A 57,408-nucleotide genomic window follows, 5' to 3' on the forward strand; every position below is an offset into this window, starting at 1 on the left:
AAGGCATGGCCGAACTCAACCAACCCATGATCGAGGAGGAAAATCAGCCCCTACACATCACCGCCAAAGCCGCCTGACGATGGCCCACGGCCACAGCCGAAATTACACCACCTTGACGGACGCGACCCGGACCCGGTTTCCCAGACGCTTGCGGCTTCGACGATTGGCGCAGTCAACGACCCCAAACCCACGCCGTCAAGTTGTATTTTGAAGACATGCGGCCAAGCGTGCCATTTTCTGCCGCACATGCGAAATCGTCGCATCGGCCGGCGCCAGCCGATCCGAGTTGACCAGATGCCTGACCGCCGATAGGACCGACAAACCGTTAATGCAAACCGAGGCTGGCAACCTCCAAGGCTGTTCGTGCTTTCACAACGCGCCCGATACGCGCTCAAGGCGCTGGTTCATCTTTCACGGGTGCCGGAAGGGCAAACGGTGCAGATCGCCGCGCTCGCCGAACGCGAACAGATTCCCCGCAAGTTTCTGGAAGTGATCCTGGTCGAGCTCAAACGGCATGGCCTGGTAGAGAGCGTGCGCGGCAAGCATGGCGGTTACCGGCTCGCCCGCCCGCCGGCGATGATCACCTATGGCGATGTGGTACGGGTGACGGACGGGCCGCTGGCCCTGGTGCCATGCGTCTCCCGGACCGCCTACCGCCGCTGCGACGATTGCCAGGACGAGGAAAGCTGCGCCATCCGCCGGGTCATGGCGGAGGTCCGCGACGAAACCTCCCGCGTGCTCGACGCCACCACCCTGGCCGACGTCAACTGACCTCCGGCCACGGACGCGATCGCCGGCACGCCTTCGCCACAACGCTTGATCTTGCTCATGTGCCGGGCGCCACAGGCTGCTAGACTGCGGGCATCATCCAGACGGCGGGCATCATCACGCCACGCCAGCACAGGAGGCAGCACCATGACACCAGCCGAACCGTGGATTGTCATCGCCGACGGGCAACGGGCACGCATCGTGCGGCTGATTCGAGGCGCCCGGCCCGCCATCGAGGATGTGCTGCCGTTCGATTGGGTGAACGCCGACCTTCTGGCCCAGCACCTCGACTCCGGCGCCCTGGGCAGCGGCCAGGCATCCGCCGGCAGTTCGATCCGCCATGGCGTCGAACCGCGCAACGATCCCCGGCGCCAGTCGAAACAGGCGTTCGCCACCCGGTTGGCGGATTATCTCAGTGCCAGGGTCGCCGATCACGCCGCCGCCCCGATGGTGCTGATCGCCGCCCCGGCGACACTGGGCGATATCCGCGCCGCGCTGTCCGATACCGCCCGCGCCCAGGTGGTCCGGGAAATCGACAAGGATCTGACCAAGGAACCTGAAGAGCAACTAGCTGCCCACCTGATCGACCTGCTCGACTGACCATTTTTTCACCGATCCGGATTTTCCCGCGTTCGTCGCAGGACATGCGACGTTGACGGGCAGGAACGTGAGCGGCGCTTGACATGTCGCAATGCCGCACTGCAACATAAGTGCTAAGAGTCCGTGATAGCGTGGCCTTGCCACCCCAGGAGACACGTCATGCCCGCTGTGTCATCGCGCACACTGCCCACCAGCACCGAAACCGCCAGCGCGCCGGCGGCGATCCCGGCGATTTTCCGCGAGGGACTCGCGCCACCACCAGCGGCCGCCGGAGAGTTCGGTCAGGACGGCGCCCATGCCTCGGCGGCGGTCGGCGATGTGCTGGACAAGTCACTCCACGCGCTCACCGCGCGGATGACCGGCGGTCTGTCGCCGGCAGCGCTGGCCGGCGCCTATTTCGACTGGGCCGCCCACATCGCCCTGTCCCCCGGCAAGCAACTGCAACTTTGGGACAAGGCGGTGCGCAAGACACTGCGACTCGGGCGCTACGTCAGTCAAACCGCGCTGCGTGGCGGCGAGCCGTGCGCGGCCTGCATCGAGGCGCTGCCGCAGGACAACCGCTTCCGCGATCCGGCCTGGATGCGCCCGCCGTTCGACATCATCCACCAGTCATTCCTGCTCACCCAGCAGTGGTGGCACAACGCCGTCACCGACGTCGCGGGCGTCACCGCCCAGCACGAAAGGGCGCTCGACTTCACCGTGCGCCAGTTGCTTGATGTGATATCGCCGGCCAATTACCTCGCCACCAATCCCGAAGTGCTGGACAAGACGGTGAGCGAGGGCGGCGCCAATCTGATGCGCGGCGTGCAGAATTTCTGGGAGGACTGGGAGCGCCGGATGAGCGGCAAGCCGCCGGTGGGCGCCGAGGCCTATGAGCCCGGCGTCAATCTGGCCACCACGCCGGGCAAGGTGGTGTTCCGCAACCGGCTGATCGAGCTGATCCAGTACACGCCGACCACCGCGACCGTGCGCCCCGAACCGCTGCTGATCGTGCCGGCGTGGATCATGAAGTATTACATCCTCGACCTGTCGGCCCACAATTCGATGGTGCGCTATCTCGTCGACCAGGGTTTCACGGTGTTCATGATCTCGTGGAAGAACCCGGACGCCGAGGACCGCGACCTGACGCTGAACGACTACCGCACCCTGGGTGTGATGGCGGCGCTGGACGCCATTGCCGCCATCGTGCCGGGTCCGCGTGTGCACGCCATGGGCTATTGCCTCGGCGGCACGCTGCTGTCGATCGCCGCCGCCGCCATGGCCCGCGACGAGGACGACCGGCTGGCCTCGGTCACCCTGCTCGCCGCCCAGACCGACTTCACCGAGGCCGGCGAACTGACGCTGTTCATCAACGAAAGCCAGCTCGCCTTCCTTGAAGACATGATGTGGGAGCAGGGCTACCTCGACTCCACCCAGATGGCCGGCGCCTTCCAGCTGCTGCGCTCCAACGACCTGGTGTGGTCGCGGCTGGTACATGACTATCTGATGGGCGAGCGGGCCACGATCAACGACATGATGGCCTGGAACGCCGACACCACGCGGATGCCCTACCGCATGCACTCGGAATATCTGCGCCGGCTGTTCCTCGACAACGACCTCGCCGAGGGGCGCTACACGGTCGATGGCCGGCCGATCGCCATTCAGGACATCCGCGCGCCGATCTTCGCCGTCGGCACCGAGACCGACCACGTCGCGCCGTGGAAGTCGGTCTACAAGATCAACCTGCTGGCCGACGTCGACGTCACCTTCGTGCTGACCAAGGGCGGCCACAATGCCGGCATCGTCTCCGAGCCCGGCCACGATCACCGCCACTATCGCATCGCCACCCGACCGGCCAGCGGCCGCCACATCCCCGCCGATGACTGGCTGACGATGACGCCTCGACGCGACGGCTCGTGGTGGCCGGCGCTGGCGGACTGGCTGGCCGGCCATTCCGGCGCGCCCGTGGCCCCGCCATCGCTGGGGCTGCCGGCAATGCAGGGGATGCTGGCTGACGCGCCGGGCAGTTATATTCATATGAAATGACGGCGCGTCCGGACTAGAAAACCACCGGAAGCACACAAAACAACAGGGATCATCGCGTGCCAAGGTCAATTCTCCGGGTTCTCCTCGTCGTGCTGGTGGCAGCGGCCGCCGCCGGCGGCTGGTTCTACGTCAGCCGCGACAAGGCCGACACCGGGCTGGTGGCGGTCAATGGCCGCATCGAGGCCATCGACGTCTATGTCGCCAGCAAGATCGCCGGCAAGGTGACCGAGGTCGCCGTGCGCGAGGGCGACGCCGTGAAGACCGGCGACCTCGTCGCCCGGCTCGACACCACGACGCTGGATGCCCAGCGCCAGCAGGCGCTGGCCCAGGTGGAGCAGGCCCGCAGCGCCCGCGCCACCGCCGCCGCCAGCATTGCCCAGGCCCGCAGCGCGGTGACGCTGGCGACCCAGGAAATCGCCCGCACCGCCAGACTGGTGCAGGACGGCTACGCCACCCGGCAGTTGCTCGACCAGCGCCAGGCGACGCTGAAATCCAGCACCGCCGCGCTGGCAGCCGCCGAAGCGCAGGTCCACGAGGCGGACGCCGCCATCAAGACCGCCGAGGCGGCGGTCGCCACCATCGACACCCAGATCGCCGACAGCCGCATCGTCGCCCCCGTCGCCGGCCCGGTGCTCTACCGGCTGGCCGAGCCCGGCGAGGTGCTGGCCGCCGGCGGCCGGGTGGTCGCCATCGTCGATGCCAGCGACATCTACCTCACCGTGTTCCTGCCCGAGTCCACCGCCGGCAAGGTGGCGGTGGGCGACGAGGCGCGCATCCGGCTGGATGCCCGTCCCGACGTGGTGCTGCCGGCGCGCGTCACCTTCGTGTCGCCGTCGGCGCAGTTCACGCCGCGTCAGGTGGAAACCGCCGAGGAACGCCAGAAGCTGACCTTCCGCGCCAAGCTGACCATTCCCGCCGAAAGTTTGGAGGCCTGGGTGAAGCCCGGCATGCCCGGCATGGGCTATGTGCGCACCGACCGGCGCCAGCCGTGGCCGGCGACACTGCCGAAGTGACCACGGCCACCACGCCCGGTCCGGTGATCCGTCTCGTCGACGTCCATCACCGCTATGGCGCCACCGCCGCGCTGGACGGGGTGAGCCTCGACATTCCGGCCGGCCGGATGATCGGCCTGATCGGCCCCGACGGGGTCGGCAAGTCGACCCTGCTCGGGCTGATCGCCGGCACCCGGCGTCTCCAGCGCGGCACGGTGACGGTGCTGGGCGGCCCGATGGCGAGCAGCCGCCACCGCCGCGCCGCCGCGCCGCGCATCGCCTACATGCCCCAGGGGCTCGGCCGCAATCTCTACCCCACCCTGTCGGTGGCGGAGAATCTGTCCTTCTTCGGCCGGCTGTTCGGGCTCAACCACGCCGAGCGGCGCGAGCGCATCGGCCGGCTGACACGCGCCACCGGCCTCTACCCCTTCGTCAACCGCCCCGCCGGCAAGCTGTCGGGTGGCATGAAGCAGAAGCTCGGGTTGTGCTGCGCACTGATCCACGACCCCGACCTGCTGATCCTCGACGAGCCGACCACCGGCGTCGACCCGCTGTCGCGCCGGCAGTTCTGGGAGCTGATCCGCACCCTGCGCGCCGAGCGGCCGGGCATGAGCGTGCTGGTCTCCACCGCCTATATGGACGAGGCGGCGCAGTTCGACTGGCTGGTCACCATGAACGCCGGCCAGGTGCTCGCCAGCGGTACGCCGGCGGAGATTCTCGCTACCGCCGGCGCCGCCAGCCTGGAGGACGCCTTCATTGCCCTGCTGCCGGAAGCACAGCGGCGCGACCACAAGGCGCTGGTGATTCCACCGCGCACCGACGGCGATGGTCCGCCGGCGATCGAGGCCGAGGGCCTGACGCGGCGCTTCGGCGACTTCACGGCGGTCGACCGGGTGTCGTTCCGCATTCCGCGCGGCGAGATCTTCGGCTTCCTCGGTTCCAACGGCTGCGGCAAGACGACAACGATGAAAATGCTCACCGGCCTGCTGCCGGCCACCGACGGCAAGGCCTGGCTGTTTGGCAAGGCCGTAGACCCGCACGACATCGCGACCCGACGCCGGGTCGGTTACATGGCGCAGGCCTTCTCGCTCTACGAGGAGCTGACGGTCCGCCATAATCTCGAACTGCACGCCCAGCTCTACAATCTGCCCGCCAGCGACGTGCCGACGCGGGTGGCGGAGATGCTGGAGCGCTTCGGCCTCACCCATGTCGCCGAGCAGCGCCCCGAAAGCCTGCCGCTGGGCCTCAAGCAGCGGCTGTCGCTGGCGGTGGCGGTGATCCACGGCCCGGAGCTGCTGATCCTCGACGAACCGACGTCCGGCGTCGACCCGGTGGCGCGCGACCAGTTCTGGCAGCTGCTGGTCGACCTGTCGCGCCACGACGGCGTGACTATTTTTATATCCACCCACTTCATGAACGAGGCGGAGCGCTGCGACCGCATCTCGCTGATGCATGCCGGACGCGTGCTGGCTGCCGGCCCGCCGGCCGAACTGATGGCGCAAAGCAACACCGGCTCGCTGGAGGAAGCGTTCATTCACCATCTGCAGGCTGCCATGCCGCCGGATTCCCCTGCCCCGGAGACCGACGTGCCGGAGGCTGGCGCCAGCACCGGCATGAAGACGACACCCGACCATGGTGCCGCTCGCACCCCGCTGTTCAGTTTCCGGCGTCTTTGGGCCTATGCCGCGCGCGAGACCAAGGAAATCCTGCGCGATCCGGTACGTATCGCCTTCACGCTGATCGGGCCGCTGATCCTGATGTTCGCCTTCGGCTACGGCATTTCCTTCGATGTCGAGAACCTGACCTACGCCGCGCTGGATCGCGACCAGTCGCCCCAGTCGCGGGCGCTGCTGGAGAATTTCAGCGGCTCGCGCTATTTCAGGGAACGCGCGCCGCTCGCCGACTACCAGGAACTGGACCGCCGGCTGCGCCGTGGCGCGGTCAGCTTCGCCATCGAAATCCCCCCCGACTTCGGCCGCGACCTCGATCGCGGCGCGACGCCGGAGGTCGGCGTGTGGATCGACGGCGCCAATGCGTTTCGCGCCGAGACGCTGCGCGGCTATGTCGAGGGGGTGGCCCAGAGCTACGCCACCCGGCTGGCCACCGCCGCCGGCCAACCGGAAGCCGCCAGCCTGCCCGCCGATCTGGCCATCCGCTTCCGCTACAATCAGGCCTTCCGCTCGATCTACGCCATCGTGCCCGGCGTCATCATGCTGCTGCTGGCGCTGATTCCGGCGATGATGACAGCGGTGGGCGTGGTGCGCGAGAAGGAGAACGGCTCGATCGCCAACCTCTACGCCTCGCCCACCAGCCGGTTCGAATTCCTCGGCGGCAAGCAGCTGCCCTATGTCGGGCTGGCCTATATCAGCTTCCTGATGATGGTCGGCATCGCCGTGTTCGGCTTCGGCGTGCCGATCAAGGGCAGCGTCATCGGCCTGTTCACCGGCGCGCTGCTCTATGTCACCGCCACCACCGCCTACGGGCTGATGATCTCGTCGTTCGTACGCACCCAGCTGGCCGCCCTGTTCGCCACCTCGATCACCATCGTCATCCCGGCGATCAACTTCTCCGGCTTCATGTTCCCGCTCTCCAGCATGAACCTCGGCGGCCAGATCATGGGGCACATGTTCCCCACCGGTTACTTCCAGAAGATCTCGGTGGGCGCCTTCACCAAGGGGCTGGGCCTGATGGAACTGGCGCCGCGCATTGTCATGGTGGGGCTGTTCGCGCTGGCGTTCATCCACATCGCCCGCCTGCTGCTGAAAAAGCAGGAGGCCTGAGGCGATGCTGCAGCGTCTGGGCCATATCTGGCGGCTGGGGATCAAGGAGCTGTTCAGCCTGCGCACCGATGTCGTGCTGCTGGCGCTGATCGTCTACGCCTTCTCGTTCGCGGTGGTGATGGTGTCGAAGGGCGCCACCACCGAGGTCAAGAACGCCGCCGTCGCGGTGGTGGACGAGGACCAGTCGACGCTGAGCCGCCGACTGAGCGATTCCATCCGGCCGCCGCAGTTCAGGCCGCCGGTGGAAATCCGCCTCGACGAACTGGACGCGGCGATGGACGCCGGCAGCTACACCTTCGTGCTCGTCATCCCGCCGAACTTCGAGCGCGACGTGCTGCGCGGCGACCAGCCACCGATTCAGCTCAACGTCGACGCCACGGCGATGACCTACGCCGGCAACGGCAGCGCCTATCTGCAATCGATCCTGACCCGCGAGCTGCTGGCCTTCCGGGCGCGCCAGCCGGCCAGCGCCAGCCTGCCGATCAACCTGGTCACCCATGCCCGCTTCAACCCGAACCTGGAGCCGGTATGGTTCATGTCGGTGATGCAGGTGATCAACAGCATCACCATTCTCGCCATCATCCTCTCCGGCGCCGCCATCATCCGCGAGCGCGAGCACGGCACGCTGGAGCATCTGCTGGTGATGCCGCTGACGCCGCTGGAGATCATGCTGGCCAAGGTCTGGGCGATGGGCGCCGTTGTCGTCGCCGCCACCGGTCTGTCGCTGACGCTGGTGGTCAAGGGCGTGCTGGGGGTGCCGCTGACGGGCTCGCTGACGCTGTTTCTCGCCGGCGCCGTGCTCTACCTGTTCGCCGCGACGTCGCTGGGCATCCTGCTCGCCACGCTGGCCCGCTCGATGCCGCAGTTCGCCATGCTGATCATCCCGGTGTTCATCATCATGTACATGCTTTCCGGCACCATCACGCCGCTGGAGTCGATGCCCGGCTGGCTGCAGACGATCATGCAGGGCTCGCCCTCCACCCACTTCGTCCGCTTCGCCCAGGCCGTGCTGTATCGCGGCGCCGACCTGCCGATCGTCTGGCCGGACATGCTGCGGGTCGGCGGCATCGGCGCGCTGTACTTCACGCTGGCGCTCGGCCGTTTCCGCCGCATGCTGCAGACCGCCAACGGCTGAACGCCCCCGCCGAACACGCTCGCCGCGCCCGCCGGTTGCACGCCCCCCGACCTCCGTGCATCCTGCGCGCAGGATAAACGATGGCGGGCCACCAGGGGCCGGGAGTGGCGGATCATGCACAAGGGCTCGGGACACAGGGGATCATGCCTGTGCGGCGCGGTGACGTTCGAGGTCGATCACACGCTGAAGCCGCCCGATGGCTGCCACTGCGTGCAGTGCCGCAAGACATCCGGCCACTATTTCGCCTCCACCGACGTGCCGAAGACGGCGTTGACCGTCCACGGCGCGGACGCGCTGACCTGGTATCAGTCGTCGACCAAGATCCGGCGCGGTTTCTGCGCCACCTGTGGTGCCTCGTTGTTCTGGGAGCCGCTGCACCGCGACTGGATCGGCATCGCCATGGGCGCGTTCGATACCCCCACCGAGACCCGGCTGGAGATGCATATCTTCGTCGCCGAGAAAGGTGACTATTACAGTCTCGACGACGGTCTGCCGCAGCATCAGCATTAGGGTGGAGGCGCATCCGGTCCCTGGCGACGATGGCAACCCGGCGCCAATGCCGTCAGGCCCGGCGCCAGTCAGCCAGCGATCGCGGAAAGGCCAGATGCCAGCCCGGGAGACTGCCGCCAACCTTGGCGGCGACATAACTCAGTCCACAGGTGGCCACAAAAAGTACCGTACCGGCAACGACAGGCTGGTCCGGCACCAGACGAGAGGCGACGGCGGCCTGATACAGGCGCAGCAGCACCTGGTAGATCAGCGAATGAAAAAGATAGATTTCAAGTGAGTGCCGGCCCAGCGCATGCCACATCCGCCTGAGCGGCAACAGGCGGCTGAGCCCGACCAGCGCCACGAAGGCCGACACGGCATTGGCGTCATGCAGCAGCAAGGGCGGCAACTGTGCATAGGTGAACAGGTTGAGCGCGGCGAGATTGACCGACGTTTCCATGATGATCATTGCCGCCGACGTACCGACAAACACCGTCAGCATCGCCCACGACAGCCACCCGCCGCCGGGCGCGCCTCTGGCCAGCCGTCCGGCGATCATCCCCAGCGGCATCACATAGATGATGATCAGCAAACCAAGCGGGACATAGGTCTTGATGTCCTTCGGCGCCTCGCCAATCAGTCCGTGCAGTGCGAGGAGCGCGCACAGGATGATCGCCGCCAGGCGGCTGGATGCCTCGGCCAGAAAGCCGCGCAGGATCGTGAGCGCCAGCAAGGTCGGCAGGAACCAGTAGAGCTGGAACCCGGACGCCCTGTCGACAAGCGGCGCACTGGCGATCGTCAGGCCGAGCACATAATCCTTCAGCCAGCCGAACATGCCCTGCCCGTGCTGTTCGACCACCAGGAACAGGATTGCCGACAGCGTGTAGAAGACAGAAAATGGCACCAGGTAACGCATGCAACGGTCAATGATCGCGCGTCTGTTCAGGCTGATGGCCGGCACAAGGAACGGCAGGAAAAGAAAGCCAAAAACATGGAATGAGTAAAGAACGCGCTGCACATTGTCGACCGAGAACGACAGCAAGGTATTGTGGCCTGCGACAATGCACGCGATCAGAACGCCTTTTACGACGTCAAGGTCAGGGGTGTCAGTTTCCTGTCGCGACGTCATGTGAGCATCGCGCCCTTCTGACCGCGGCGCTGCCAGCCGCCGTCCGGGATGGCATGAGCGGGCGCCGTTCCGGCCTTTCCCGCCCGGGCGGCCCAGATCGCGGCGGCCAGCACCAGCGAGAACATCGGACTGGAAATATAGTAGGCGGAAACGAAAACCATGAAAGCGGCGCACGGCAGGACACCCAGCAACAGTGCTCGCCTGGGCAGGCAGATGCGCGCAAAGAAATAGAGCACGACGGGGAGCATGAAAAAGCCGCCCTGGACCAGCAGCATCCCCAGTCCCGACGATACACCGTTCAGGCTGAGGCCAAGGATGTCCGCGTTGTTGTCGAGCAGGCGTTCGCGGGTCTCCAGCCAGGTGGCGTGCCCCATGCCCAGCGGCATGAGGCCCCGTTCGAATGCATCCTTCAGCGGCTCCCAGAAACCATAAATGCGGGCATTGACGCTGTAATCAAGCAGAATGACCTTTGGCCCCAGCTCGACAAGATCCTTCAGCAGACCGATGATCCGGCTTTTCTCGGAAAAATAGGAAATGGCGAGCGCCAGCCCGGAGGCACCCGCCAGCACGCCCAGCACCAGGACGGGCAATCGTCGCAGGCGCAGCAAGCACCACAGCACGCCCCCCAGCCCCAGCGCAAGCAGCGCCGACGAGGACATCGCCACCAGTACCGCATCCAGCACCGCAAGGGCGGCGACCCAGGGGCGGCCTCCCACGAGCACGACAGCGGCCGCCAGCAGCAGCATCTGGAAGCCGTGGTGCGTCGGCTCCGGCGCCAGGGAGAGGGCACCGCGCCCGGATGCCAGCACGGCCTCGCCCAGGCTGCTGGCGTCCGGCGACGCGATCAGGAAAATGAGAAAATTCGGCGCGATCAAGAACTGTATGAGGCCAACGGCAATCCAGGTCAGCACGGCCGCCGTCAGCATCGTGCGGAACTGTTCCACATTCCTTGTGATGATGTGCAGCATGACCGGCACCAGCACCAGCGGCGACACGTAACTGAGCCAGAACTGCACCTCGCGGATTTCAAGGCCGGACGGCGCCGCCAGAAAAAGCAGAAACGTCCCGAAGGTCGCCAGGCAGTAAAGGAAAATACGGTCAAGCCGGGGCAGGACGGAGGGAATGGTCGGCACCAGAAGCAGCAGCAATGCCGACATGAGCAAGGCATTGGGCTGGTTGTATGACTGGAGCGGCAGGATTTTTATATATGGGAACAGGAACGAAAATGTCGTCAGGGCATAAACAGCACCGATCCGCTGCGTGTTCACCGTGAAATGGACAACCCCTGGAGAATTGGACATGCGAAGGCCGCCTGATTGACTAGTTCACCCGGATGAATCGCGCATCATCGTCGGGCACCGACGTCCAGTATCGGGCGGACTCAGTGCCGGACCACCTGACGATAGCGGCGGATCTGACGATCAAGCAACACGAACAGGCTACCGGTGAAGACGCCGAAAACCACGCTGAGCGGCAGGATGATGATCGGCCTGGGACTGGTGGGACGCGGTGATGCCGCAGGTTCGCCCAGGGGTTCCGCGGCGAACGGCAGGGTGGAACTTGCCATCATCCTGGTGCGTTCCTGCTCGCTCAGTGCCTGCGCCAGGGCCGCGCGGTGTTCCACCAGCGTGGCTTTCTCCAGCTGCTGTGACAGATAAGCGATGTACGCCGTCGCACGGGTGTGCGCCTTCTGCCTCAGCCCTTCGTCAACCACCTGATGAAGAGCCATGAGGAAACCGGCCGCGAAAGCGGGGTCTTGCGCCTCCATGACAAGCCTTGTCACGGGCGATCTCTCGGCCTCCACCACCCTGACGTGTCGTTGAATATATTCCTGCAGTCGCGCCGCGTCAGGCGGCGTCCAGTCATAAACGGGGATACCGACCAGACGCTTTGCAAAGCGCGCCAGGCTCCGGACAATGCCGGAGGCCGGTTCGCGGTACCCCTGTTTCTCGCCGTCCCACTCCGCCCTGAAGACAGTTTGCATCAGGTCGGTGCGTTTGAGGAGCATCGCCGCCACATCGCGGGACGTGACATTCTCGGTGTACAGCGCAAAATAGTTCGATGCCGAGTCCTGGTTCATCCGCACCCCCGCCACGGACGCCAGTCCGGCGAGGCCACCCAGTTTGGACAGCTCGGAAGACGACTGCTGCGTCGGCGTGACGCGCAGTTCAACGGTATAGAGATAGGTTGCGTATTTTGCGTACACGATCGCCGCGCACAGCGCGACGGCGGCAAATGCGGCGATCAGCCAGCGTCGGTTCCACAGATAGGACGCGATTTCCAGTAGATTGATCTCGTCCTTGTCGACATGCCGATCAACGTCGATATCCATTTCCGCACTGCCTGATTCGATCGCCCGGCGCCTGCCCAGACCCCCTTGCCGCCATATGTCATCCTGATGAACGAATGGCCATGTGCCGACGTGTTTGATGCGATAGCGCAAGTGGGGACGGTCTTCCAGACCTATTCGCCGCGTTCCCGCTGGCCAGCAAGGCACCCGCCGTTCACGGACATGAAGCCGCGGCCAAGGCATCGCCCGCGTCATCCCGACTGTTCCGCCGGCGCTCATCAGGGCAGGCCCGAAACTCCGCCCCTCGACGGTGTCCGCTTCTGGCGGATTATTGACCGGCCACCACCAGGGTGGTGCGGTCAAGCCCGGTGTTGCCGGTGGCGGGGTCGTAGGCATAGACCGTCAGCTCGTAGCTGCCCGGCACCGGCGGCGTGAAGCTGCCGGCGAACTGGCTGGTGGCGCCGGCGAAGGCCAGCGACACCTCGCCGGCCGGCTGGCCGTCGCGACGGACCAGCGCCCGCACCTCGTAGCGGCTGGCGTCCCACAGGCCGCCGGGCTCGATCGGGCAGCCGCACATCATGGTGACGTTGGCCTTCAGCGCCACCGGCTGGCCGGCGGTCCAGCGGCCGTGCGCCGGAGGGTCGAGCACGTCGACGACGAAGCCCGGCAGCTCCAGTACCCAGCCGTCACCGCCGTTGAGCGACTTGCCCGGCACCAGCCACTGGCGCGCGGTCACCCGCGTCGTCGCCTGCGGCTGGCCCTGCGGCCCCAGCGCCTCCACCTCGACCAGCGTCGGCCGGTCGAGCTCCAGCGTGGTGGCGAAGCGCGCGGCACTGGCATCGGCCATCAGGGCCCGGCGGCCGCCGTCCTTGTGCATGGTCTTGGCGGTATTGCCGGTGCCGCCGGCGGTAAGCCCGGTGGCCAGCAGCGCGCCGGTCTCGACGTCGCGCAGGGTGATGCGCACGCCACCCATGCTGGTGCCGATGAACTTGGCGTCCTTGCTCAGCACCCGCACCACCACCTCGGTGGGCGCGGCCGCCGCCGGCAGGGTGACGCCCGGCAGGCCCAGCAGGGCGAGCAGCGCGGAAAACAGAACGGCGCGGACAGCAGGACGGGTCATCGGTCGGTCTCCGGGTTGCAGGTGTAGCAGTGACAGCGGGACATCGCTTCAATCTAGTCCCCACCCCGCCGCCGGCCAGCCTCGGCAGGCCGGCCTCGGCGCATCGGGGGTCAGCGGTCGAGCGTCACCGTGAAGGCGCCGCGCAGGTCGCCGGGCGCGAAACCGCGCGCGGCGTCGGCGGGATAGAAGTCACGCAGCGCCGCCTCGACCTCGGGCGCCAGCGTGGCACCGTGGCAGGTGGTGCACAGCGGCTGGGTGACGATGGCCTTCATGTAGCGGGTGACGGGCCGGCCCTCGATTGCCGTGTGCACCACCGCCTCCAGCGTCGCCGGATCGGCGCCGGCCTGGCGGTCCTGCTCGAAGCGGGACATCGCCGCCCGTTCCCAGGCATCCGGCGTGTTGGCGGGATTGCGGTTCTTCAGGCTCGTGCGGCCGATGGCAAGCCCGTGGGCTGTCCCGACCTCATGCGCGATGGCCGGCGCGCGCTCGGCGCACACCTTGATGCCGTTGACCGGGCCGCCCGCCGCGATGGCGTTTTTCAGCTCGCCCTGCAGGGTGGCGGCGAAGGCGGCCACCGCCGCGCGGGCGCGGACAACCTCTGGCGCCGCGCGGGCGCGGACAACCTCTGGCGCCGCCGATGGCGCCGCACCGGCAGCAGCGGCGGCAGGCGCCCCGGCATCCGGGGGGACATCGGCCGGCGCCGGGCCGGCGGCCACCACCGCCGCCCCCAGCAACAACATGCCGAACAGCGGAATCGCTTGGGCAGGACGCATGGCGGCTCTCCTCGGACGGTCGCCGCGCCGGGCGACTGAGGTCCGGACCGCGACGACAGGGACTTCTATATATTAGACGTTACGCAAATACGGCCGCTGTCCGGCGCGGTCAAGCCACGCACCGTCGCTGCGACCATCCGCCCCCGCCGCCGCGCCGGTTGACTTTCAACCACCGGCTGGGTAGTCACGCCGCCGTCACGCGCCGCCCCTGTTTCGACTGGCGCCGTTGTCGTGTTCTTCAGCGTTTGCCGTTTTACCCGCGTATCCCGCGTCGCCGCGTCGCTATCGGCGACGATGGCGCGCCCGCCGCCCTGTTCCCGCGTCCTGCCCCGCCGTCCCGCCAATTGACGAAAGTCCCGCCATGCTGATTGCCCATATCTCGCTGCCCGCCGACCACCCCGAAACCGCCGCCGCCGTGCTGGCGGAGATCATGGGCGGCACCGCCACCCCCTTCCCGCCCGGTGGCCCGGATTCCTGGATGGCGTGGTCGGCCGACGGCGCGATCGAGCTGGAGGTCACCCGGCGCGGGCTGGTGATGACCTGGGGGCCGGACGAGGTGGAGTGGACGCAAACCGACACCCCGCGCCGTGAGAGCGAGTGCCATGCGGCCATCGGCGTCGACCGTCCGGCGTCGGAGATCCTGGCGATCGCCGCGGGCGCCGGCTGGCCGGCCCGCGTCTGTCCGCGCGGCGGCGACCTGTTCCATGTCGTCGAGGTGTGGGTGGAAGGCGCCTTCCTGATCGAGTTCCTCGACCCAGAATTCCTCGCCGAGTACCGCGCGCGCATCACCCCCGGCAACTGGCAGGCGATCCTCGACCAGATGACCGCCGGCACACCGGCCTGAGCGGCCGCCCCACCGGGGCGTCACTGCCCGAAACGCAAAATGCCCGGGCATTACGGCCCGGGCATTGTCGCATGCTCCGCAGTCCGTGGCCTCAGTGGCCGAACTGCTTGCCCAGCTTGGACTTGTCGCCCTCGAATTTGGGCGGCGCCGGCGGCTGCGGCGGCGTCCAGCCGGCCGGCACCGGAGCCGGTTTCTGCTCCTTGGCATAGGCCTCCAGGCTGGATTCGTTGGGCAGCGTGTCTTCCTCGATGGTCGGCGCGCGCAGCAGCTTGGGGTCGATGGCGCGGGTCGCCTCGATGAGATCCTGCGGCAGCTTCGCCAGTGCGTCGATGCCGCCGGGCAGCGGCGCGAAGTGGCTGAAATAATTGATGTGTCCCGGTGCGGTGCCCATCAGCATCCACGGCAGCCACGGCGTGATGCGCTGCCAGGCGCCGACGCACGGCAGATAGGTTTTGGCCGGGTTTTCCAGATCCTCGGCACGCATCGTCCAGGTAAAGTTCTCGGTCACCCGGTTGAAGTCGCCTGCCGACTCCCGCTGCCACACCGACGGCACCAGCAGGTTGGGGTAAAACAGGTTGACGCCGGAGAACAGGGTCAGCGTGCCGTCCGGGTTGCGGGTCCAGTTGCCGATCCACGGCTTGCCCATGAAATTGGTCTCGATGGTCTGGTTGTACGGATCGTTGGCGATCGGCACCACGCGTACCGTCTCGTCGGTGTAGGGGTTGTGCCAGGTCTTGAGGATTTCGCCGGTCTTGAGATCGCGGTAGAACACGGTCTCGCGCAGCAGCTTGCGCCAGCTGCCGTCGTCACGACGATACATGCGGGTGACGCTGAAGCCCTCGAAGCCCATCAGGTCGCGCACCGCCTCGTTGGGACGCACCCCCTGGATGACGCCCTTCAGCCAGCCGACCAGCTGCTTGCTGGAATCGAGGTCGCCGTTCAGACGGGCGCGGGTGTCGCGGTTCCACTCGGGGTCGGTGAGGTCGATCCTGGTGAGAAACGGTGCCTTCGGCCGGCCCGCAAGCGCCGGGGACGCGCCCGTTGCCGCCAACATGGTGCCCAAAGCCGCCATGCCCAAACCTTCACGCCTCGTAATCGCCATCGATCGCCTCACATCAGGAATTGCTCTTGTCGATGCCCTGGCGTCCGGCCGGCTTGCGGCCCCGGGCGCCAGCGACATCGGGTGTCTCGGCGGCACCCGCGGGTCACCGCCGACGCCAGTGTAAACGCCACCACGCCGGCCACCCGAATGATTTTGAACTATCCGCAGGGCGGAGGGTTCATGCTGCCTGGAAGACCCAGGATCATTGATTTGCCGCCGCTCCCCGTCAGGACCGGGCTTGACCCGGTCTTCCACGCGACCACGGGCCTTTCGAACAGCGCGGCGCGGGTGGAAGCGCTGCTGGTGGATGCACAGGACACAAGTCCGGGCGTGACGATCCGTGGGGCGTAGTCGGGGCCGATCTGCCTCATGCGGCCGTCCGCCCTTCGACAGGCTCAGACGCTTCAATCCACCCGAGGCACAGCCTTTCGGCGTGACGGACGGCGGCCGCGTTTGCCGGCCACCTCGACCAGTCGCCTGAACGTCGGGCATTCCATGTGCGATGGCGCCGGGCAATCCGCCACATGGCGAAGGGTGTCACGCAGGGCCGTCAGGCCGTGGATCTGCCGGTCAAGGTCGTCGGCCTTCTGATGCAGCACCGCGCGCGGCAGCACCGGCGCGCCGGCCTTGCCGAACATGGCGGCGATCTCGTCAAGCGCGAAACCGGCCAGCTTGCCCATGGCGATCAACTTGAGCTGCAAGAGCACCTCCGCCCCGAACTGTCGGCGCAGACCATGACGCGACACCGAGGCAATCAGCCCAATATCCTCGTAATAACGCAGCGCCGAGGGCTTGACACCACTCCTGGCGGAGACCTCCCCGATATCGAGAAATTTCATGCTTGACCTCAAGTCGACTTGAATTCGTAGCCTGCACCCGAACGACGATTCAGACAAGAAGGAAAAGCCATGACCCCGCCAGAAACGAGCCCCCCGCAAAGAGGGCAGACCGGCATCATGCTGACGCTCGCGCTCTCGATGCTGCTGGCATCACTGGGCACCAGCATTGCCAATATCGCCCTGCCGGCGCTGGCCGAGGCGTTCTCGGCGCCTTTCGCCCAGGTGCAGGCGGTCGTCGTTTCCTATCTCGCGGCGTTGACCGCCTCGGTCGTTCTTATCGGCTGGCTGGGTGATGCCCATGGGCTACGGACGCTGTATCTCACCGGCCTCGCCCTCTTTGCCGTCGCCTCGTTACTGTGCGGCATCGCCCCGACGCTCGGGCTGCTGATCGGCGCCCGCGTACTGCAGGGCATCGGCGCGGCTTTCCTGATGACACTCTCCATGGCGCTCATGCGTGAAACGGCGGGCGAAGACCGTTTGGGGCGCGCCATGGGCCTGCTGGGAACGGTGTCGGCGCTGGGAACCGCGCTCGGTCCTTCACTTGGCGGCTTACTGGTGCTGGCCGCCGGATGGCGCGGGGTGTTCTGGGCACAGGTTCCACTGACCACCCTGACACTGGCACTCGCCTTCCGCGCCCTGCCACGCCGCACCCCCAGGGAATCCTCACCCGCGACACGCCCGTGGGTGTTGCCCGACCGGCGTCTGTTGCCCGGCCTTGTGGTCAACCTCATGGTCGCCGCCGTCATGATGGCAACGCTGGTGGTCGGCCCCTTCTATCTTGGGCGTGGCCTTAGTCTGTCGGAGGCCCTGGTGGGCCTCGTCATGTCCGTGGGGCCCGGCGTGGCTATTTTCAGCGGGGTTCCCGCCGGTCGGCTGGTGGATGCCTGGGGCAGCCGGCGCGTGCTGGCGCTCGGCCTCATCCTGCTGACCATCGGCACCTTTCTGCTGGCGACCCTGCCCATCATCGTCGGCGTCCCCGGCTACATACTGGCGATCATGGTCCTGACACCGGGCTACCAACTGTTCCAGGCCGCCAACAACACCGCCACCCTCGCCGATGTCCCCCCGGACCAGCGCGGCACCGTCGCCGGCCTGCTCGCCCTGTCGCGCAATATCGGGCTGATCGCTGGCGCGTCACTGATGGGGTCGGTATTCGCGCTAGGTGTCGGCTCGGACGATCTCGCCCATGCGGCGCCCATGGCAATCACGACCGGGATGCGGCTGACCTTCATGCTGGCCGGTGGTCTGATGATCCTCGCGATCGCCGCCACCCACGGGCAAGGCATCCTGCGATCACTGGCTCAGGAGAAAGCGCGATGAACACGACGCTCGGCCGTTGGGGAGTTGCCTGGCCAGGCCGAACCGGGCCTGCCTTCAATGCCGCCGCAGGGGGCGGACGCGATGCGCCCTCTCACGGCGTTATCGCCGCCCCGCCCACGCCTGTTCGATCACGGCGAGGCGTTCGCGCCAGCGCGTGGCGGGGTCTAGGGCGGTGAACTCGGCGGACAACCGCTCGACCAGCACCGCCACCGGTTCCACCGCGTCGATCAGCCCGACACTCTGGCCGGCGCTGTAGGTATCGCGCCAGGGCCGCGCCCCGCCGGGCAGGCTGATCCGGCCGCCGGCGATCTGGTCGGCGTCCAGCCCGGCCGCCTCCAGCGAGTCCCGAATCCAGTTGGCCGGCACGCCGTTCATCGCCGCCGACACCACGATACGATCGATGCCCGCCGCCGCGATCATGTCGCGGTGGGCCGGCACCACGCCGCTTTCCGGCGTGGCAATGAAGCGGGTGCCCATGCAGGCAAGATCGCCCCCCAGCGCCAGCGCGCCGGCCATGCCGGCGGCGTCGGCGATCCCGCCGGCGACGATCAGCAGCCCGCCCCACAGCCGGCGCAAGGCCGGCACGAAGGCCAGCGGCGTGATGAAGCCGGTATGGCCGCCCGCCCCGGCACAGGTCGCCATCAGCCCGTCGACGCCGGCGGCGATCGCCTTCTCGGCATGGCGCAGGGTGGTGACGTCCTGGATGATACGACCACCCCACCCGTGCACCCGCTCGGCCAGTCGCGTCGGGTCACCGATACTGGAAAGTACCAGGGGCACACGGTGGCGCTCGAACAGTGCCAGCTTGGCCTCGCCGTCCGGCTCGGTGGCGATGCGCGCCGGCAGGTTGACGATGGCGGGGCCAGGCGCATCCAGGCCGGCCAGCGCGTCGAGATAGCGCGCGCAGTCCTCCAGCGACGTCACCGTGCCGCCCTGCCAGCCGGCGACAACGCCGGCCCGCGCGCAGGCGACCGCCAGCGGCACCGACGAGGCGAAGCTCATCGGCGCGCACATCAGCGGCAGGGTCAGGCGTTCGAACATCAGACCCACCCGGTCAACCAGCGTCAGCCTTTGTGGCGGTGCTGATGCCGGCCAGGTTCTCGGCGTAACCCTTCTTGCGATCGACCTCCATGCCGCGCAGAATCTGGATGCGCTGCGCCTGCGGCGAGCCGGCGCCGTGCATCGATTCCGTCAGGTAGCCGACGGCGTTGCGCCCCAGCGTCATGTTCTCGATCAGCCGCAGCATCCGCTGGCGCACTTCCACCGGCAGGTTGGAACGGCCGCGCAGATATTTCTCCAGCATCGGCCCGGTCACGTTGCTGCGGAAGTCCGCCTCCGACGGTAGCGTCACCATCAGGCCGCCGGCGATGTCCTGGGCCAGCCGCGAAATTTCATACGGGAAGCGGGTGACGTTGTGCTTGCACACGTTGGCCAGCATGGCGTCGTTCATGTAGATGCCCGACGGCAGTTGCTTCGCCTCGTGGCTGGAGGCGATGCCCGAGGAATAGATGGTCTCGTTGAGATGGGTCATCTCGACCAGCTTGTCCTTGATGTGGCTGGCACCATCGGCGCCGTTGTATTCGGCGATGGCCGCGGCCGCCCCCACCATCACGTCGCCCAGCCCGGTTTTGCAGACATAGCTCGCCCGATGATAGGCGGTGAACCGCGCCACCATCTCCTGGGCGAATTCATACTCACCGTCCATCAGCACATGGTCCCAGGGGATGAACACGTCGTCGAACACCACCAGCGTTTCCTGGCCGCCGAACTTCGCATTGCCCTTGTCGATGTCGCCGGCCTCCAGCGCCCGGGTATCGCAGGACTGGCGGCCGTAGATGTAGGTCAGCCCCGGCGCGTCGCCCGGCACCAGCCCGACCACCGCATAGTCCTTGTCCGCCGGCCCAAGGTTCATGGTCGGCATGACGCAGATCCAGTGGGAATTGAGCCCCCCGGTCATGTGCGCCTTGGCGCCGCGCACGAACAGCCCCTCCTTGGTGCGCCGGGTGACGTGCATGAACAGGTCGGGGTCGGCCTGTTCGCTCGGCCGCTTCGAGCGATCGCCCTTGGGGTCGGTCATGCCGGCGCCGATGATGATGTTGTGCCGCTGCGCCTGGCGCATGAATTCCAGGTAGCGCTGATGGTAGCTGGTGCCGTGCTTGGCATCGATGTCGTAGGTGATCGAGTGCAGCACGCTGATGGTGTCGAGGCCGGCACAGCGCTGGAAGCAGGTTCCGGTGAGCTGGCCCATGCGCCGCTGCATCCGGTTCTTCATCACCAGATCGTTGGGCGAACCGACGATGTGCAGGAAGCGATTCACCCGAGCATTAATGAGGTCGCTGTGCGCGGTCGCCAGCTCGGGATCCTCGATGGCGAGATCATAGGTCATCTTCAGTGCGTTGATCGACGGCCGGATCACCGGGTGGTCAACCGGCTCGGCCACCTTCTCGCCGAACAGATAGACGTTCACCGGACGGCCGCGCAGGCTTTCCAGATAGTCTTCGCCCGTGACGATCGGCTTGAAGCGTGCCCAGCGGGCCGCGGCAGTCTCATTGGCCAGATCGATAGCCTCGCTCATCATGCCCTCCCCAATCCCAATGATACGTTTTCCGGTGGTTCGTTGCGGCCATTTTAGCCGTTGCCGGTGCCCGCCGACAGGTCCATATCAGACCTGAAAACACACTCAATCGTGCACAGCAAGGCAACCGATGGCGACCATCGACGCCCATTATTTCCGGGTCTGCACCCTGGGCGCCGAGCGTGCCGGACACAACCGCGCCGCCCTGCTGGCCACCGCCAACCTGGTCGAGGCCGACATCAGCCGCCCCGGCTGGCGGGGCAGCGTCGAGGCGATGACCATACTGGTGCGCGCCATCTGGGCCGCACTCGACGACGAACACATGGGCTGCACCGACACACCGGTACGCCCCGGCGCCTTCGCGCTGATGACGGAGCTTGCCTTGACCCAGCCGACGGTGCAGGCGGCGCTCGCCAAGGGGATGGCGTTTTACGCGCTGCTGACCGAGGCCATCACCACGCGCCTGGACATCAAGGGCGACCATGCTGTCATTACCGTGCGCTTCCGTCAGCCCGAGCTGGATGCCGAGCACTATTTCAGCCAGTTCTGGCTGATCATCTGGCACCGTTTCGCCTGCTGGCTGGCGGGCGAGACCGTGCCGCTGCTGCGCGCCGAGTTTCCCTATGCGCGCCCCATCGGCTACTTCGAGGAGTTCAAGTATCTGTTCCCCGGCAAGTTGCGCTTCGGCGCCAGCGAACACCGGCTGGTACTGGAACGCGCGTCCCTGGCCGGGCCGGTGAGACGCGGTGAGTCCGAACGGGCGGCGATGGTGGCCCGCGCACCGCTGGATTTCATGACCATTCCGGCCAGCGATCACAGCGTCTCCCGCCAGGTGCGGCAGTTGCTGCGGCCTCGCGATGCCGCTGGCGGCTTTATCAAGCCATCGCTCGACACCATGGCCGCGGCGCTGGGGCTGACCCCGGTCACGCTGGCCCGGCGGCTGCGCGAGGAAGGCACCAGCCTGTCACAACTGGCGGAAAATCAGCGCCGGGACATGGCGATCCGCCGGCTCGCCGAGGGTCGCTCGACCGTGGAGACGATCGCCGCCGAGCTCGGCTACGCCGAGGCCCGCTCCTTCACCCGCGCCTTCCGCGCCTGGACCGGCCAGAGCCCGTTGCGCTACCGGCGTGGGCAGCGCGACTAGCCGGCGCTCCAGGCGTCGGACGGTGTGGCTTACAGCGTCTCGATGATGGTCACGTTGGCGACACCGCCGCCCTCGCACATGGTCTGCAGGCCATAGCGCAAGCCGCGCGCCCGCAGCGCATGGACCAGCGTCGCCATCAGCTTGGTGCCGGACGCGCCGAGCGGATGGCCGAGCGCGATGGCGCCGCCGTTGACGTTGAGCTTGGCATGATCGGCGCCGGTGTGGCGCAGCCAGGCCATCGGCACCGGCGCGAAGGCCTCGTTCACCTCGTAGAGGTCGATGTCGCCGATCTTCATGCCGGCGCGCTGCAGCGCCCGGTCGGTGGCGAACAACGGCTCCTCCAGCATGATCACCGGATCACCGGCGGTAACCGTCAGATTATGGATGCGCGCCAGCGGCGTCAGGTTGTGCGCCTTCAGCGCGCGCTCGGAGACAATCAGCGCCGCCGACGAACCATCGCAAATCTGGCTGGACGTCGCCGCCGTGATGACGCCGCCTTCGGCCAGCAGCTTGACGCCGGCCATGGACTCAGGACTTGCGTCGTAGCGGATACCCTCGTCCTTGACGTGCAGTTCCTTGCTGCCATCCGGCAGCGTGATCTCGACTGGCACAATTTCCTTGTCGAACGCGCCAGCCTGCGTGGCCGCTGCCGCCCGTTTGTGACTTTCCAGCCCGAAGGCGTCGAGGTCCGCGCGGCTCAGGCCCCACTTCTTGGCGATCATCTCGGCGCCGGCGAACTGGCTGAATCCCTTAACGCTGAAGCGATCCTTGATCGCCTGGCTGTTGGCGTCGAAGCCCTGCTCGCGCATGGCTGAAAGCCCCATCGGCACCCGGCTCATGCTCTCGACGCCGGCCGCGATGACGACATCCTGGGCACCCGACATCACGGCCTGGGCGGCAAAATGCACCGCCTGCTGCGACGAGCCGCACTGACGATCAATGGACACCGCCGGCACGCTGGTCGGCAGTTTCGAGGCCAGCACGCAATTGCGCCCGATGTGCAGCGCCTGCTCGCCGGCCTGGCCGACGCAGCCCATGATCACATCCTCGATCGCGGCCGGATCGATGCCGGTGCGATCGACGATCGCATTGAGGCTGACGGCGCCAAGATCGGCCGGATGAATGCCCGACAGCCGCCCGTTGCGCCGGCCACCGGCCGTGCGCAGCGCATCAACAATATAAGCTTCCGCCATTTGTATCTCTCCAGAACTGAATAGGTGTCGTTAAAACAGGATCAACAGTAGGCTCAGAGCAACATGCCGGCAAGCCGGCCGCGAATAATCGCTTCCGCGTCCGCCATGATACGGTCCATCAGCTCACGCACGGTGGGAATGTCATGGATCAGGCCCTGCACCATGCCGGCCCAGAAAATGCCACGGCTCATGTCACCGGTTTCCAGCAGCTCCCGACCGGCCGCACCTGCCACCAGTTCAGCGACTTCGGCAAAAGTCGCGCCCGGCTGCGACAGCCTGCGCACCACTTCATCCGATACCGCGCTCTTGCCAACACGCGCGGTATTCTTGAGGTTGCGGAAGATCAGGTTGGTGCCGCGCTCGTCATTGGCGATATAGGCCTGCTTGACGTTGGGATGGATTGGCGCTTCCACGGTGGCGCAGAAGCGCGTGCCCATGTTGATGCCGTCCGCCCCCAGCGACAGCGCCGCCACCAGACCGCGCCCGTCGCCGAAGCCACCGGACGCCAGCATCGGGATTTTCACCTTGTCCGCGGCAGCTGGGATCAGGATCAGGCCCGGAATGTCGTCCTCGCCCGGATGGCCCGCACATTCGAAACCGTCGATGGAAATGGCATCAACGCCCTTGCGCTCGGCCGAGACCGCATGGCGAACCGCCGTGCATTTGTGAATGATCTTGACGCCGGCAGGCTTCAGGATCGCCCACACATCGGCGACCGCCTGGGTGCCGGCGGTCTCGACAACGGTGATGCCGCTGTCGATGATCGCCTGGGCATAAGCCGCATAGTCGGGCGGGTTGATGGTCGGAAACACCGTCATGTTGACGCCGAACGGCTTGTCGGTCATCGCCCGACAGCGCGCGATTTCCGCTTTCAGCGCGTCGGGTGTCGGCTGGGTCAAGGCAGTGAGAATGCCAAGGCCGCCGGCGTTCGACACCGCGGCGGCGAGCTCGGCCCGCCCCACGCCCTGCATGCCACCCTGGACAATAGGCCGCTCGATGCCGAGCAGCTCGGTGATGCGTGTCTTGATCACAGTCCGATTATCCTTCCATCCCCAAGGCCGCCACCCGGATTCCCCCGGGCAGCGGCTGATGCGTTATCATTCCGCAAAAGGCCCACCGGCGCGCCGGCAAGCATCCGGCCTCAGGCCGGGATCTGGTTGAACGGCACACCCTTGTCGGGGCGATAATCCTGCGGCAGGCCGAGGATCTTCTCCGCAATGGTGTTGAGCAGCATCTCGTCCGCGCCACCAGCGATGCGGCCGGTGGGCGCGTTGATCCAGCTCGCCGTCCAGTCTTCCTTGACGAAGGCATGAGGGTCGAAGTGCAGGCCGAGATTACCCTGCAGATCGATCGCCATTTCCGACAATTTCTGCCGGCTGCGCACGGCGACCAGCTTGTTGAGCGAGCCTTCCGCCCCCGGCTCCATGCCGGCCTGCATCATTTTCATCGCCCGCGTGGTGATCGACTCCAACCCTGCGCGCATCGCATAGTTGCGCGCGATCGTCGAACGGATACGCGCATCCTCCAGCGCCGGTCGGCCGTTGAGGCTGCAGGTGCGCGCCAGATCGACGAACAGGTCGAGCGGCGGGCCGAAGCCGGCACTGTCCGTCGCCACGTAGCGCTCGATCATCAGGGTCGCCATGGCCACCGCGAAGCCGCCGCCCACAGGGCTCATGCGCTGGGCATCCGTCAGCTTGACGTCATCGAAGAACACCTCGTTGACGTGGCTGTCGCCGCCGGCAAGCTTGATCGGCCGCACCGTCACCCCCGGCGCGCGCATATCGACCCAGAAATAGGTCAGGCCCTTGTGCTTGGGCACGGTGGGATCGGTACGGGCGACGATCACGCCATAGTCGGAGTATTGCGCCCAGCTGGTCCAAACCTTCTGGCCATTGAGTTTCCAGCCGTTGCCATCCTGCTCCGCCCGCGTGCGCAGGCCGGCAAGGTCGGACCCGCCGGCGGGTTCGGAAAACAGCTGACACCAGATTTCCTCGCCCTTCAGCGCAGCGATCACCCGCTCGCGCATCCACGCCTTGTCCTCGCAGAAGCGGATCAGGATCGGCACCGGCATCCCCAGCGAGATACCGAAATAGACGCTCGGCATCCCGAAGCTCATCTCCTCGGTGTCGAACGTCACTTTCTCCAGATGCGACAGCCCCTGCCCTCCGACCGCGGTCGGCCAGTTGATGCCGGCATAGCCGGCATCGAACTTGGCACGCTGGTAACGCCGCGCCAGCGCCAGATCCTCGACCTCGGAAAGGCCCCGCCGGGCGTCCCGCCCATAGATCGGCGCCATTGACTGAAGCCAGGCGCGTGCCTTGGCCCGATAGGTGTCCACGTCGCTCATGCCGCCACTCCCGTCAGCTCGCTGACCAGCAGGTCTTCCCAGAAGAACATGTTGCCCTGTTCGATCGCCAGACTGCGCGCCCGGCGCATGTGGAGATGCAGACCGGCTTCCCAGGTCACGCCAATACCACCGTGAATCTGCACGGTGTCGCGCGCGGTCGTATCATAGGCTTCCGTCGCCGACAGCCGTGCCGCGGCGGCGGCCTTCAGGAAGTCGGGCGAGCCGTCGGATGCCGCGGCATGGATGCAGTTGGCTCGGGCAAGCTCGACCAAGCCGTAGAGTTCAGCTATCCGGTGCTTCACCGACTGAAAACCGCCGATCGGCTGGCCGAACGCCTTGCGGGTGTTGGCATAGTCACGGGCAATGAACAGCAGCGCTTCCGCGCCGCCGGTCTGCTCGTGTGCCGTCACCACCGCCATGCGGGCAAGGATGGTCTGCGCCAGGCTGAGCGCCGGCGCGCCGTCAACCAGCAGCGTCGCCGGCACCTGATCGAACCCGAGGTCGGCATAGAGTCGGCTGTTGTCGAAGCTGTCGATCGCCGTGCGTTTGGCCGCCGTCAAATCAGCCAGCACCAGCGCCGGCTGGCCAGCATGGTTCGCCCACACCAGCGCGACATCCGCCCGCAGACCCGCGACCACACCCGGCTTGCCGCCAGTGAGCACACCGTTGGCGAAACGGGCCTCAGGCAAGGAGGGCAGCGGCGCGTTGCCCTCCGCGAAAGCGACGGTCGCCAGCTTCTCGCCACTCGCCAAGGCAGGCAACAGCGACGCCTTGAGATCATCGCCACCGGCCGCGAGCACCGCCTGGGCAGCGCCATCACCCACGGTCAGAAACGGGGCGCCGGCGGTCGCGGCGCCACAGGCCTGCGCCACCAGCCCGAGCTCGACGAGGCCAAGCCCCAGCCCGCCATAGGCTTCCGGCAAGGCCAGGGCGGTCCAGCCCTGCTCGACCGCGGTTTTCCAGAATATATCGTCCCAGGCGCCTTGCTGCTCCAGCAGTTTCAGCAGCCGGTCCTTGTCCATCCGGGCGTCCAGCACGCGGCGGGACTCGGTGGCAATCGCTTGTTGGCCGTCATCATACAGGATTGACATCAGTCGAATCTCTCCCTCAATTAAGAGCGCAAGTTATATAACTAAGTAATATTGATCAAGCGCAACCCGCCGCCTGATCGCCATGAAACGCCCGGGGAGACGGTCCGTGTTATCAGGCCGCAGAACTGACCTTCCCCCGCCGCCATCAACGCGGCGGAATGAGCCCCTGCGCGACAAGCATATGACGCAATTCCGCCTTTTGCACCTTGCCACTGGGCGTTCGCGGAAACCCTGTCACGATCATCAGGTGCTCAGGCGTCTTCTGGCGGGCGACACCGCGTGCCCGGAACGCCGCGCTGATCGCCTCCAGAGTCACCGTCTGCCCGTCCTCCACGATGACCACAGCGCCGACCACCTCGCCCAGGCGTTTGTCGGGCACGCCGATCGCCGCCACTTCGCGAACCGCCGGCAGATCGAGCAACAGCTCCTCGACCTCACGGGAAGAGATGTTCTCGCCACCACGAATGATAATGTCCTTCTTGCGATCGGTGATGGCGAGGAAGCCGTCGGCGTCGATTCGACCGATGTCGCCCGTCAGGAACCAACCGCCGGGCAGAAAGGCCGCGGCATTGAGCGCGCTGTCGGTATAACCCAGGAAGCGTTCCGGCCCGCGCACGGCGATCTCGCCCTCGGCGCCGGCCGGCACGTCGGTGCCGTCGTCATCGACCAGTCGCACCTCGACCCCGGGATTGGGCCGGCCGTCCGTGTTAAGCCGTTTTTGCAGCGGATCCTCGGGCAGGCACTGCGAGACCGTCGGCATTTCCGTCGAGCCATAGCAGCGGCAGCAGCGGATGCCCGCGGCCTCGCTCGCCGCCACCAGCGCCGGCGGCACGGTGGTTGCGCCAATCAGGAACTGCTGCAGGCTGGAAAGGTCATGGCCATCGCGTGCGGCGGCCTCCAGCATCCCGGCAAGGTGGAACGGTGTGCCCGACGTCTGGGTGACGCGGAAGCGTGCCACCAGTTCGGCCGCCGCCGCTGCTTCAAAACTCTCCATCAGCACCATCGGCCGGCCGAGCAGGGCATGCCCGAGAATGGCGAGCGTACCGGCGATATGGCCAGACGGCCACGGCGCCAGCCAGCTCTCGTCCGCCGGCCGGTCACGGCGCCCGATCTCCAGCTCGGCAACCAGCGATTGGGCGGAGTGGCGCACGCCCTTGGGGGCGGCGGTGGTGCCGGAGGTGTAAAGCAGCAGCGCCACGGCTTCGGGATCGACAGTGACGTCAGGGCATTGACCCATCGGCAGAGCGTCGTAGGCAACCGCGCCCGGCGGTATGTCCCGGCCGATGACAATCCGGTGACGCAACGCCGGCAAATCCGGCAACCGGGCAAGACGATCAGCATAGTCAATGTTGCGCCAGCGGTCGGGCGTCACCAGCAACGCCGCGCCACTGTCGGCAAGGATATGGGCCAGTTCGTGCGGTCCGTAGATATGCACGATCGGCAGCACCGTGCAGCCGAGGGCTGCCGCCGCCTGGAAGATGATCGCGTTCTCAAGGCTGTTGGGCAGTTGCATGGCAATGGTCTCACCCGGCATGACACCCAGCGCACGAAAGGCGCCGGCCAGCCGGCGACCGGCGGCGTGGATGTCACCAAGCGTTGCCTGGCGCGCACCCTCGCCACCATGGACATGAAGCAGCGCGTCAGGATGGCGTCTCGCGGCCTCGGTCATCGCCACGCCCATCGCGCGCGGCGCCCCGATGCCGATTCGCGCCCACGCGGCGTGCAGTGTCGTCGGCATATCGGCCGAGTTCATGGTCATGTTTCCTCCCCGTCGCGGCGTTACCCGCCTGTTCGCGCGCGAGGATGGATTTCTTTTTTCCCACTCGTCAATCCTGGAGTTTCGTGCTGATGGACTGCAACTTCTCGCCGGAAGAGCAGCAATTCCGTGCCCAATGTCGTGACTGGCTGTACGCCAACGTGCCGTCGGAAAAGCGCCCGCTCAACGCCATTGAAGCAATTGATTTCGACAAGGCATGGCAGCGTCGCCTGTTCGACGCCGGCTGGGCCGGTATCAACTGGCCGGCTGAATATGGCGGGCGGGGACTGTCCATTGTCCAGCAGGTGATCTGGCTTGAGGAATATGCGCATGCGCACGCGCCGTGGATCGGCGCCAATTTCGTCGGCATCAACCACGGCGGCCCGACGCTGATCCTGAACGCCAGCGAGGAGCAGAAAGCCTGGCACCTGCCGCGCATCCTCAAGGGCGAGGCAATCTGGTGCCAGGGCTTCTCGGAACCCGGGGCCGGCTCCGACCTTGCCGGCATCAAGACACATGCGCGCGTCGATGGTGACGAACTGGTCATCAATGGCTCGAAGATCTGGACCAGCTTCGCTCACGTCGCCGACTGGCAGGAACTGGTGGTGCGAACCGAAGAAGGCTCGCAACGCCACAAGGGGCTGTCGTGGGTGATCTGCGACATGCACGCGCCGGGTATCACGGTACGGCCGATTGCCAAGATGTCGGGCCAGGTGGAATTCGCGCAGGTCTTCTATGACGACGTGCGCATCCCTCTCGCCAATGTGGTGGGCGGCCTCGGCAACGGCTGGAAGGTGGCGATGTCGACGCTGAGCTTCGAGCGCGGCACCGGCTTCATTGCCGACCAGGTCAAGCAGTCGCAGGAAGTCAGCGAACTGATCGAGCGGGCGCGGGCCACTGGCATGATCCGCGATGATCGCATCGCCGAGCAGCTCGCCCAGATGCGCGCCGAAGTCGCCGCGCTGCAAGCGATGACCTATCGCAATATTTCCGAAGTCGCGCGCACGGGGCAGCCCGGCGCCGAGGCTTCGGTCATCCGCCTCTTCTCCGCCGAACTCGGGCAACGCATCGAACGCATGGCTGTCCTGCTGCTGGGCGAGGCGATGCTCGACTTCCGCTACGGTGACGACAATGCGGTCGCCGACTATCTGCGCGGATTCGCGGCGACCATCGCCGGCGGCAGCAGCCAGATCCAGCGAGACATTATTGGCGAGCGTCTGCTCGGCCTGCCCAAATCGAGGTGATATCATGGACCTGACTCCCAATGCTGATCAGGAGGCTTTCGTCACGGCAACAGCCGATTGGTGCCGGGACAACATGCCGCTGGAAAACGCCCGCGAGCGGTCACCGGACCTGTGGACCCAGATGCGCGAAATGGGCTGGCTTGGCATGACCCATACCGATCTCGGCCTCGACCATGCCACCGAGGCGCTGGTGTTCGCCGAACTTGGCCGCCATCTGGCACCCATCGGCGCGCTATCGACCGCGGTCGCACGACGCTGGACCGGCACGGAAAGGCGGGTGGGCCTCGTCATTCCGGCAGCGGATACCGTTCGGATACTCGACGGCACCGGCGCGTCCCTGGCGCTGGGCCTGCGCGATGGTGACGCCTTCACCTGCGCCCTGCCGGCTGAACTGGCCAGCGCCGCCAGCCTTGACCCTTCGGCCACTCTCGCTCGCCTGGCGTCCACGCCTGCCCTGACTCCGCTCGGCGAGCCCCGTGCCGCGCTCCACCTGCAGTTGCTCGCCGCCGCCTATGCGGTGGGCTGCGCCGATGCCGCCCGCGACATGGCCAGCGACTACGCCAAAATGCGCCAGCAGTTTGATCGTCCGATCGGCTGGTTCCAGGCGATCAAGCATTTGTGCGCCGACATGGCGGTACGCGCCGCCGTCGCCCGCTCGCAGCTTTACTTCGCCGCCTGCGCGCTCGATGCCGGCGGTGCCGACGCTGCCTTCCACATCGCCGCCGCCAAACATCTGGCGGACCAGGCGGCTGTCGAGAACAGTCGGGCCAATGTCCAGATTCACGGCGCCATCGGCATCACGGATGAGGCTTATCCGCATTTCTGTCTGAAGCGGGCGCATCTGCTGACCTTCGTCGCACCGGCCAGCCGGCAGATTTTGCTGGATGACGCGGCCTGAGCTCGCATCGTTAATTGACGAATCATCAATTTATATTGAGCCGCCGACGGGCGCCGGCTAGTCTCACCGGCGAAGTAATCGGGGAGGATCGAATGAGCGATATTCTGGGCTATGCCGGCAAGCGCGTGGTGGTGATGGGCTGTTTTTCGGGCACGGGCGAGGCTTGCGCCCGCCAGCTCGTGGCGCTGGGCGCCGAAGTCCATGGCGCCGACATCAAGCCGTCACCGGTCGATCTTGCCTCCTTCACGACCGTCGACCTGCGCGACCCGGCGTCGATCGCCGCCGGCGTGGCGGCCATCGGCGGCGAAATCGACGCACTGTTCAACGTCTCCGGTCTGCCACAGACCTTTCCCGGTGAAGATGTGGTGACAGTCAATTTCCTCGGTATCCGCCACTGGACCCAGCAGTGGCTGCCACGCATCCGCAAGGGCGGCGCCATCGTCACGGTGTCGTCGCTGGCCGGCATGAGCTACCTCACCCGCCAGCCACTGGTGCGGGAGTTCATGGCCCATAGCGATTTCGCCAAGGCACGGCAGTGGTACACCGACAACGCCGAACGCGCCGGTGATCCTTATGGCCTGTCGAAGGAAGCCATCAACACCTGGACGCAGATGGTGGCGCCGGAACTCATGCAGCGCGATATCCGCATCAACTGCACCATGCCAAGCCCCATCGACACCCCGATGCTCGATGACTTCCGCAAGGTGGCCGGTGACGCCGTCCTCGGGGCATTTGCCCGCGCCAAAGGCCGCTTTTCCACGCCATTGGAGCAGGCGCTGCCGCTGATCCTGCTGAACAGCGATGCCGCCCGTTTCATCAGCGGCGTGTGCCTGCCGGTGGATGCCGGGCTTGCGGGCGGCCTGATGACCGGCGTGCTCAACATGCAGCAGATGATCGCCGAGGCAACCCAGGCCGTATGAGACCGGACATCAGGCGCGCGCACCCAGCATGTAGCCGACGGTATAGGCTGCGGCCTCGCGTAACGCCGCGTAATTGATGCCGTCATGGTCGGCGGTGATCGGTCCGATCGCCGCCAGCCGTTCCAGCATCATCAACACCGTGCCGGCGCACGCCTGCGGACTGAGATCGGCGGGCGTCCGCCCCGCCGCCTGCGCACGCGCAATCTGGGCCGACAAGGCGTTCATCATCGGGCGAGCCGCGCTCATGCGGGCACGGTAGAAGCGCTCGTCGCCTTCCTCCGCCGCCAGATTGCGCACCCGGAAAATCGTCCGGTGCCGGTTCCACAGCTCGGTGTAAGCGACGACGAAAGCCAGCGAGCGTTCTTTCGCCTCAGGCGCCAGCCAGTCCTCGCCGATCATCGCTTCGATCTCCGGCGAGGTCTGCGCCGCGGTCTCCAGCGCCGCCAGCACCACCTCGGGCACACCGCGGAAATACACATAGAAGGTCGCCGGCGACGTCTGGGCGGCCCGGGCCACGTCGACGACGGAGAGGTCGCGCAGACCATGGGTCTCCAGCAGCTCAACGGTGGTGTCAATCAACAGCTGGCGCGTCCGTTGGCCCTTGGAACCCATTTTCTGTCCGAGATGATTATAGGCAAGCGCGTTTTCCGCCTTGGTGGACACGCCGGACCTCCCTTTCGCTCGTGCAGACATGGTGTTCGAACATCTCATACTGATCTTTTATGAGGGCTACCTAGCCGCACCCCTTGCCACAAGGCAATAAATTGACATATCGTCAATAATAATCACAACGCCGGAACTGGCGACAGGGGAGAGAACGAAATGCCGCAGTTTTCCGGCAAGGTGGCCATTGTCACTGGCGCCTCCAAGGGCATGGGCCGCCAGTTCGTTGCCGCGCTGGTTGACCGAGGGATGCGCGTGGCATGCCTCGCGCGCCCCTCCCCTGAACTCGATGCACTCCAGGACACATTCGGCGATCAGATCGGCCTCTTCCCCTGCGACATCGCCCGGCCAGACGCGGTCAAGGCGGCGGTGGATGGCGCCGCGCGCCAGTTCGGTCGCCTCGACGTCCTGATCAACAACGCCGCGATCTTTCATCCCTTTGCCTTTGAGACCGGCACCGATGCGCTGATCCGCAATCATGTCGACGTCAACATTCTCGGCACCGCGTGGATGATCCGCGCCGCCATTCCGCACCTGCGGGCAACCCGCGGCCAGATCGTCAACATCAGCAGCGAGTCCGTGCGGATGCCGTTCCCGATGCTGGCGATGTATGCCGCCACCAAGGCCGCGGTGGAGTGCCTCTCACAGGGCTTGCGGGACGAACTGCGTGCCGATGGCATCCGTGTATCCATATTACGCTCAGGCTCGGTCGCGGGCGGCTCCGGTAGCGCCAATTGGTCAACGGAGACAACCCAGGCTTTCTATCGCAAGATTGTCGAGACTGGCCACGCCGCCATGACCGGCACGCCCGCGCAGCCTGAGTCGATGGCGGCGGCACTGATCGCCATCCTTACCCTGCCTCCCGACATCAATGCCGATCTCATCGAGGTTCGCGCCGCCCATGAGGGCATGCCGGCAGGCGCCAGGACTGCCACGAGTACCGACGCGTGAAGGTGTCCGGACTGCCCATGCCGCTGATCGGCGCCCTGTGGATCGCCGAAATGGCGAGCGCCTTCGAGAGCGCGATGATTTTGGCCGCGCTGAAGGTACTGATCGCCGAATTTGGCGACGCCGCTCGCGTCGGCTGGCTGATCACCGGCTTTCTGCTCACCAGCACGGTCACCGCGGCACTGATCGGACGGCTGGGAGACCTGCGTGGCCGCCGCCTGTGCCTGCTGATCGTGCTGACGGCAGGAGCCATCGGCTCACTGATCAGCGCCTTCGCCACCAGCTTCGAGGTCGTGCTGGCCGGGCGCCTGCTCCAGGGGGCAACCGGCGCCATTCTGCCGCTGGCCATCGGCCTGGTACGGGAAAATCTGCCGGACCGCCATGTGCCCACCGGTATCGGACTGATGATCTCGGGCGCCTCGGTCGGCACCGCCGCCGGACTGGTGGTTGGCGGCCTCATTGTCGACCACGGAGGCTGGCAGGGCATCTTTCTTGCCAGCGCCGGCTTCTGCGCTGTCGCCTGGATCGCTGTCCGCCTGTTCGTGCCATTGTCACGGCCCAGTGGTGTCACCCGCCGGGTGGACTGGCTGTCAGGCATTCTGTTCGTTCCCGCCGTCACCTTGATTCTCGCCTATGTCAGCTTGTCGAAAGGCGGCGGCTGGGTTGAGCCGACCCACCTTGCCTTGGTCGCCGGTGGCCTGACTCTGCTGATTTGGTGGGGCTGGCAGAGCCTGCGCAGCGCCAATCCGCTGATCGACATTCGCTCCTTCGCCAACCGCACCGTTGCCGTCGGCAGCCTGGTGACGGCGCTGGTCGCCATGAGCACATTGCAGATCATTGTGTTTTTCTCCTTGCTGATGCAGGCGCCGACCTGGACGATCGCGGGTCTCGGCCTGTCGGCGACGGCAGCAGGTCTTGCCAAGCTGCCGTCCAACCTGTCGTCCACCCTGGCGGCGCCTCTGGGTGGCTGGCTCACCGGTCGTGGCGGCGGCCGCCTGGCCATGGTGATCGGCGGGATCATCACGACCCTCGGCTGGACTCTTGTCCTCGTTGACGCCAGCAGCCTTGGTATCGTTATCGCCGAGATGATCCTGATCTCGTTTGGCAGCGCGATGCTGTTCGCGGTGGCGCCCACGATCATTGCCCAGGCCTCCCCGCCCGAACGGGTGAGTGAGATTTCAGGTCTGGTGGGCGTCATCCGTGGCCTGTTCCTCGGCATCGGCGCACAGATGGTCTCTCTGCTGCTCGCCACTGACAGCATCAGGCGGGGCAGCGAGACCTATCCCTCGCCCGCCGCCTATCAGCTTACCGTCAGCGTCATCGTGGCAATCTGCGTGCTGGCGATCCTGCTTTCCCTTGCGTTGCCAGGCCGCCGAACGGCCTCCACCAAGGCGTGATGCCTCGCCCAACAGAAGGACCAGCGATGCGACCCCTGCCCGAACTGACCGTCGAGAACACCGCCTTCTGGACCGGTGGCGCGCGTGGTGCGCTGATGATCTGTGTCTGTGATGACTGCCGGACCGCCATCCATCCACCACAGATTCTCTGTCCGCACTGTCTTTCACGGAATGTGGCGCCAAAGGCGATGCCGGGCACCGGCACCGTGTACAGCTTCACCGTCAATCACCAGCCCTGGTTCCCGGGCATGGCCGTGCCCTTCGCGCTGGCGGTTGTCGATGTCGATGGCGCGCCGGGCGTCCGGGTGACCGCCGAGGTGGCCACCGACTCGCCCGAAACCGTGAGCATTGGTCAGCGCATGAAGGTGCACTTCGTGCAGGTGGAAGATGTCTGGCTGCCGCGGTGGGTGCCCATGGCGCAGGAGAAGGCACAATGATCCCGAACAAGGCCGCGATCACCGGCGTTGGCATGTCCACCATCGGTCGCAACACCGGCCGACCGGCAATGGATCACCTGGCGGAAGCGGCCCTCCAGGCGCTCGCTTGCGCGGGGCTGAGCCGCGACGACATCGACGGCATCGCCACCTATCCCGGCAAGGCGGACAATTCGCCCGGCATGTCGCCACTTGGCACCGGCGAGGTGCGCAACGCGCTCGGGCTCAAGACCCGCTGGCACAGCGCCGTGCCCGACGGACCGGCTCAGATGGCGCCCCTCATGGTCGCCGCCATGGCGGTGATGACGGGACAGGCTCGCCATGTCCTGTGTTTTCGCGCGCTGACCGAAAGTTCCTCCCAGTCGGCAGGACAACGGGCCAGTATCGCCGGCAGCGGTCGCGCCCGCATCGGCGGCTGGCTAAGCTGGCTGGTGCCGGCCAATGCCATGTCCGCTTCCAACTGGGCGGGCTGGATGGCCCAGCGCTATTTTCACGAATTCGGCATGACTCGCGACCATCTGGCCATGGTCGCGACCGGTCAACGGCGTTTCGCCCTCGCCAATCCGGCCGCCGTGACGCGCAAGCCACTCACCACCGAGGACTATCTCTCGGCGCGCATGATCTCGTCACCTCTCGGCCTGTTCGATTGCGACATTCCCATCGACGGTGCCTGCGCCGTCATTGTCTCGGCGCCGGACGCCGCGCGCGATTGCGCGCGCGTGCCGCTCTCCATCGCCGCCATGGGTTCGGCCCTGCGCTCGCCCGAGACATGGGATCAGCGGGCCGATCTCACGACCATGGGTGCGCACGACGCCGGCGCCGATCTCTGGGCACGCACCGACTTCCGCCCGCACAATGTCGACGTGCTGGCACTCTACGACGGCTTCAGCATTTTCGTGCCGTTCTGGCTTGAGGCACTAGGCTTCTGCGGCCACGGCGAGGCCAAGGACTTCATCGCGGACGGCAACATCGGCCCAGGGGGGCGCTACCCGGTCAACACCGGCGGCGGTCAGCTCTCGGCTGGACGACTGCACGGCTTCGGCCTGCTGCATGAAGCCTGCCTGCAACTGTGGGGCGACGGCGGAGAGCGCCAGGTGAGAGACGCACGCACGGCGGTATGCGGCATGGGTGGCGGATTCATTGCCGGGGCAATGCTGCTCCATCGCGACTGAAGACAACCCGGCCTCCAATGATCGTCGCGCATACGCGGTCAGCGCTCAAATCGGCCAGAACGTCACGGATGGAGCCTTCGCACAGGATAAGGTCGGCGGCGGCTCCTGGTGTCAACGGCGTCCCCGCGCCGGCATCGAGGCGATTGCTCCAGTGCAAGCGCATGGCCGTGGCGGCGCTGACCCGCTCGTCAGGTGACAGCATCCGCCCGCCAGCACTCAAACGATCCCTGGCGCTGCGCATCGACAGCCAGGGATCGGGGTCGCCATAGGGCGCGTCCGATCCGGCGGCGAGCCTCACACCCGCTCGCAACAAGCTGGCGATGCGGTAGAGATCGGCCTGTTCCGCCGGTGTCAGCGTCTCGGCGTAGCGATCGCCGCGCCCGTGAAGGAACACCGGATTGCTGACGATGGCCAGGCCGGCGCCTGCAATCTCATCAATCGCCTCGGGGACGATCATGCCGCCATGTTCGATCCGGTCGCCCGGCCGCGCGCCCCCGGCCATCGCCAGCGCCGCCAGATAAAGCGCAAGCTCGACTTCTGTCACGCAATGAGCGGCAACGGCACGCCCCGACGCGCGCGCACCACGGATGCGCTCCGCCAGACTTTCAAGCGACGGCGGATCGCGCTCATCCAACAGCAGCTTCAAGGCACCCCGCACATAGCCCCGCCCCTCCGGCAGGTTCTCCGCGCCCATCAACGTCAACCGCTGCGGCAGCGCGCCCGACAGATGTCCGTGCGCCAACACGGCCGCTTCCGTCGGGCCATTCCCGGCACCGGCATCGGTCAAAGCGGTAACCCCGCGTGACGCGAGTTCCCGACCCAGTGCCGCGATGTCAGGCATCATCGCCGGACGCCAGGCCGCCAACCAGCGATCCTCCCGCCAGAACCGGCCATTGGGCTGGCCGCTGGCGTCCCGTTCGCACCCCGGCGGCCAATCCGTGGTCGCCAGCACCTGCAACGCCGCACTGTTGAGCACCCACAGCGCGCCGGTGCGATCCTGCAACCGTAGCGGATGATCCGGCACCCAGGCATCAAGGCACCAGCGATCCGGCAGCCCCGATGCCCGCTCGTCGTAGCCGACAGCGCGTAACCAGGTGCCCGGTGCCACGCCAGCAGCCGCATGGCGCAGTCGCGTCGCGATGGCGTCCGCTCCCGCAAGTCCGGCCAGATCGATCGAGGTACGACGGGCAGCAGTGGCCAGAATGTGCAGATGGTGATCGTGCAGACCCGGCAACACCACCGCGCCACGGCCGTCAATCGACGCTGCGCCGCGTTCGTGCGTCTCCACGGGGCCGACGATATGTCCGTCCGCCAGCAGCAGGTCCACCATCGCGCCGCCAAACGGGCGCACCTGACGCAAGACCAGTCTCATTCGAGCGCCCGCGCGTAGCCGGCGGCGACCCGTGCCATCGCCATGTCGATCAGTCCGCCACTGCCGGATGCCGCCTGACTCAGCACCGCCAGCGCGGCTTCCAGACCGGTCAGCGGATCGGCGAGTGCATCGCCGAGGAAGCACGGCACACCCTGACACCAGTCCAGCAACCCGCCAGCAGCGGCGCAATCATCGCCGAACCCAACCCGGCCAGCGCCATCGCCGGCAAAGCCATGCCCTGTGATCGCCACCCAAATGAGACGGGGGTTCTCCGCCAACAGCACATCCGGCACCAGGCCGAGGCGAGCGAGCGCGGCCGCACGCGCGCTGGTCACCAGCACGTCCGCCTCAAGGGCGAGGTCGCGCAGCCGCGCGCGATCATCCGCCCGCCGCAGATCGAGTGGCAGCCGGCGCTTGCGTCCGTTGAGTCTCCGGTCGAGGTCGGGCGAGACGGTGGGCGTCGGGTCCGGCCGCCCGAGGCTGTCGATTCGGATCACCTCGGCGCCCGCGGCGACAAGCAGGCCCGTGCAGAGCGGCCCCGCCCAAAGCGCCGTCAGATCGACGACCCGCCGCGGCACCGCACCGATACCGACGGCGGCTGGCGATGGCGCCGGCGTTTCGCCCGTCACTGCCACCGGCAGCTGAAGTTCGATTGCCTTGTCGCGGAACTCCAGCGCCGCCAGGTTCCGCGCCGTCCGCGCCAGTGCCTCCCAGTCAACCCCCCGCGCCCGCCGTCAGCACCGGCACCAGTTCCCGGTCCTCCGGCCGCGCGAGATTGAGGGCCACCCAGCCGTCGCGCGCCGCCAGCAACCGGCAGTGTCGATTGGCTGAACGATGGTCGGGCAGCGCCAATCCACCCGGCGCATCCCGCCCCAGCAACACCTCCGGGGTGCAACGCGCCGCCATCGGCAGGGCCTCCAGTCGGGCGGCCAGCAGAGCATGCAACCGATCTGTCACGCCTCGACCCGGTCCACCAGACCCCAGGCCTGCGCCTGCACGGCACCGATCCGGAACGCGCCAAGCACCATCCATAACAACCGATGCCGGCCAATCGCGCGTGCCAGTGTCACGGTTCCGCCAGCGCCGGGAATCAGTCCCATTTTCAGTTCGGGCAGTTGCGCGAACATATCGGGAGCGGCGATGCGATGACGAGCGGCGGCGGCAACTTCGATGCCCGAGCCCACACAGGCTCCTTGCAGCCGCACCGACGCCCGCTCGCCGAGCCGGTGAAGCAGGCCGGCACACCCGCGCAGGGTGCGGACAACGTGCGCGGCGGCGGGGTCGCGCGCGGTACCGAACTCCGGCAGATGGCCGCCGGTCGAAAAGCAGCGTCCCTCGCCGCGAATCTCAACCGATGGACAGCTGGGATCCTCCAGCACATTGGCGAGTGCCTCATAGAGCGCGTCGCGCATCGCCGCTGTCATGGCGTTGCGGTTGCCCGGCGACGCCAGCCACAAGGTTACGTGGTCGCCCTCCCGCTCGTAGCGCACCAGCGATGATGACAACGGGGCTATCATCGACGAAGGCTCGATCTTGCGCGCCGCCAGCCAGCGGGCGAACTCACCGCCTGACAGCAGCATCGAATAGGCAAGCGATTCAACGTGCAGGGCCGCTTCGAAGGGTAGGATGTCGCCCAGCCGCAGCAGTCGAGCCAGCGTCGCCGCGGCAATCGGCGCGGTCGTCACCAGGGCCTCGACCTGTCCGCGCTGCGCCGCCAGTCGTGCCACCGGGATGCTCACCCACGGCGCCGGCGCGTCGGGACAGGTGGTCAGCAGGACATCCAGACGTCCAGCGTCGACCGAAGGCAGGGCGCCGGCGGCATCGAGACCGACATGGATCGCCCACGCCGGCAAGGCATCAGGCACTGCGGCGGCGTCATGCCACAGCAGCGGCTGCTCGCCGAGCGGCGAACAGCGATCATTCCCCAGCAGATCCTCACAAGGCGATGGCAACGACATACGCTGCCGATGTTCAGCCATGCCGGCGATCCAGGCAAGCGGGATTAATCAGGCGATCGCGCCCTTGGCCTTCAGGGCCTCGATCCGCTCCCAACTGACGCCCAGTTCCAGCAGGAACATCTCGGTATGTTCGGACGCCTCGGGCGCGCGCGTATTGCTGGCCGCCTGCTGGTTGAACTGCACCGGGTTGGCCACCAATTTGATCGGCGGCCCGCCATCGGCGGACTCGACCTCGAAAATGAAGCCATTGGCCTGCACCTGCTCATCGTGCTGCACGTCCGCCGGCGACTGGTAGGCCGCCCACTGACCTTTCATGGTCTTCAGGTGCTCGACCCAGTAGGCGAACGGCTTGCTCGCCATCGCCTGCTTGACCGCCGCATGTGCCGCCGCCGCGTTGTCCCGCAGCGCGTCGATGGTGGCGAAGCGCGGGTCCGTCGCGCATTCGGGAATACCCAAATGGGTGAAGGTATCCTCGATAAGCGGTGCCGGCGACAGCACGGTGAGGTTGATGAAGCCGCCATCGGCGGTGCGGAACACCCCCATGAAGGGGTTGGTGGCCACAGCGTCCGTCCCCGGCAGCGGGTTGCTGAACGGGTTGAGCCCCAGTTCCATGCAAACATCAATGCTGCACGCGGTCGCCCAGATGCCCGAGGACAGCAGTGACACGTCCACCTCGGTCGCCTCGCCCGTACGTTCGCGGTGGAACAGCGCCGCCGCGATACCCCCGGCAATGTTCATGCCGCCGATGGTGTCACCATAGGCGGGCCCTGGCTGGGTCAGCGGGCCCTCCAGCTCACGCGGCGTCACCAGCATCGCCGAACCACCACGCGCCCAGTAAGCGGTGGAATCGAAGCCGCCCTTGTCGCGTTCCGGCCCCTTCTCGCCGAAGGCGGAGCCGCGCACATAGATGATGTTGGGGTTGGCGGCCCGGATATGCTCAAGGTCGATTTTCAGCTTCTGGCGCGCCGATGGCAGATAGTTGGTCAGAAAGACGTCCGCCGTCCGCGCGATTTCGTAGATGAGCTGACGGCCTTCCTCGGTGGCTATGTCCACGCCAACGCTGCGTTTGCCGCGATTGGGATGCTGCATCAAGGATGACCGCTGCGGATTGATCGCCAGCCGCTGCAGCTCCTTGATGCCGCGCTGCGCGTCGCCACGCACCGGATGCTCGATCTTGATCACGTCCGCGCCCCAGTCGGAGAGCACGCCGCCGGCCGCCGGCACGAAGGTGAACTGTGCCACCTCCAATACCCGGATGCCTTCCATTACCCTGGTCATGCCGTGCTTCCCCCTCAGGCCGCGTGGAAACCGATCACCTTCTGGTAGGTGAACTCGTTGAGGCCATCCTCGCCATATTCACGACCATAGCCCGACCGCTTGATGCCCCCGAACGGTGCGTCGGACTGCATGGTGCCGGCGCCACCGTTGATGGCGACACCACCCGTGCGCAGTCGCAGCGCCATTTCGTAGGCACGGCCAGCATCGGCCGACCAGATGGCGCCCGAGAGGCCAAAATCGCTGGCATTGGCGAGGGCGATCGCTTCCTCGTCGTCATCGAAGCCGATGACGGCGCCGATCGGTCCGAACACTTCCTCCTGCGCCAGACGGCTATCGTTCCTCACATTGTCGAACAGCGTCGGCTGGAAGAAGAATCCCCGTTGGAAATCCGCCGGACGCTTGCCACCAGCGACCAGGGTGGCCCCCTCATCAAGGGCGATCGCCACATAGTCCTCGGTGCGCTTGCGCGCCACCTCACGGATGAGCGGTCCATAGGTGACGGTGGGATCGGCGGGATTGCCCATCTTGAGATGACCCAGCATCGCCTGCACCGCGGCGACGAACTGTGGACGAATGCTGTTGTGGACAAGATGTCGAGTGGTAAGCGCGCAGCCCTGGCCGCAATGAACAGTGAATCCCGCCAGCCCCGCCATCGCCGCCTGCTGAATGTCAGCGTCCGCCCGTACGATCAGCGCCGACTTGCCGCCCAGTTCCATGACGATGCGTTTGAGCGTCGGCGCGGACTGAGCCTGGATCATGGCGCCGACCTTGTCCGACCCCGTGAAATGGACAAGATCGACGCGCGGGTCGGTTGTAAGCAACTTGCCGGCCTCCACATCGCCAGTGACGATGCTGAGAACGCCCTTCGGCAGACCAACCTCATCGGCAATCTCGCCGAGGATCAAGGCTTCCATCGGCGTATAGGGCGATGGCTTCAGGACCACCGTGCAGCCAGCAACCATCGCCGGCACCACCTTGCCGATATTGAGGAAGAACGGGAAATTATAGGGGGAAATGGCGCCAACCACGCCGATCGGCTCGCGGCTGACGACGCCGGTGCCGAGCGTCTTGCCGCCCTGGGCGTTCGGCGTCAGCTCCACCGGTAGCGACGTCACCGCCGGGCGCCCCGCGATCTCCACCGTGCGGCGGGCATGTTTCATCGGAATGCCGTATTGCAGAAACTCCGCCAGCATCCGCGTCGCGCCAGCCTCGGCGACGATCATGTCGACAATCGCCGCCTTGCGGGCCTCGACGGCATTGAGGAAGCGGGTCATCACCGCCTGCCGCTCGCTGTCCGGCAGGCGCGGCCAGTCGCCGGTATCGAAAGCGCGACGGGCGGCGGCGATCGCCGCCTCGACCTGGGACGCACTGCCCACCGGCGCTTCGATCAGCAGGCTTTCGTCGGCCGGGTTGATGACCGGTTCGCGAACGCTGGTCGGTTGCCATTCGCCACCGACGTAGATGGCATCGGGGTGTTGGAGATAGGCCATGAGGTTTCCTGTCAGGATTGTACCGCGCCGTCCCAGACGAGAGGCAGGTTGCGAATGGAAAGCAGGCCGGGGGTGACCGTGGTATCCGCCCCCGGCGCGACCCGAAACGGTGGCACTCGCCGCAGGAATTCCTCCAGCAGCACCCGCAGTTCGCGCCGCGCCAGATGCGCGCCGAGACAGGCGTGGATGCCGCCGGCAAAGGTATAGTGACGATTGACCGGGCGCGCCGGATCAAACTGGTGCGGGCAGGCGAACTGCTTATCGTCAAAATTGCCGGCACTGTTCAGGCAGATGACCCAGTCACCTTTCTTCACTGTCACGCCGTGCCACTCGAAATCCTTTTTTGCCTGGCGGTGAGAATTGACCAGTGGCTGCGTGCGCAGGAACTCCTCGACGGCGGTGTTAATGAGTTCGGGATGCGCTCTCAGCCGTTGCTGCAGCGTCGGGTCCATGGCCAGGCGACGGAACATCTGGCTGATGGTGGACGCAACGGTGTCGAGCCCGCCCAGCCAGAGGAACCAGGTCATGCCGATCCGTTCGTCGTCGGTAAGCGGGCGACCATCGATGACGCCATTGGCGATATAGCTCGCCACGCCATCGTCCGGATTTTTCTGCTTCTCGGCGATGAAGCCGCGCAGGTAGGCCAGCACTTGCGCGACGGCGGTCCCCACCCTCCTGGGGTCGCCGCTGTGCAGGATCTCCCATTCCCAGGCGAGAAACTGCTCGAACATCGAGAACGGCAGCTTCATCAGGTTGAGGAAGATCCGCACCGGATAAATGCGCCCAAAATCATAGGCGATATCGACCGTGCCCTCGTCGGCGACGCCATCGATCATCTCGGTGACAACCGACCGGATGTAGGGAATCATGTCGTTGAGCGCCTTGGGCGTGAAGAACGGCGTCAGGAACCGCCGATAGCGGCCATGGTCGGGCGGATCACTGCCAAGCGGCAGCGACGGGAAAGTCTCGCCGGCCAGCACCTGGAACTGGGCGACGCCGACCGCCGAGAAACACTCGTTGTCCTCATAAACCCGCTGGATGTCCTCATAATGGGAGACCGTCCAGGCACCACAGGTGAAGGTGGTGAAGGGATATGGATACCAGAGCAGCCTTGGTACGCCGGGTGCCCGCAGTCGCTGGGCGAAGACATAGGGGTCGGCCAGATCGTTGGGGACATAGCCCATGGCGAAGCGCAGATCGAGTACCCGGTCGGCGGGAACATGATCCGGCGCCGGCAATCCCGCGGGAAGCAGCAACGGCTCCGTCCCCCGGGCGATGGAGGTCATGACAGGTGCAGCCATGGTATGCGCTCAGGCCGAGGCAAACATGCGCTGGATCTCGCCCGATGTCACCGGCCGCCGCGCCCGCCCCACCAGGTCCATGCTGTCGGTTTTCAGGCCGCCAAGATTATGGCGCGGCGAAACATCGACATGCTTGCCGAGTTCGCGCAGATGGCCCACCGTGCACTTCTCCCGCCCGCCGTTGAGCGCATAGGCGTCGAAATGATATTCCCGCATGACGTTGAGATGGGTAATCTTGTCGATCGTGGCAGGCGCCAGTCCATTGGCCGCGGCCCAGAGGAATTCCGGCACGTTCGGCCAGACGGTGTCCGAGTGGGGGTAATCGCACTCGTAAGCGACCATATTCTCGTTCATGTACTCGAGATTTTTCAAGCCGAACTGGTCATCGATGAAACAGCAGATGACATGCCGCTTGAACACATCCGACGGCCTCTCGCCGGCGAAATCACTGAACGTCCACTCATGGTGATGCTCGTAGGTAAAATCGGCACGCTCCAGGAAATAGGGCACCCAGCCGATACCACCTTCGGACAGCGCCATGCGCAGATCCGGATAGCGCTTCCAGAAGCTGGCAAACGTCCAGTCGGCCGCCGAATTGGCGATCGAGATCGGCATCGCGGTGATCCAGGCGTCGATCGGGCTTTCGTCCGACGCATGCAATGCCCGGGCGCCGGTACCGATATGGCAGTTGATCACCATCTTGTAGTCGACGCAGGCCCTCCAGAACGGCTCCCAATAATCATTGTGGATGCTCGGCAGGCCGATATTGGCGGGATTGTCGGAGAATGACACCGCATGGACGCCCAGCGCGCTCATGCGCTTCATCTCGTTGAGCGTCTCATCCATGTCCCAGGCTGGAATCAGGCACATGGGGATGAACCGGCCCGGCGCCGAGGCACACCACTCCAGGACATGCCAGTCATTCCACGCGCGAACGGCCTGCAACGCCTCCTCCGGGGCAGCCTTGGCCATGCCGACGAACACGCCACCGGCAAAACCTGGCATGGTCGGGAAGTTCAGCGACGCCAGCAGCCCATTGGCGTTCATGTCGTCGATGCGGCATTTGGGATCAAAAGTACCAGGCCGCAGCTGCGCGTACGCGGTTGGCTCCATGCCATATTCGCTGCGCGGACGACCAACCACGGCATTCAGGCCAATGGTGGGAAAGCGTTGGCCATTCCACTGCCAGACATCCTTGCCGTCAGCATGGATGATGTGCGGCGCCCGGTCCTTCTTGCCATCGGGGTAGTGGCGCACGAACGCTTCCGGCGGCTCGATCGCATGATCGTCGACGCTGATAATGACCATGTCTTCCATGCGCATGGCGCTCTCCCCATCCTGGCCGCTTGATTACGCGACTCTAAAATTGATGATGTGTCAATTTATCGAAGGGGCGACCCAAAAGCAACGTCAAAATCCACCCGCTCCGACGTCGCGGGAGGGGGCACGGTTGGCGAGATCAACACAGGCATGAGCCGACGACCGGCGCCAACGCATAGACACCAGTTTCAGTGTCGGACCGGGAACACCCGGTCCGCTCCATGCAGGCTCCGTGAGCGCTTCAGCGCAAGCTGGAGAGAGAGTCGACGATGCGGGCGCCCTCGTCGCCCGCCGTCCAGGTTTCGTGGGCATTGCGCAAGTGCAGCCGCCAGTGCGCGACGGCTTCCTCCACCTTGCCCGCCTCGATCAGCGACACCAGCTTCTCGTATGAACGCAAGCCGGCGCGCGTGCTCTTCATCCGGTCCTCATGACTACGCGGGTGGCGACGTTGAAAATCGTTCTGATGCTTGCGCGCGAGATTGAGCAGCATGCGATTCATGAAGCTGAGCGTCTTGTTGCCGGTCGCCTCCACCAGAAGCTGATGAAACAGCGCCACCGAATCGATGAATTCGTCGTAGAGATCCCTGCTGTGCAGATCTGACAGGTTGGCCAGCACGCGCTTGACCGTGGCCATGCCCGGCGTCTGTCCCTTGGCCGTCGCCAGCCACCGCACAACCGTCGGTTCGATGGCGAGACGCGCCTGGTAGAGATCGGCAATGGTCGTGCCCTGGGACTCCAGCACATAGCCCGCATAGCGCGACACGAGTTCGACGGCCGGCTTGTGCACCTTGGCGCCCGTGCGCGACCCCCTGACAACGCTGATCAGGCCCTCGGCCTCCAGGATACGAAAAGCCTCGCGCAGGGTTGGCCGGGAAATGCCCAGACTCTCCATCAGCTGCCCCTCGGGCGGCAGCGCGTCCCCCTCGTTCAGTTCACCCCGAATAACTTGCGCACGGATCTTGTCGGCCACGATCTCGCTGGTTTTCGGCACATGGATGCGCTGCGGGGCGCTGTCGTCATCATCCATGCCGAGAAACATCGCGGGGACCTCCATTGTCAGTGCATTGCGAAACATCTCGGCAAGATAGTGAACCTACTTTCACAACTAAAGGAAAAAGATACGAGACTGTAGCAATCGGGAGGCACCCCCAAGCGTCTATTGCACGATGTACGTTGAGCACATCTATTTGCGCCCTACGGTGCCGGAGTCGGCCAGCTCGCGCACCTTCAGCGGACGAAACATGATTCTCGCCCTTGCGGTCTCGCGGCCCGACAGCATACCTATAGCACCAAGTATGCCATCTGTCACACGGGATCACCTCAATGAGCCCACCTGAGGAGCGGCCATGGCCGCCCTATTATTTCAGCGCAGCCGACGGCCTGTATCAGCCATCTGGACTGGCGCGCAGCCCCTGGGATCGGCGCGCCATCGCGGGCGGCCCCGTCAGTGCCCTCCTCGCCACCGGCGCCGAGGACAGCAGCCTTGACGCCGACTTTGAAATCGCGCGCCTGACGGTCGACATCCTGGGGAAAGTGCCACACCAGCCGCTGCGCCTCGACACCGAAACCCTGCGAGATGGCCGCCAGACCAAGCTGCACCGCACCGTCATCCTCGCTGACGGTCGCATAGTCGCCCAGGCCCACGTACTGCGTGTGCGCCGCGCAACAACGCCGGCTTTTGATCCGCCGCATGACTATCCTGCGCCCGAGGCGGTCAGGCTTACCACTGGCGCGGGGCCAGCCCGGATGGCTGGCGCCATCCTGCATCGCCCAATCCTAGGCGGCCCGGGGCAACCCGGCCGGGGCATTGCCTGGCTGGCCATGAACGGCCAGATCGTCGCCGACGTCACCCCTTCACCGTTCGTCAAGGCGGCAATGTTCGCCGACTTCGGCAACGGTTTCGGCAACGCCACTCCAGCCAGCGAGTGGAGCTACGCCAACCTGGACATCAGCCTGCAGTTCCTGCGGATGCCGGCGGGCGAGTGGCTGCTGATTGATGCCGAGACACACATGGCCGGCAACGGACACGGCACGGCGCGCAGCACCTTCGCGGACGCTCTAGGCATCTACGCCCGCGGCCTGCAGACGATCTTCGTGGCACCAGGCCACTTGTCCGATCGCCGTCAGCCAGCGGCCAAGGCCTAACAATACCGCCATCTCGTCATTCATCCGCCCGAGCCGCGTTACGCTTGCGTCAAGTTATATAACTAGGTAATAGAGCGATAGCAGAAGAAGGTAGACCCTTGAATGGTACAAGTGCGTAGAATCAGCGATGCGCTGAAAGTACGAGCGCAGCATCAGGCTGACGACATCGCTCATGATGATACACGGCGCCAGCTGACGTTCGCCGAGTGGGACCGCGAAGCGGACGAAGTCGCCGGTGGCCTTGCCGCCGCCGGGCTCGCCCCCGGCGATCGGGTGTTTCTGCCAATCAGCAATCGCCATGCGGTCGAGATGGCGATTACCGTGTTCGCCGTGTTCCGCGCCGGCGGCATCGCCTGTCCGATCAACACCCGTCTCAGCCCCGCGGAGATCCGCGATTTCGCCGCACTGACCACGCCGCGCTTTTGTATCACCGATGTGCCAGAGACGGTAGCCAGCCTCGACCTTGCGGGTTGCTGGTCGGTCGATGCCATGCCGCGCGACATCGCCGCCCTGCCGGATCAAGCCAGCCTCGACGCCAACGGCGACGCGGAAATTCTCGGCACGTCTGGCACGACGGGCAAGATCAAAGGCGTGGTGATCTCCCATCCGGACCTGATGACTGGTCTCAACCCCACGCACAGGGACAGGTCGAATTCAACACTCCATGCGCTGCCCTTGACCGGGTCCGGCGGCAATCTCGGCATCGTCATGCTGCCTGTGCGCGGTGGCGCCACCGCCATCACCCAGCCCAAGTTCGACCCCAAGGGTTTCCTTGAACTGGCCAGCGAAAAGCAACCTGACCTGATCTATCTCGTGCCCTCAATGCTGCGGCTGGTGCTCGACCACCCCGACGTCAGCCAATACCCGCTTGCGGGTGTGAAGTATCTGATGACCGGCACCGCACCATTGCCGCACGATTCCGTCAAACGGGCCGCACAGCTGTGGCCACACCTGCGCATCCGCAACAGCTACGGCATGTCAGAGGGCGGCATCGGCATCGCCACCACCAGCAAGGAACAGGTATTGAAACCTGGGTGCGTCGGCAAGCTACCCGCCCATATGCAGCTCCGCGACGAATCCGGCCAGGTCATCACCGAGCCCAATGTCATCGGTGAGATTTACGGCAAACAGCGGCACCCCCGCCGCTACTGGAATGACCCCGACGCCACCGCCGCCAGCTTTCGCGACGGCTGGACCAAGACAGGCGACCTTGGCTACGTCGACGATGACGGCGACCTCATCATGGCCGGCCGCTCGAAGGAGCTGATCATTCGGGGGGGCTACAACATCACGCCACTGGAAATCGAGACGGTGCTGCACCAGCATCCAGCGGTCCAGCAGGCAGCGGTCGTCGGGGTGCCGCACGACGTGCTGGGCGAAGACGTCGCGGCCGCCGTGACTCTGCGCCCCGGCGCCCAGGCGCGACCGGACGACATCCTGTCCTTCTGCCGCCAGCATCTGGCCGACAACAAAGTGCCGCGCACCCTACTGGTGCTGCCGGAGATGCCGCTCAATCCCAACGGCAAGATCTTGAAGAAGGAACTCACTGGGCCGCTGACGGAAGCCGCCGCGCGCAGGCGTACAGGCTGACGCACGAGGGACGCGATGACCCACCCTCGCCTGTACGCCACAATCCATCCCGACAAGCCAGCCGTCATCATGAGCGATGGTTCGGCCATCCTGACCTACGGCGCGCTGGAGGAGCGCGCCAACCGCGGAGCCCAACTGTTACGCAGGCTCGGCATCAACCGCGGCGACAGCATCGCATTCTGGCTGCCCAACTGCCCGGAAGTGTTCGAGGTCTATTGGGCTGGCCAGCGCGCCGGTCTCTATGTCACACCCATCGCCACCCCGCTTACTGGCGCCGAAGCCGCCTATATCATCGAGAACTCCGGCACACGGCTGCTGGTCGCCTCCAGCGCGATCCCGGGGATGGCTGATCTATCGCACCCGCCAGACGTCACGATCTTGTCGATCGAGCAATGGCGCGCCGCACTCGATGACCAGCTCGCAACACCGATCGACGACGAGGCACCCGGCTTCCATATGGTCTATTCCAGCGGCACCACAGGACGGCCAAAAGGGGTGCGCCTGCCACTGCCGGAGGGCGGGGTCACCGATCCTTACCTGATCGCAATACAGATTCAGGGCCGCTACGGACTGGGCGAGAACGATATCTACCTCTCCCCCGCCCCACTCTATCACACCGCGCCTCTCGCCTACACCACGGCCTGCCATCGCCTTGGCGCGACCGTCGTGCAGATGCCGAAGTTCGAGGCCGAGGCCGCGATAGCGGCCATCGCCACGCACCGCATCACCGCCACCCAGATGGTACCAACGATGTTCGTGCGGATGCTGAAGCTGCCCGAAGCAGCACGCCGCGCGCATGACCTGTCATCGTTACGTCTTGTGATCCACGCAGCCGCGCCCTGTCCGGTACCCGTCAAACGGCAGATGATCGACTGGCTCGGTCCCATCCTCTACGAATATTATGGCGGTTCGGAAGGCAATGGCTCGACCGGCATCACGTCGGAAGAGTGGCTGCACAAGCCCGGTTCCGTCGGAAGGGCGACCTGGGGCACGCTGCACATCTGCGACGAGGATGGCGAAGAATTACCGCCGGGGCGCGAGGGCATCGTCTATTTCGAGGGCGGCTGGAATTTCCAGTATCACGGTGATGCCGAAAAGACCCGCGATAGCCGCAATCCTCGCCACCCGAACTGGTCGACGCTGGGCGACATCGGCTATGTCGATGCCGACGGCTACCTGTTCCTGACCGACCGCAAGAGCTACATGATCATTTCCGGCGGCGTGAACATCTATCCGCAGGAAGTCGAGAACCTGCTGATTACCCATCCGCGCGTCGCCGACGCGGCGGTGATCGGGGTGCCCCATCCGGAGTTCGGCGAGGCGGTTAAGGCGGTGGTACAGCCACTCGATCCCGCCGATGCCACGCCAGCGTTCGCCGAGGAATTGATCGCGTTCTGCAGGGCAAACCTATCACCCCTCAAGTGTCCACGCTCGGTGGACTTCGACCTCGCCCTGCCGAGAATGGACAATGGCAAGCTCTACAAGCGACTGGTTCGAGACCGATACTGGCAGGGAAAGTCCGGCGCTGCGGCGGCATGCTGACGCGTCGCCAAGAGTCTCTTCAACCGCCAGCGCGGCGCGATTACAACTGGCAATTTCCATCTAACCTGGTTAGATGATAATCTTTCAAGCAGGTGCCCCAAACGCAGGTCACCACCAATTCCATAGGGATGTTCATGTCTGACGTCATGCACTTCGAAGTTGAAAACGGCATTGCCATTGTCACCATCGATTCACCCCCGGTGAATGCCTTGAGCCAGGCTGTGCGCCAGGGCATCACCGACGGTTTCCAGCAGGCCTGGGCGCGTGACGACGTGCAGGCGATCGTGCTCATCTGCGGCGGACGCACCTTCTTCGCCGGCGCCGACATTTCCGAGTTCGGCAAGCCGCTGCAAGGGCCGGACCTGCTCAGCGTTCTGGATGGCATCGAGAATGGTAGCAAGCTCACCATCGCGGCGATCCACGGCAACGCGCTGGGCGGTGGCCTCGAACTGGCGCTGCACTGCCATTACCGCATCGCCGTACCGTCGGCCAAACTGGGCTTGCCGGAAGTGCATCTGGGCCTGCTGCCAGGCGCGGGCGGCACCCAGCGGCTGCCGCGCATCGTCGGTGTGCCCGCTGCACTGGATCTGATGACCAGTGGTCGCCCGATCGGCGCCAGGGAAGCACTGTCGGTGGGGGTGATCGACGCTCTGGCAGAGGAGGGCAAGTTGCGCGACGACGCCGTCGCCTATGCCCGTCGCCTGCTCGATGAAGGCGCCACCCTGACCCGCGTGCGTGACCGCGATGACAAGGTGGCCCCCTATCGCAACAAGCCCGAGATCTATGATGACTTCCGCCGCCAGCACGCCCGCGGCTTCCGCGGCTTCAAGGCGCCGGAAAACATCATCAAGGCGATCCAGGCCGCGGCCGACCTGCCGTTCGATCAGGGCATCCAGCGCGAGCGCGAGCTGTTCGTCGAACTGCGCGACTCCAAGGAGTCGGCGGCCCAGCGCTATGCCTTCTTCGCCGAGCGCGAGACCGCCAAGGTGCCGGGCCTGCCCAAGGACACCCCGGTGCTGCCCGTCACCTCGGTCGGCGTGATCGGCGCCGGCACCATGGGTGGCGGCATCACCATGAACTTCCTCAATATCGGCATGCCGGTGACCCTGGTCGAGGCCAGCCAGGAAGCGCTTGATCGTGGCATCGGCGTCATCCGCCGCAATTATGAGACCAGCGCCCGGAAAGGCAAGCTAACCAACGAACAGGTGGAGAAGCGCATGGCGCTGATCACTCCCAGCCTCGATTACGCCGCCCTCGCCGGTGCCGATCTCGTCATCGAGGCGGTGTTCGAAAGCATGGCGATCAAGAAGGAAGTCTTCGCCCGCCTCGACAAGATCGCCAAACCCGGCGCCATTCTCGCCTCCAATACCTCGTTCCTCGATCTCGACGAGATTGCCGCCACGACCAGCCGACCCGAAAACGTCATCGGCCTGCATTTCTTCTCGCCCGCAAACGTGATGCGCCTGCTGGAAGTGGTGCGTGGCCAGAAAACCGCGCCGGCGGTCATCAACACCGCAATGCAGTTGGCCAAGAAGATTGGAAAGGTACCGGTGCTGGCCGGAGTCTGCGACGGCTTCATTGCAAACCGGGCGATGCGGACCCGCGGCGTGCAAGCAGACGCGCTGGTGCTGGAAGGCGTGGCGCCGGCCGATATCGACCGGGTGATCTATGCCTACGGCTTCGCCATGGGGCCGTTCCAGATGACGGACCTTGTCGGCCTCGACGTCATTGGCCGGGATTCGACCGAGAAAACGGTGCGCTCGGAACTGGTCAAGCGCGGCCGCCTCGGCCAGAAGCAGGGCGGCGGCTATTACGACTACGATGAAAACCGTCGCCCGACGCCCTCGCCTGTCGCAACCGAGGTAATTCGTGAAGTGGCTGCCGAGAAAGGTATCGCACCGCGCACCGCCGATGACGCGGAAATCCTCGCCCGGTTGCTCTATCCGGTCGTCAACGAAGGTGCCAAGATTCTGGAGGAGGGTATCGCCATCCGTGCCAGCGATATCGATGTCGCCCTCATGATGGGCTATAATTGGCCGGTTTACACCGGTGGTCCAATGTTCTGGGCGGAAACCGTCGGCCTGGCCAACATTGTCGCCAAGCTGAAGGAACTGGAGAGCCGTTACGGCGCCGCCTTCAAGCCGGCGGCATTGCTGGAACAACTGGCAGCCTCGGGCAAGGGCTTCCGCGACGCCTGAGCCCGGCCACCCGGCGGCATGGAAAGTCCAGCCGCCGGGCACCGTCCGTGCTCAATCGAGGAGATCGACCACCGCGGTGGGCGCCAGATCCTGAAGCCAGAATATGCCGGCGGCATTCATATGATGCAGCCAGTGCGCCTGAGCCGCCGCGCCGTCGCCGGCCTCGATCAGCTCGATCAGCTTGGCCTGAGAGCGCAAACCTGAACGAGCGAGTTTCAGTCGCGTCTCAAGATCGGTACGGGCTTGCGCATGGCGCTGGGCCAGCGCCTGGTGCTTGTCGACGATTCCATGCAGCGCATGGCCGACCATCATCAATGTGATATTACCCGACAGGTCGATCAGGATCCGGTGAAAATCAGCGAGTTGCCGCGCGATGTCCTTGGACGCCTTCAGCAGTTCCTTCTCGGTCTCCAACTGCGCGCGCAACGCCGCTGCCCCCGCCTTGGCGTTACGCTCGGCAACCATGCGCGCCGCCGCCGGTTCGATGATTGTGCGCAGTTCATAGACGTCGCCGAGCGTCGCCCCATTGGCCTGCAACGCAATGCCGGCGGCCCGCGCCACCATCTCATAGGTCGGCTGGTTGACCCGGGCGCCGCCTCGGGCACCACGCGAAACGCTGATCAGCTTTTCCGACTCCAGGATGCGGATCGCTTCGCGGATCGTCGGCCGGGATACATCGAAGTCAGCGATGAGCTGGGCTTCAGCGGGCAGCGTATCCCCATCCTTCAAGGTGCCCCGGATGATCGCGTTGCGGATGCGTGCGGCGACGATCTCGGCAGTCTTGGGTATCCGAATTTGCTGCTCGGCTGACCGATGATAGGCCAACATCTTCTCCTTCAGAGTGTCACTCCCCCCGTCAGGCCAGGGCAACCAGCCTGTATCACGGGCAAGCAATATCATGGTCCGGCCACATCACCGGCAAACATATAAACAAGTTGCCTACAATATGACGTGTACTCCTGCAATCCACCCCACACGTCATCCATCAACCCGCCTTCGCCAACCGGCGTTAGCCGTCCTCCAGACCAATGCCGACGTTCGCGCCGGTGACATAGGCGGCATAGTCACTCGCCAGATATGCGACGAGACTGCCCAGCACATCGCCAGTGTTGAAGGTCTGCACGCTGTTGACCCTGATACCGTCGCGCGCCCATTCAACGCCCAGCGTCTTGGTGAGATTGCCAAGCCCCCCGATCGCGGCCGCATGGTCGGCACCTAGCGCCTGTTCAGGAGCCGCTACAAAGATAATCACGCCGCCCCGGCCGATGGTACGACGGCTGGAGGCAAAGTCCCTGGCTGCGAGGAAGCACCGGTCGAGACCGGCATCAAGCACGGCCCGCCAACCATCATGGTCGATCTCATGCGCCAGCTGTTTCACCGGTGACGGCACAACCAGGATCAGCACGTCGCAGTCGTCAACGTCGACCAGATGCGCCCCCTGCGTGGTCAGGGCACGACAGATGGCGTCGCTCTCGCCCACCAGGCGTACCGTTTTGCCGGCCAGCCAGCCGCTCATCGCCACCCCCACGGGCCATCAACACGCTCGCGTGGTGGAACGAAGTCGGGCATCAGCAGCGAACGCCGCAGGCTCTCGCCACCGTCCTGAACAATGATCTGCCCCGTCAGGCCCTCCAGCATCGGCGTGCAGGTCATCGCCGCGAGCCAGCCGAACTCCCAGGTCGAGCCGGTGCGCCCCGCCGGGATCATCGCCTGCAACGGCTCAATCCCGCCTCCGCGGCCACCACTCACCGAGGAATCATGGGGAAAGAACCCGGCGGCCACCGCATTGACACGGAGGCCAAACGGCGCCCATTCACGCGCCAGCTTCCGAGTCATCGTCGCCTGGGCGGTCTTGGCGGCGGCGGAATGCGCGTCACCGGGAAAACCCGTCCAAATATACTGAGCGGCGTTGTTGACGATCGCGCCGCCCTCGCCGCGCGCGATCAGCCGACGTGCAAGTTCGCACGAGCACAGGAAAGTGCCATCGATCGCGATCCGGGTGACGGCGTTCCAGGCATTGACGGAAATATTCTCCGCCAGCACCGGAAAATTGGCGCCGGCATTGTTGGCGAGCAGGCTGACAGGTCCGAGTACCCGTTCGGCCTCGTCAAAGGCCGAGGCGACATGGTCCGGCTGGCGCACGTCACCGCTGATGGCATGAACCTCGGCACCAGTCGCCGCGACCTTCGCCGCACCATCTTCCGCCCGTTCGATACTGCGCCCCATGATCGCCACCCGGGCACCGCCCTGAGCAAAGGCGAGCGCCATCGCCAGACCCATGCCGGACCCACCGCCCGTCACCAGCACAGTCTGGCCGGCGAAGGTGTCAGCCGGGTAAGGCGGCTGATCGAAGGGAGGCGGCCGCAGCACAACATGATGGCTTGGCACCGACATATGCTGTCTCCCGAAACCACGGCATGAACGCGATCGCTGTTATCGCGCCCCTTCCGGCGGCGGCCGGAAAACCGCCGACAACGTGTTCACAGGCGCTCGATGATGATGGCTGGCGCCATACCACCGGCGGCGCACATGGTGACCAGACCGTAGCGGCCGCCACTCCGTTCCAGTTCATCAAGCGCGGTGCCGATCAACAGCGCGCCGGTCGCGCCGATGGGGTGCCCCAACGCGATGGCGCCGCCGTTGATGTTGACCCTGTCACGATCCATCCCGAGGTCGCGCTGGAATTTTTCGGCAACCACGGCAAAGGCTTCGTTGATTTCCCAGACGTCGATGTCGCCAACACTCAGGCCGGCACGCTCCAGAACCCGCCTTGCCGCCGGTACCGGCGCGTTCAGCATCAGGGTCGGGCAGTCACCCTGGTTGACCGCCGCGACGATACGGGCCCGCGGCGTCCACCCCTGCTCCGCGGCGTAATCAGCCGATGCCAGCAAAACGGCCGCCGACCCGTCGACCACGCCCGAGCTGTTGCCGGCATGGTGGATGCCGCGCCAGTCGACATCACCATAACGACGCTGGATCATCTGCCGGTAGGTGGTGCCATCCGCCTGCGCCGGCATGTCGGCGATACCATCGAAACTTGGCTTGAGTTGCGCCAGTCCCTCGGCTGTCGTTTCCGGGCGCGGAAACTCGTCATGGTCTAGTGCCACGCTACCATCGGCGTTCAGCACTGGCACGACGCTGCGGCTGAATCGCCCCTCTTTCAGGGCCACTTGCGCCCGACGCTGACTTTCCAGCGCCAGAGCGTCAACGTCGGCCCGCGTAATGCCCTCCATCGCCGCGATGGCGTCAGCGCACACCCCTTGATGGCTGATCGGGTGCAAGGCGACGACATCCGGATTGCCCGCCCCCGGGCCTAGCGCCAGCCCCGCCGCCATCTCTTCCTGAAAAATCGCGGTGTGCAGGCTCATCATGTCAGTGCCGCCGCCAATGGCGCAGTCCTCGAAGCCCGAGATGATCTGTGCCGCCGCCAGCGCAACCGAGGTGATCGAACTGCCGCAGGCGCGGTCAAGAGTCATGCTGCTGGCCCGCACGTCATACCCGGCCAGCAGTGCCGAGTAGCGACCGAGATTGGAACCCTGCTTGCCGCGCTGCACCGCCGTGCCCCAGACAATGTCGCCCACCTCGCCGGTTTCAAGGCGGTTTCGCTCGGCGAGTGCCCTCAGCACCGTCGCCCCCAGAACCTGCGGATGCAGATGGGCAAGCGAGCCCTTGCCAACCTTGCCGATGCCACGCGGCGTGCGCACGGCGTCGATGATATAGGCCTCAGCCATCGGACTCCCTTTCTCCCAGCGGGATTTGACCCTTGCCCGCATCACTTATATAACTAGGTAAAATAAATCAAGTCGCACTGGGGGAGATGGACATGTCCGGGACAAGCTGGTTGCTGCAGGGATTGCCGCATACACCGCTGGCGCTGGTGACCGGCGGCTCGACCGGCCTCGGCTTCGCCATGGCACGAACGCTGGCCGACCATGGCTTCTCGGTCTTCGTTTGCGCCCGCACCCGGACGGACCTTGACGCCGCCACGGCTCGCGAACCGCGGCTTCTGGCCCTCCATGCCGATGTCACGCACGCCGAGGATCGCCAGCGGCTTTTCGCCGAGGTCGAACGGCGGGCCGGGCGGCCGCTGGACCTTCTGGTCAACAATGCCGCCATCGTCCGCGCCCACGATTACACCAATCCCTTCACGCTGAGCGAGGACCGTGCGGCGGCCGAGATCGATACCAACTTCGCGGCCCCGATCGACCTGGCGCGCCTGTTCCTGCTGTCCCGCCATGGCCGTGTGAGCACACCCGGCGCGATCCTCAATGTCAGCACGCCAGGCGCCCTGTTCCCGCTGGACGCCAACCCGCTCTACAGCGCCACCAAGGCCGGGCTTCATATGTTCACGCTATCGCTGCGGCGTCACCTCAAGGACACGCCGGTGCGAGTATTCGAGCTGTTTCCGCCCGCGCTCGACACCCGACTGGCTGACCAGCTCGACGTCCCTAGTCAGGCCGCTCATGGGCAGGATGTGATCGATGCCGTCGCCGGTGAGGCCATCGCGGGGTTGCTCGCCGGCACGGAAACGATCCTGCCCCACCCCCAGAGCCGGGCGCTCGTGGCCATGTTCCCGCCAATCGACACAGGCATGATCGACGTCGTCAATCGCGGCGTTGGCCGACGTGCCGGCTGGGATCACCCTTAACGGCGCCTGGCATCGACGATTGCCGTGCCAGCCAGTCACGCAAAGCCCCGACGAATATGTCCGGCACCTCCAGATGGGGCATGTGCCCGCACCCCGGTAGCGATACCAGTGTCGCGCCCGGCACCGCGTCTGCAAGCGACACCGATGCAGCGTGGTCGATAACCACATCTTCAACGCCGGCTATCACCAATACCGGACAGTGTATCGTCGCCAGCCCGGCCGCGAACGCCGGACGACTGGCGGCCGCCATCTGTTCACGGGCGAAGCGCGCGGGGCCTGCCGCCAGCATTGCGGCTTCCAGTGGCGCCTGCTGCATCGCCCGATGATCTCGGGCCAGTGACGCGCGGGCCAGACGGCGCAGGACCGCCGGAAAGTCATCACGCGCCGCCTCGACGAGTGCCATCCGCTTCCCGGTCATCGCTTCGGTTTCAGGCTGCGCCGTGGTTGAGACCAACACCAGCCCCGCCACCCTTGCCGGGGCCGCGAGCGTCGCCGCCATCGCGACATACCCTCCCAGCGAATGGCCCAGCAGGACAAAACGCACCGGCGCCTTGTCGAGAAGTACATGCGCCATCTCC

52 protein-coding genes (1 of these 52 only partly in view) are annotated in these 57,408 nt (G+C 65.8%); 23 read left to right on the forward strand and 29 right to left on the reverse strand.

Annotated elements, in window-relative coordinates:
- Nucleotides 1-363: 363 nt before the first annotated feature.
- From ABU113_RS12845 to ABU113_RS12875, 7 genes are all read left to right on the forward strand, one after another.
- The gene (locus ABU113_RS12845) at nucleotides 364-771 is read left to right on the forward strand and encodes an RrF2 family transcriptional regulator (RefSeq protein WP_454559897.1); all 408 of its coding nucleotides are present in this window, start codon (nucleotides 364-366) and stop codon (nucleotides 769-771) included.
- Between the two features lie 144 nt (nucleotides 772-915).
- Nucleotides 916-1,368: a host attachment protein gene (locus tag ABU113_RS12850; RefSeq protein ID WP_454559898.1), complete on the forward strand. Its 453-nt coding sequence runs from the start codon at nucleotides 916-918 to the stop codon at nucleotides 1,366-1,368.
- 159 nt (nucleotides 1,369-1,527) lie between these two features.
- Nucleotides 1,528-3,393, forward strand: a complete 1,866-nt coding sequence (locus tag ABU113_RS12855) for a PHA/PHB synthase family protein (RefSeq protein ID WP_454559899.1) — start codon at nucleotides 1,528-1,530, stop codon at nucleotides 3,391-3,393.
- Between the two features lie 89 nt (nucleotides 3,394-3,482).
- Complete coding sequence (locus ABU113_RS12860; protein ID WP_454559900.1) at nucleotides 3,483-4,406, forward strand: HlyD family secretion protein; 924 nt, start codon at nucleotides 3,483-3,485, stop codon at nucleotides 4,404-4,406.
- Entirely contained in the window at nucleotides 4,382-7,165 is a 2,784-nt protein-coding gene (gene rbbA, locus ABU113_RS12865; RefSeq protein ID WP_454559901.1) for a ribosome-associated ATPase/putative transporter RbbA, read from the forward strand. The genes ABU113_RS12860 and rbbA overlap by 25 nt, the downstream gene beginning before the upstream one ends.
- Nucleotides 7,166-7,169: 4 nt before the next feature.
- Nucleotides 7,170-8,300 carry an ABC transporter permease gene (locus ABU113_RS12870; RefSeq protein ID WP_454559902.1) on the forward strand — a complete coding sequence of 377 codons (1,131 nt, stop codon included), beginning with the start codon at nucleotides 7,170-7,172 and terminating at the stop codon, nucleotides 8,298-8,300.
- Nucleotides 8,301-8,414: 114 nt separating this feature from the next.
- A complete protein-coding gene (locus ABU113_RS12875; RefSeq protein ID WP_454559903.1) occupies nucleotides 8,415-8,810 on the forward strand; it encodes a GFA family protein in 396 nt (131 codons plus the stop codon).
- A 52-nt stretch (nucleotides 8,811-8,862) separates the two neighbouring features.
- On the opposite strand, the gene ABU113_RS12880 is transcribed toward ABU113_RS12875, so the two are convergent.
- From ABU113_RS12880 to ABU113_RS12900, 5 genes are all read right to left on the reverse strand, one after another.
- Entirely contained in the window at nucleotides 8,863-9,918 is a 1,056-nt protein-coding gene (locus ABU113_RS12880) for an acyltransferase family protein (protein WP_454559904.1), read from the reverse strand.
- Complete coding sequence (locus ABU113_RS12885; protein ID WP_454559905.1) at nucleotides 9,915-11,186, reverse strand: hypothetical protein; 1,272 nt, start codon at nucleotides 11,184-11,186, stop codon at nucleotides 9,915-9,917. Before ABU113_RS12885 ends, ABU113_RS12880 begins: the two co-directional genes overlap by 4 nt.
- A 113-nt stretch (nucleotides 11,187-11,299) precedes the next feature.
- Nucleotides 11,300-12,361 (reverse strand): Wzz/FepE/Etk N-terminal domain-containing protein, encoded by a 1,062-nt coding sequence (locus ABU113_RS12890; RefSeq protein WP_454559906.1) that lies wholly within the window; start codon nucleotides 12,359-12,361, stop codon nucleotides 11,300-11,302.
- A gap of 175 nt (nucleotides 12,362-12,536) precedes the next feature.
- Nucleotides 12,537-13,328, reverse strand: coding sequence for a hypothetical protein (locus ABU113_RS12895; RefSeq protein WP_454559907.1), 792 nt, complete (start codon nucleotides 13,326-13,328; stop codon nucleotides 12,537-12,539).
- Between the two features lie 110 nt (nucleotides 13,329-13,438).
- Complete coding sequence (locus ABU113_RS12900) at nucleotides 13,439-14,101, reverse strand: Tll0287-like domain-containing protein (RefSeq protein ID WP_454559908.1); 663 nt, start codon at nucleotides 14,099-14,101, stop codon at nucleotides 13,439-13,441.
- A gap of 361 nt (nucleotides 14,102-14,462) precedes the next feature.
- On the opposite strand from ABU113_RS12900, the gene ABU113_RS12905 reads away from it, so the two are divergent.
- Entirely contained in the window at nucleotides 14,463-14,945 is a 483-nt protein-coding gene (locus tag ABU113_RS12905) for a hypothetical protein (RefSeq protein WP_454559909.1), read from the forward strand.
- A 91-nt stretch (nucleotides 14,946-15,036) separates the two neighbouring features.
- Here the strand turns inward: ABU113_RS12905 and ABU113_RS12910 are convergent, their stop codons facing one another.
- Entirely contained in the window at nucleotides 15,037-16,017 is a 981-nt protein-coding gene (locus ABU113_RS12910; protein ID WP_454559910.1) for a DUF1838 family protein, read from the reverse strand.
- Nucleotides 16,018-16,194: 177 nt separating this feature from the next.
- Between ABU113_RS12910 and ABU113_RS12915 the strand changes: the two genes are divergently transcribed.
- Entirely contained in the window at nucleotides 16,195-16,398 is a 204-nt protein-coding gene (locus ABU113_RS12915) for a hypothetical protein (RefSeq protein ID WP_454559911.1), read from the forward strand.
- 53 nt (nucleotides 16,399-16,451) lie between these two features.
- On the opposite strand, the gene ABU113_RS12920 is transcribed toward ABU113_RS12915, so the two are convergent.
- Nucleotides 16,452-16,886, reverse strand: coding sequence for a helix-turn-helix domain-containing protein (locus ABU113_RS12920; protein ID WP_454559912.1), 435 nt, complete (start codon nucleotides 16,884-16,886; stop codon nucleotides 16,452-16,454).
- A gap of 117 nt (nucleotides 16,887-17,003) precedes the next feature.
- Here ABU113_RS12920 and ABU113_RS12925 point away from each other — a divergent pair, with 117 nt between their 5' ends.
- Entirely contained in the window at nucleotides 17,004-18,206 is a 1,203-nt protein-coding gene (locus ABU113_RS12925) for an MFS transporter (protein ID WP_454559913.1), read from the forward strand.
- A gap of 99 nt (nucleotides 18,207-18,305) precedes the next feature.
- On the opposite strand, the gene ABU113_RS12930 is transcribed toward ABU113_RS12925, so the two are convergent.
- Nucleotides 18,306-19,247 (reverse strand): NAD(P)H-dependent flavin oxidoreductase, encoded by a 942-nt coding sequence (locus ABU113_RS12930; RefSeq protein WP_454559914.1) that lies wholly within the window; start codon nucleotides 19,245-19,247, stop codon nucleotides 18,306-18,308.
- Between the two features lie 13 nt (nucleotides 19,248-19,260).
- Complete coding sequence (locus tag ABU113_RS12935; protein WP_454559915.1) at nucleotides 19,261-20,781, reverse strand: 4-hydroxyphenylacetate 3-hydroxylase family protein; 1,521 nt, start codon at nucleotides 20,779-20,781, stop codon at nucleotides 19,261-19,263.
- Nucleotides 20,782-20,911: 130 nt separating this feature from the next.
- Here ABU113_RS12935 and ABU113_RS12940 point away from each other — a divergent pair, with 130 nt between their 5' ends.
- Nucleotides 20,912-21,925, forward strand: coding sequence for an AraC family transcriptional regulator ligand-binding domain-containing protein (locus ABU113_RS12940; protein WP_454559916.1), 1,014 nt, complete (start codon nucleotides 20,912-20,914; stop codon nucleotides 21,923-21,925).
- A gap of 29 nt (nucleotides 21,926-21,954) precedes the next feature.
- On the opposite strand, the gene ABU113_RS12945 is transcribed toward ABU113_RS12940, so the two are convergent.
- The 5 genes from ABU113_RS12945 to ABU113_RS12965 all read right to left on the reverse strand — a co-directional run bounded on the left by ABU113_RS12945 (nucleotide 21,955) and on the right by ABU113_RS12965 (nucleotide 28,309).
- Entirely contained in the window at nucleotides 21,955-23,118 is a 1,164-nt protein-coding gene (locus ABU113_RS12945; protein WP_454559917.1) for an acetyl-CoA C-acetyltransferase, read from the reverse strand.
- A gap of 53 nt (nucleotides 23,119-23,171) precedes the next feature.
- Nucleotides 23,172-24,149 (reverse strand): NAD(P)H-dependent flavin oxidoreductase, encoded by a 978-nt coding sequence (locus ABU113_RS12950; RefSeq protein WP_454559918.1) that lies wholly within the window; start codon nucleotides 24,147-24,149, stop codon nucleotides 23,172-23,174.
- Between the two features lie 110 nt (nucleotides 24,150-24,259).
- The gene (locus tag ABU113_RS12955) at nucleotides 24,260-25,465 is read right to left on the reverse strand and encodes an acyl-CoA dehydrogenase family protein (protein ID WP_454559919.1); all 1,206 of its coding nucleotides are present in this window, start codon (nucleotides 25,463-25,465) and stop codon (nucleotides 24,260-24,262) included.
- The gene (locus ABU113_RS12960) at nucleotides 25,462-26,556 is read right to left on the reverse strand and encodes an acyl-CoA dehydrogenase family protein (protein WP_454559920.1); all 1,095 of its coding nucleotides are present in this window, start codon (nucleotides 26,554-26,556) and stop codon (nucleotides 25,462-25,464) included. The genes ABU113_RS12955 and ABU113_RS12960 overlap by 4 nt, the downstream gene beginning before the upstream one ends.
- Nucleotides 26,557-26,701: 145 nt before the next feature.
- Nucleotides 26,702-28,309 carry a class I adenylate-forming enzyme family protein gene (locus ABU113_RS12965; RefSeq protein WP_454559921.1) on the reverse strand — a complete coding sequence of 536 codons (1,608 nt, stop codon included), beginning with the start codon at nucleotides 28,307-28,309 and terminating at the stop codon, nucleotides 26,702-26,704.
- A 50-nt stretch (nucleotides 28,310-28,359) separates the two neighbouring features.
- Here ABU113_RS12965 and ABU113_RS12970 point away from each other — a divergent pair, with 50 nt between their 5' ends.
- The 3 genes from ABU113_RS12970 to ABU113_RS12980 all read left to right on the forward strand — a co-directional run bounded on the left by ABU113_RS12970 (nucleotide 28,360) and on the right by ABU113_RS12980 (nucleotide 31,374).
- Nucleotides 28,360-29,556: an acyl-CoA dehydrogenase family protein gene (locus ABU113_RS12970; RefSeq protein WP_454559922.1), complete on the forward strand. Its 1,197-nt coding sequence runs from the start codon at nucleotides 28,360-28,362 to the stop codon at nucleotides 29,554-29,556.
- A 4-nt stretch (nucleotides 29,557-29,560) separates the two neighbouring features.
- Nucleotides 29,561-30,454, forward strand: coding sequence for an acyl-CoA dehydrogenase family protein (locus ABU113_RS12975; protein WP_454559923.1), 894 nt, complete (start codon nucleotides 29,561-29,563; stop codon nucleotides 30,452-30,454).
- A gap of 92 nt (nucleotides 30,455-30,546) precedes the next feature.
- Nucleotides 30,547-31,374 carry a coniferyl-alcohol dehydrogenase gene (locus tag ABU113_RS12980; RefSeq protein WP_454559924.1) on the forward strand — a complete coding sequence of 276 codons (828 nt, stop codon included), beginning with the start codon at nucleotides 30,547-30,549 and terminating at the stop codon, nucleotides 31,372-31,374.
- A 9-nt stretch (nucleotides 31,375-31,383) separates the two neighbouring features.
- Here the strand turns inward: ABU113_RS12980 and ABU113_RS12985 are convergent, their stop codons facing one another.
- Complete coding sequence (locus ABU113_RS12985) at nucleotides 31,384-32,037, reverse strand: TetR family transcriptional regulator (RefSeq protein WP_454559925.1); 654 nt, start codon at nucleotides 32,035-32,037, stop codon at nucleotides 31,384-31,386.
- 159 nt (nucleotides 32,038-32,196) lie between these two features.
- Between ABU113_RS12985 and ABU113_RS12990 the strand changes: the two genes are divergently transcribed.
- Genes ABU113_RS12990 through ABU113_RS13005 form a run of 4 tightly spaced genes read left to right on the forward strand, consistent with a single transcriptional unit; the run spans nucleotide 32,197 to nucleotide 35,988 of the window.
- Nucleotides 32,197-32,988, forward strand: coding sequence for an SDR family oxidoreductase (locus ABU113_RS12990; RefSeq protein ID WP_454559926.1), 792 nt, complete (start codon nucleotides 32,197-32,199; stop codon nucleotides 32,986-32,988).
- Nucleotides 32,985-34,382, forward strand: a complete 1,398-nt coding sequence (locus tag ABU113_RS12995) for an MFS transporter (protein ID WP_454559927.1) — start codon at nucleotides 32,985-32,987, stop codon at nucleotides 34,380-34,382. The genes ABU113_RS12990 and ABU113_RS12995 overlap by 4 nt, the downstream gene beginning before the upstream one ends.
- A gap of 26 nt (nucleotides 34,383-34,408) precedes the next feature.
- The gene (locus ABU113_RS13000) at nucleotides 34,409-34,819 is read left to right on the forward strand and encodes a Zn-ribbon domain-containing OB-fold protein (protein WP_454559928.1); all 411 of its coding nucleotides are present in this window, start codon (nucleotides 34,409-34,411) and stop codon (nucleotides 34,817-34,819) included.
- Nucleotides 34,816-35,988: a thiolase C-terminal domain-containing protein gene (locus ABU113_RS13005; protein WP_454559929.1), complete on the forward strand. Its 1,173-nt coding sequence runs from the start codon at nucleotides 34,816-34,818 to the stop codon at nucleotides 35,986-35,988. The genes ABU113_RS13000 and ABU113_RS13005 overlap by 4 nt, the downstream gene beginning before the upstream one ends.
- Here the strand turns inward: ABU113_RS13005 and ABU113_RS13010 are convergent.
- The 9 genes from ABU113_RS13010 to ABU113_RS13050 form a co-directional block, all read right to left on the reverse strand.
- Nucleotides 35,954-37,318: an amidohydrolase family protein gene (locus tag ABU113_RS13010; protein WP_454559930.1), complete on the reverse strand. Its 1,365-nt coding sequence runs from the start codon at nucleotides 37,316-37,318 to the stop codon at nucleotides 35,954-35,956. The two genes, ABU113_RS13005 and ABU113_RS13010, sit on opposite strands and share 35 nt — an antisense overlap.
- A 38-nt stretch (nucleotides 37,319-37,356) precedes the next feature.
- Nucleotides 37,357-37,995 carry a CoA transferase gene (locus ABU113_RS13015; RefSeq protein ID WP_454559931.1) on the reverse strand — a complete coding sequence of 213 codons (639 nt, stop codon included), beginning with the start codon at nucleotides 37,993-37,995 and terminating at the stop codon, nucleotides 37,357-37,359.
- A gap of 79 nt (nucleotides 37,996-38,074) precedes the next feature.
- Nucleotides 38,075-38,317 (reverse strand): hypothetical protein, encoded by a 243-nt coding sequence (locus ABU113_RS13020; protein ID WP_454559932.1) that lies wholly within the window; start codon nucleotides 38,315-38,317, stop codon nucleotides 38,075-38,077.
- Complete coding sequence (locus ABU113_RS13025; protein ID WP_454559933.1) at nucleotides 38,314-39,339, reverse strand: enoyl-CoA hydratase/isomerase family protein; 1,026 nt, start codon at nucleotides 39,337-39,339, stop codon at nucleotides 38,314-38,316. The genes ABU113_RS13020 and ABU113_RS13025 overlap by 4 nt, the downstream gene beginning before the upstream one ends.
- A 27-nt stretch (nucleotides 39,340-39,366) precedes the next feature.
- Entirely contained in the window at nucleotides 39,367-40,596 is a 1,230-nt protein-coding gene (locus ABU113_RS13030; RefSeq protein ID WP_454559934.1) for a CaiB/BaiF CoA transferase family protein, read from the reverse strand.
- A gap of 14 nt (nucleotides 40,597-40,610) precedes the next feature.
- Nucleotides 40,611-42,086: an aldehyde dehydrogenase family protein gene (locus ABU113_RS13035; protein WP_454559935.1), complete on the reverse strand. Its 1,476-nt coding sequence runs from the start codon at nucleotides 42,084-42,086 to the stop codon at nucleotides 40,611-40,613.
- Between the two features lie 11 nt (nucleotides 42,087-42,097).
- A complete protein-coding gene (locus ABU113_RS13040) occupies nucleotides 42,098-43,387 on the reverse strand; it encodes a cytochrome P450 (protein ID WP_454559936.1) in 1,290 nt (429 codons plus the stop codon).
- Between the two features lie 9 nt (nucleotides 43,388-43,396).
- Nucleotides 43,397-44,710 carry an amidohydrolase family protein gene (locus tag ABU113_RS13045; protein WP_454559937.1) on the reverse strand — a complete coding sequence of 438 codons (1,314 nt, stop codon included), beginning with the start codon at nucleotides 44,708-44,710 and terminating at the stop codon, nucleotides 43,397-43,399.
- 238 nt (nucleotides 44,711-44,948) lie between these two features.
- Entirely contained in the window at nucleotides 44,949-45,734 is a 786-nt protein-coding gene (locus ABU113_RS13050) for a FadR/GntR family transcriptional regulator (protein ID WP_454559938.1), read from the reverse strand.
- Nucleotides 45,735-46,030: 296 nt separating this feature from the next.
- On the opposite strand from ABU113_RS13050, the gene ABU113_RS13055 reads away from it, so the two are divergent.
- From ABU113_RS13055 to ABU113_RS13070, 4 genes are all read left to right on the forward strand, one after another.
- Complete coding sequence (locus ABU113_RS13055) at nucleotides 46,031-46,852, forward strand: thioesterase family protein (RefSeq protein ID WP_454559939.1); 822 nt, start codon at nucleotides 46,031-46,033, stop codon at nucleotides 46,850-46,852.
- 102 nt (nucleotides 46,853-46,954) lie between these two features.
- Nucleotides 46,955-48,442, forward strand: coding sequence for a class I adenylate-forming enzyme family protein (locus tag ABU113_RS13060; protein WP_454559940.1), 1,488 nt, complete (start codon nucleotides 46,955-46,957; stop codon nucleotides 48,440-48,442).
- Nucleotides 48,443-48,457: 15 nt separating this feature from the next.
- Entirely contained in the window at nucleotides 48,458-49,984 is a 1,527-nt protein-coding gene (locus ABU113_RS13065) for an acyl-CoA synthetase (protein ID WP_454559941.1), read from the forward strand.
- Between the two features lie 128 nt (nucleotides 49,985-50,112).
- Nucleotides 50,113-52,182 carry a 3-hydroxyacyl-CoA dehydrogenase NAD-binding domain-containing protein gene (locus ABU113_RS13070; RefSeq protein WP_454559942.1) on the forward strand — a complete coding sequence of 690 codons (2,070 nt, stop codon included), beginning with the start codon at nucleotides 50,113-50,115 and terminating at the stop codon, nucleotides 52,180-52,182.
- Nucleotides 52,183-52,233: 51 nt separating this feature from the next.
- Here the strand turns inward: ABU113_RS13070 and ABU113_RS13075 are convergent, their stop codons facing one another.
- The 4 genes from ABU113_RS13075 to ABU113_RS13090 form a co-directional block, all read right to left on the reverse strand.
- On the reverse strand, nucleotides 52,234-53,010 hold the full coding sequence (locus tag ABU113_RS13075; RefSeq protein ID WP_454559943.1) for a FadR/GntR family transcriptional regulator: 777 nt from the start codon (nucleotides 53,008-53,010) through the stop codon (nucleotides 52,234-52,236).
- 181 nt (nucleotides 53,011-53,191) lie between these two features.
- Nucleotides 53,192-53,698, reverse strand: coding sequence for a hypothetical protein (locus ABU113_RS13080; protein ID WP_454559944.1), 507 nt, complete (start codon nucleotides 53,696-53,698; stop codon nucleotides 53,192-53,194).
- Nucleotides 53,695-54,576 (reverse strand): SDR family oxidoreductase, encoded by an 882-nt coding sequence (locus tag ABU113_RS13085; protein ID WP_454559945.1) that lies wholly within the window; start codon nucleotides 54,574-54,576, stop codon nucleotides 53,695-53,697. The genes ABU113_RS13080 and ABU113_RS13085 overlap by 4 nt, the downstream gene beginning before the upstream one ends.
- An 86-nt stretch (nucleotides 54,577-54,662) precedes the next feature.
- A complete protein-coding gene (locus tag ABU113_RS13090) occupies nucleotides 54,663-55,913 on the reverse strand; it encodes an acetyl-CoA C-acetyltransferase (protein WP_454559946.1) in 1,251 nt (416 codons plus the stop codon).
- A gap of 92 nt (nucleotides 55,914-56,005) precedes the next feature.
- Here ABU113_RS13090 and ABU113_RS13095 point away from each other — a divergent pair, with 92 nt between their 5' ends.
- Complete coding sequence (locus tag ABU113_RS13095; protein WP_454559947.1) at nucleotides 56,006-56,830, forward strand: SDR family NAD(P)-dependent oxidoreductase; 825 nt, start codon at nucleotides 56,006-56,008, stop codon at nucleotides 56,828-56,830.
- Here the strand turns inward: ABU113_RS13095 and ABU113_RS13100 are convergent.
- Nucleotides 56,787-57,408: the 3' portion of an alpha/beta fold hydrolase gene (locus ABU113_RS13100; RefSeq protein ID WP_454559948.1), read on the reverse strand. 170 nt of this gene lie beyond the right edge of the window; the window shows 622 of its 792 coding nt (coding positions 171-792); its start codon lies beyond the right edge, outside the window — the gene reads right to left on this strand; the stop codon is at nucleotides 56,787-56,789. The genes ABU113_RS13095 and ABU113_RS13100 overlap by 44 nt on opposite strands.

The sequence above is a fragment of the Parapedomonas caeni genome (assembly GCF_041060555.1).
Classification (GTDB): Bacteria; Pseudomonadota; Alphaproteobacteria; order Sphingomonadales; family Sphingomonadaceae; genus CAUJIW01.

Bases quoted from the DNA above. Each gene is read 5' to 3' on its own strand.
- ABU113_RS13025 (WP_454559933.1), bottom strand. From the start codon at position 39,339: ATGGCTGAACATCGGCAGCGTATGTCGTTGCCATCGCCTTGTGAGGAT.
- ABU113_RS13060 (WP_454559940.1), top strand. From the start codon at position 46,955: ATGGTACAAGTGCGTAGAATCAGCGATGCGCTGAAAGTACGAGCGCAG.
- ABU113_RS13085 (WP_454559945.1), bottom strand. From the start codon at position 54,576: ATGTCGGTGCCAAGCCATCATGTTGTGCTGCGGCCGCCTCCCTTCGAT.
- ABU113_RS12975 (WP_454559923.1), top strand. From the start codon at position 29,561: ATGGACCTGACTCCCAATGCTGATCAGGAGGCTTTCGTCACGGCAACA.
- ABU113_RS12965 (WP_454559921.1), bottom strand. From the start codon at position 28,309: ATGAACTCGGCCGATATGCCGACGACACTGCACGCCGCGTGGGCGCGA.
- ABU113_RS13005 (WP_454559929.1), top strand. From the start codon at position 34,816: ATGATCCCGAACAAGGCCGCGATCACCGGCGTTGGCATGTCCACCATC.
- ABU113_RS12945 (WP_454559917.1), bottom strand. From the start codon at position 23,118: ATGGCGGAAGCTTATATTGTTGATGCGCTGCGCACGGCCGGTGGCCGG.
- ABU113_RS12905 (WP_454559909.1), top strand. From the start codon at position 14,463: ATGCTGATTGCCCATATCTCGCTGCCCGCCGACCACCCCGAAACCGCC.
- ABU113_RS13030 (WP_454559934.1), bottom strand. From the start codon at position 40,596: ATGACCAGGGTAATGGAAGGCATCCGGGTATTGGAGGTGGCACAGTTC.
- ABU113_RS13040 (WP_454559936.1), bottom strand. From the start codon at position 43,387: ATGGCTGCACCTGTCATGACCTCCATCGCCCGGGGGACGGAGCCGTTG.
- ABU113_RS12870 (WP_454559902.1), top strand. From the start codon at position 7,170: ATGCTGCAGCGTCTGGGCCATATCTGGCGGCTGGGGATCAAGGAGCTG.
- ABU113_RS12955 (WP_454559919.1), bottom strand. From the start codon at position 25,465: ATGAGCGACGTGGACACCTATCGGGCCAAGGCACGCGCCTGGCTTCAG.
- ABU113_RS13065 (WP_454559941.1), top strand. From the start codon at position 48,458: ATGACCCACCCTCGCCTGTACGCCACAATCCATCCCGACAAGCCAGCC.
- ABU113_RS13075 (WP_454559943.1), bottom strand. From the start codon at position 53,010: ATGTTGGCCTATCATCGGTCAGCCGAGCAGCAAATTCGGATACCCAAG.
- ABU113_RS12880 (WP_454559904.1), bottom strand. From the start codon at position 9,918: ATGACGTCGCGACAGGAAACTGACACCCCTGACCTTGACGTCGTAAAA.
- ABU113_RS12990 (WP_454559926.1), top strand. From the start codon at position 32,197: ATGCCGCAGTTTTCCGGCAAGGTGGCCATTGTCACTGGCGCCTCCAAG.
- ABU113_RS13090 (WP_454559946.1), bottom strand. From the start codon at position 55,913: ATGGCTGAGGCCTATATCATCGACGCCGTGCGCACGCCGCGTGGCATC.
- ABU113_RS13010 (WP_454559930.1), bottom strand. From the start codon at position 37,318: ATGGTGGACCTGCTGCTGGCGGACGGACATATCGTCGGCCCCGTGGAG.
- ABU113_RS13000 (WP_454559928.1), top strand. From the start codon at position 34,409: ATGCGACCCCTGCCCGAACTGACCGTCGAGAACACCGCCTTCTGGACC.
- ABU113_RS12960 (WP_454559920.1), bottom strand. From the start codon at position 26,556: ATGTCAATCCTGTATGATGACGGCCAACAAGCGATTGCCACCGAGTCC.
- ABU113_RS12875 (WP_454559903.1), top strand. From the start codon at position 8,415: ATGCACAAGGGCTCGGGACACAGGGGATCATGCCTGTGCGGCGCGGTG.
- ABU113_RS12915 (WP_454559911.1), top strand. From the start codon at position 16,195: ATGATTTTGAACTATCCGCAGGGCGGAGGGTTCATGCTGCCTGGAAGA.
- ABU113_RS12980 (WP_454559924.1), top strand. From the start codon at position 30,547: ATGAGCGATATTCTGGGCTATGCCGGCAAGCGCGTGGTGGTGATGGGC.
- ABU113_RS12930 (WP_454559914.1), bottom strand. From the start codon at position 19,247: ATGTTCGAACGCCTGACCCTGCCGCTGATGTGCGCGCCGATGAGCTTC.
- ABU113_RS12925 (WP_454559913.1), top strand. From the start codon at position 17,004: ATGCTGACGCTCGCGCTCTCGATGCTGCTGGCATCACTGGGCACCAGC.
- ABU113_RS12855 (WP_454559899.1), top strand. From the start codon at position 1,528: ATGCCCGCTGTGTCATCGCGCACACTGCCCACCAGCACCGAAACCGCC.
- ABU113_RS13095 (WP_454559947.1), top strand. From the start codon at position 56,006: ATGTCCGGGACAAGCTGGTTGCTGCAGGGATTGCCGCATACACCGCTG.
- ABU113_RS12935 (WP_454559915.1), bottom strand. From the start codon at position 20,781: ATGAGCGAGGCTATCGATCTGGCCAATGAGACTGCCGCGGCCCGCTGG.
- ABU113_RS12895 (WP_454559907.1), bottom strand. From the start codon at position 13,328: ATGACCCGTCCTGCTGTCCGCGCCGTTCTGTTTTCCGCGCTGCTCGCC.
- ABU113_RS12940 (WP_454559916.1), top strand. From the start codon at position 20,912: ATGGCGACCATCGACGCCCATTATTTCCGGGTCTGCACCCTGGGCGCC.
- ABU113_RS13055 (WP_454559939.1), top strand. From the start codon at position 46,031: ATGAGCCCACCTGAGGAGCGGCCATGGCCGCCCTATTATTTCAGCGCA.
- ABU113_RS13070 (WP_454559942.1), top strand. From the start codon at position 50,113: ATGTTCATGTCTGACGTCATGCACTTCGAAGTTGAAAACGGCATTGCC.
- ABU113_RS12920 (WP_454559912.1), bottom strand. From the start codon at position 16,886: ATGAAATTTCTCGATATCGGGGAGGTCTCCGCCAGGAGTGGTGTCAAG.
- ABU113_RS13045 (WP_454559937.1), bottom strand. From the start codon at position 44,710: ATGCGCATGGAAGACATGGTCATTATCAGCGTCGACGATCATGCGATC.
- ABU113_RS12850 (WP_454559898.1), top strand. From the start codon at position 916: ATGACACCAGCCGAACCGTGGATTGTCATCGCCGACGGGCAACGGGCA.
- ABU113_RS12900 (WP_454559908.1), bottom strand. From the start codon at position 14,101: ATGCGTCCTGCCCAAGCGATTCCGCTGTTCGGCATGTTGTTGCTGGGG.
- ABU113_RS13080 (WP_454559944.1), bottom strand. From the start codon at position 53,698: ATGAGCGGCTGGCTGGCCGGCAAAACGGTACGCCTGGTGGGCGAGAGC.
- ABU113_RS12910 (WP_454559910.1), bottom strand. From the start codon at position 16,017: ATGGCGGCTTTGGGCACCATGTTGGCGGCAACGGGCGCGTCCCCGGCG.
- ABU113_RS13050 (WP_454559938.1), bottom strand. From the start codon at position 45,734: ATGGATGATGACGACAGCGCCCCGCAGCGCATCCATGTGCCGAAAACC.
- ABU113_RS13035 (WP_454559935.1), bottom strand. From the start codon at position 42,086: ATGGCCTATCTCCAACACCCCGATGCCATCTACGTCGGTGGCGAATGG.
- ABU113_RS12970 (WP_454559922.1), top strand. From the start codon at position 28,360: ATGGATTTCTTTTTTCCCACTCGTCAATCCTGGAGTTTCGTGCTGATG.